Annotated in this window: 44 protein-coding genes and 1 other annotated feature (2 of these 45 cut by a window edge); of the genes, 19 read left to right on the forward strand and 25 right to left on the reverse strand. The window is 45.0% G+C overall.

Annotated elements, in window-relative coordinates:
* From prfB to xerD, 4 genes are all read right to left on the reverse strand, one after another.
* Positions 1–272, reverse strand: a protein-coding gene (gene prfB, locus OW495_RS06555) for a peptide chain release factor 2 (RefSeq protein WP_099167407.1) whose coding sequence is annotated in 2 segments (ribosomal slippage) — positions 1–196 and positions 198–272 — 1,098 coding nt in all; it reaches 827 nt to the left of the window's first position. Because the reading frame shifts where the segments join, the coding sequence is not laid out codon by codon here.
* A 236-nt stretch (positions 273–508) separates the two neighbouring features.
* Positions 509–2,245, reverse strand: a complete 1,737-nt coding sequence (recJ, locus tag OW495_RS06560; protein WP_017106788.1) for a single-stranded-DNA-specific exonuclease RecJ — start codon at positions 2,243–2,245, stop codon at positions 509–511.
* Between the two features lie 156 nt (positions 2,246–2,401).
* Entirely contained in the window at positions 2,402–3,181 is a 780-nt protein-coding gene (locus tag OW495_RS06565; protein WP_102340293.1) for a thioredoxin fold domain-containing protein, read from the reverse strand.
* 26 nt (positions 3,182–3,207) lie between these two features.
* Positions 3,208–4,122 (reverse strand): site-specific tyrosine recombinase XerD, encoded by a 915-nt coding sequence (xerD, locus tag OW495_RS06570; protein WP_065105633.1) that lies wholly within the window; start codon positions 4,120–4,122, stop codon positions 3,208–3,210.
* 150 nt (positions 4,123–4,272) lie between these two features.
* Here xerD and fldB point away from each other — a divergent pair, with 150 nt between their 5' ends.
* Entirely contained in the window at positions 4,273–4,794 is a 522-nt protein-coding gene (fldB, locus tag OW495_RS06575) for a flavodoxin FldB (protein WP_004735008.1), read from the forward strand.
* Between the two features lie 140 nt (positions 4,795–4,934).
* On the opposite strand, the gene brnQ is transcribed toward fldB, so the two are convergent.
* On the reverse strand, positions 4,935–6,248 hold the full coding sequence (brnQ, locus tag OW495_RS06580; protein WP_102440857.1) for a branched-chain amino acid transport system II carrier protein: 1,314 nt from the start codon (positions 6,246–6,248) through the stop codon (positions 4,935–4,937).
* Between the two features lie 314 nt (positions 6,249–6,562).
* Here brnQ and OW495_RS06585 point away from each other — a divergent pair, with 314 nt between their 5' ends.
* Together OW495_RS06585 and srmB are read left to right on the forward strand one after the other, a co-directional pair.
* Positions 6,563–7,291 carry a methyltransferase gene (locus OW495_RS06585; RefSeq protein ID WP_102513257.1) on the forward strand — a complete coding sequence of 243 codons (729 nt, stop codon included), beginning with the start codon at positions 6,563–6,565 and terminating at the stop codon, positions 7,289–7,291.
* A gap of 107 nt (positions 7,292–7,398) precedes the next feature.
* Positions 7,399–8,664 carry an ATP-dependent RNA helicase SrmB gene (gene srmB / locus OW495_RS06590; RefSeq protein WP_009848422.1) on the forward strand — a complete coding sequence of 422 codons (1,266 nt, stop codon included), beginning with the start codon at positions 7,399–7,401 and terminating at the stop codon, positions 8,662–8,664.
* A 164-nt stretch (positions 8,665–8,828) separates the two neighbouring features.
* Here srmB and yaaA read toward each other — a convergent pair whose 3' ends face one another.
* Together yaaA and OW495_RS06600 are read right to left on the reverse strand one after the other, a co-directional pair.
* Complete coding sequence (gene yaaA, locus OW495_RS06595) at positions 8,829–9,605, reverse strand: peroxide stress protein YaaA (RefSeq protein ID WP_102513256.1); 777 nt, start codon at positions 9,603–9,605, stop codon at positions 8,829–8,831.
* Positions 9,606–9,847: 242 nt separating this feature from the next.
* Positions 9,848–11,278, reverse strand: a complete 1,431-nt coding sequence (locus OW495_RS06600; protein WP_009848420.1) for a sodium:alanine symporter family protein — start codon at positions 11,276–11,278, stop codon at positions 9,848–9,850.
* Positions 11,279–11,988: 710 nt separating this feature from the next.
* Between OW495_RS06600 and OW495_RS06605 the strand changes: the two genes are divergently transcribed.
* Positions 11,989–12,177: a DUF3545 family protein gene (locus OW495_RS06605; protein ID WP_017110543.1), complete on the forward strand. Its 189-nt coding sequence runs from the start codon at positions 11,989–11,991 to the stop codon at positions 12,175–12,177.
* Between the two features lie 75 nt (positions 12,178–12,252).
* Here the strand turns inward: OW495_RS06605 and OW495_RS06610 are convergent, their stop codons facing one another.
* The 3 genes from OW495_RS06610 to nfo all read right to left on the reverse strand — a co-directional run bounded on the left by OW495_RS06610 (position 12,253) and on the right by nfo (position 14,877).
* The gene (locus OW495_RS06610) at positions 12,253–12,804 is read right to left on the reverse strand and encodes a hemerythrin domain-containing protein (RefSeq protein ID WP_017110542.1); all 552 of its coding nucleotides are present in this window, start codon (positions 12,802–12,804) and stop codon (positions 12,253–12,255) included.
* An 86-nt stretch (positions 12,805–12,890) separates the two neighbouring features.
* Positions 12,891–13,571, reverse strand: coding sequence for a uracil-DNA glycosylase (gene ung, locus OW495_RS06615; protein ID WP_102513255.1), 681 nt, complete (start codon positions 13,569–13,571; stop codon positions 12,891–12,893).
* Between the two features lie 397 nt (positions 13,572–13,968).
* Entirely contained in the window at positions 13,969–14,877 is a 909-nt protein-coding gene (gene nfo, locus OW495_RS06620; RefSeq protein ID WP_102311239.1) for a deoxyribonuclease IV, read from the reverse strand.
* A gap of 326 nt (positions 14,878–15,203) precedes the next feature.
* Between nfo and grcA the strand changes: the two genes are divergently transcribed.
* Positions 15,204–15,581, forward strand: coding sequence for an autonomous glycyl radical cofactor GrcA (grcA, locus tag OW495_RS06625; RefSeq protein ID WP_009848415.1), 378 nt, complete (start codon positions 15,204–15,206; stop codon positions 15,579–15,581).
* A 169-nt stretch (positions 15,582–15,750) separates the two neighbouring features.
* On the opposite strand, the gene OW495_RS06630 is transcribed toward grcA, so the two are convergent.
* The 4 genes from OW495_RS06630 to thrA form a co-directional block, all read right to left on the reverse strand.
* Entirely contained in the window at positions 15,751–16,410 is a 660-nt protein-coding gene (locus OW495_RS06630; RefSeq protein ID WP_065113186.1) for an NAD(P)H-dependent oxidoreductase, read from the reverse strand.
* Between the two features lie 203 nt (positions 16,411–16,613).
* Positions 16,614–17,900, reverse strand: coding sequence for a threonine synthase (thrC, locus tag OW495_RS06635; RefSeq protein ID WP_065105625.1), 1,287 nt, complete (start codon positions 17,898–17,900; stop codon positions 16,614–16,616).
* The gene (thrB, locus tag OW495_RS06640) at positions 17,897–18,853 is read right to left on the reverse strand and encodes a homoserine kinase (RefSeq protein ID WP_009848413.1); all 957 of its coding nucleotides are present in this window, start codon (positions 18,851–18,853) and stop codon (positions 17,897–17,899) included. The genes thrC and thrB overlap by 4 nt, the downstream gene beginning before the upstream one ends.
* Before the next feature lie 17 nt (positions 18,854–18,870).
* Positions 18,871–21,330, reverse strand: coding sequence for a bifunctional aspartate kinase/homoserine dehydrogenase I (gene thrA, locus OW495_RS06645; RefSeq protein ID WP_017106798.1), 2,460 nt, complete (start codon positions 21,328–21,330; stop codon positions 18,871–18,873).
* Between the two features lie 29 nt (positions 21,331–21,359).
* Positions 21,360–21,478, reverse strand: a sequence feature (Thr leader region).
* 317 nt (positions 21,479–21,795) lie between these two features.
* On the opposite strand from thrA, the gene OW495_RS06650 reads away from it, so the two are divergent.
* Complete coding sequence (locus OW495_RS06650) at positions 21,796–22,272, forward strand: hypothetical protein (protein WP_017084785.1); 477 nt, start codon at positions 21,796–21,798, stop codon at positions 22,270–22,272.
* Between the two features lie 29 nt (positions 22,273–22,301).
* On the opposite strand, the gene OW495_RS06655 is transcribed toward OW495_RS06650, so the two are convergent.
* Positions 22,302–22,787, reverse strand: coding sequence for a putative 4-hydroxy-4-methyl-2-oxoglutarate aldolase (locus tag OW495_RS06655; RefSeq protein ID WP_102513254.1), 486 nt, complete (start codon positions 22,785–22,787; stop codon positions 22,302–22,304).
* 47 nt (positions 22,788–22,834) lie between these two features.
* On the opposite strand from OW495_RS06655, the gene OW495_RS06660 reads away from it, so the two are divergent.
* Both OW495_RS06660 and arcA read left to right on the forward strand, forming a co-directional pair.
* Positions 22,835–22,993 (forward strand): ribonuclease activity regulator protein RraA, encoded by a 159-nt coding sequence (locus OW495_RS06660; RefSeq protein WP_076670715.1) that lies wholly within the window; start codon positions 22,835–22,837, stop codon positions 22,991–22,993.
* A gap of 372 nt (positions 22,994–23,365) precedes the next feature.
* Entirely contained in the window at positions 23,366–24,082 is a 717-nt protein-coding gene (gene arcA, locus OW495_RS06665; RefSeq protein WP_004741534.1) for a two-component system response regulator ArcA, read from the forward strand.
* A 147-nt stretch (positions 24,083–24,229) separates the two neighbouring features.
* Here the strand turns inward: arcA and OW495_RS06670 are convergent, their stop codons facing one another.
* From OW495_RS06670 to OW495_RS06685, 4 genes are all read right to left on the reverse strand, one after another.
* Positions 24,230–24,673: a hypothetical protein gene (locus OW495_RS06670; protein ID WP_017109261.1), complete on the reverse strand. Its 444-nt coding sequence runs from the start codon at positions 24,671–24,673 to the stop codon at positions 24,230–24,232.
* A gap of 7 nt (positions 24,674–24,680) precedes the next feature.
* The gene (arcB, locus tag OW495_RS06675) at positions 24,681–27,014 is read right to left on the reverse strand and encodes an aerobic respiration two-component sensor histidine kinase ArcB (RefSeq protein ID WP_102513253.1); all 2,334 of its coding nucleotides are present in this window, start codon (positions 27,012–27,014) and stop codon (positions 24,681–24,683) included.
* 167 nt (positions 27,015–27,181) lie between these two features.
* Positions 27,182–28,933, reverse strand: a complete 1,752-nt coding sequence (locus OW495_RS06680) for a diguanylate cyclase (protein WP_102281959.1) — start codon at positions 28,931–28,933, stop codon at positions 27,182–27,184.
* Between the two features lie 92 nt (positions 28,934–29,025).
* Positions 29,026–29,979: a TIGR01212 family radical SAM protein gene (locus OW495_RS06685; protein WP_102281958.1), complete on the reverse strand. Its 954-nt coding sequence runs from the start codon at positions 29,977–29,979 to the stop codon at positions 29,026–29,028.
* A gap of 530 nt (positions 29,980–30,509) precedes the next feature.
* Between OW495_RS06685 and gltB (OW495_RS06690) the strand changes: the two genes are divergently transcribed.
* The 11 genes from gltB (OW495_RS06690) to OW495_RS06740 all read left to right on the forward strand — a co-directional run bounded on the left by gltB (OW495_RS06690) (position 30,510) and on the right by OW495_RS06740 (position 48,524).
* Complete coding sequence (gene gltB / locus OW495_RS06690; RefSeq protein WP_017109264.1) at positions 30,510–35,057, forward strand: glutamate synthase large subunit; 4,548 nt, start codon at positions 30,510–30,512, stop codon at positions 35,055–35,057.
* Positions 35,057–36,526 carry a glutamate synthase subunit beta gene (locus OW495_RS06695; RefSeq protein ID WP_017106804.1) on the forward strand — a complete coding sequence of 490 codons (1,470 nt, stop codon included), beginning with the start codon at positions 35,057–35,059 and terminating at the stop codon, positions 36,524–36,526. Before gltB (OW495_RS06690) ends, OW495_RS06695 begins: the two co-directional genes overlap by 1 nt.
* A gap of 430 nt (positions 36,527–36,956) precedes the next feature.
* Positions 36,957–41,420, forward strand: coding sequence for a glutamate synthase large subunit (gene gltB / locus OW495_RS06700; RefSeq protein WP_102352298.1), 4,464 nt, complete (start codon positions 36,957–36,959; stop codon positions 41,418–41,420).
* 16 nt (positions 41,421–41,436) lie between these two features.
* Entirely contained in the window at positions 41,437–42,849 is a 1,413-nt protein-coding gene (locus OW495_RS06705; protein ID WP_289885702.1) for an FAD-dependent oxidoreductase, read from the forward strand.
* Between the two features lie 171 nt (positions 42,850–43,020).
* Entirely contained in the window at positions 43,021–43,449 is a 429-nt protein-coding gene (locus OW495_RS06710; protein WP_076670705.1) for a DUF1499 domain-containing protein, read from the forward strand.
* Between the two features lie 127 nt (positions 43,450–43,576).
* On the forward strand, positions 43,577–44,272 hold the full coding sequence (gene mtnN / locus OW495_RS06715) for a 5'-methylthioadenosine/S-adenosylhomocysteine nucleosidase (protein WP_102296579.1): 696 nt from the start codon (positions 43,577–43,579) through the stop codon (positions 44,270–44,272).
* Between the two features lie 10 nt (positions 44,273–44,282).
* Positions 44,283–45,236, forward strand: coding sequence for a cobalamin biosynthesis family protein (locus tag OW495_RS06720; RefSeq protein ID WP_102513249.1), 954 nt, complete (start codon positions 44,283–44,285; stop codon positions 45,234–45,236).
* 1 nt (position 45,237) lies between these two features.
* Positions 45,238–46,098 (forward strand): vitamin B12 ABC transporter substrate-binding protein BtuF, encoded by an 861-nt coding sequence (gene btuF, locus OW495_RS06725; RefSeq protein ID WP_102513248.1) that lies wholly within the window; start codon positions 45,238–45,240, stop codon positions 46,096–46,098.
* 74 nt (positions 46,099–46,172) lie between these two features.
* Entirely contained in the window at positions 46,173–46,790 is a 618-nt protein-coding gene (locus OW495_RS06730) for a TRIC cation channel family protein (RefSeq protein ID WP_017100513.1), read from the forward strand.
* A gap of 215 nt (positions 46,791–47,005) precedes the next feature.
* On the forward strand, positions 47,006–47,587 hold the full coding sequence (locus OW495_RS06735) for a flavodoxin family protein (protein ID WP_102513247.1): 582 nt from the start codon (positions 47,006–47,008) through the stop codon (positions 47,585–47,587).
* 91 nt (positions 47,588–47,678) lie between these two features.
* Positions 47,679–48,524, forward strand: coding sequence for a LysR family transcriptional regulator (locus tag OW495_RS06740; RefSeq protein ID WP_289885715.1), 846 nt, complete (start codon positions 47,679–47,681; stop codon positions 48,522–48,524).
* Here OW495_RS06740 and OW495_RS06745 read toward each other — a convergent pair.
* The 6 genes from OW495_RS06745 to secA all read right to left on the reverse strand — a co-directional run.
* Complete coding sequence (locus tag OW495_RS06745) at positions 48,475–49,254, reverse strand: TSUP family transporter (RefSeq protein WP_009848394.1); 780 nt, start codon at positions 49,252–49,254, stop codon at positions 48,475–48,477. The genes OW495_RS06740 and OW495_RS06745 overlap by 50 nt on opposite strands.
* A gap of 206 nt (positions 49,255–49,460) precedes the next feature.
* Positions 49,461–52,691: a carbamoyl-phosphate synthase large subunit gene (carB, locus tag OW495_RS06750; RefSeq protein ID WP_004734974.1), complete on the reverse strand. Its 3,231-nt coding sequence runs from the start codon at positions 52,689–52,691 to the stop codon at positions 49,461–49,463.
* A 16-nt stretch (positions 52,692–52,707) separates the two neighbouring features.
* Positions 52,708–53,847, reverse strand: coding sequence for a glutamine-hydrolyzing carbamoyl-phosphate synthase small subunit (carA, locus tag OW495_RS06755; RefSeq protein WP_017109272.1), 1,140 nt, complete (start codon positions 53,845–53,847; stop codon positions 52,708–52,710).
* A 503-nt stretch (positions 53,848–54,350) separates the two neighbouring features.
* On the reverse strand, positions 54,351–55,175 hold the full coding sequence (gene dapB / locus OW495_RS06760; RefSeq protein WP_289885716.1) for a 4-hydroxy-tetrahydrodipicolinate reductase: 825 nt from the start codon (positions 55,173–55,175) through the stop codon (positions 54,351–54,353).
* 92 nt (positions 55,176–55,267) lie between these two features.
* A complete protein-coding gene (mutT, locus tag OW495_RS06765; RefSeq protein ID WP_076670693.1) occupies positions 55,268–55,666 on the reverse strand; it encodes an 8-oxo-dGTP diphosphatase MutT in 399 nt (132 codons plus the stop codon).
* Between the two features lie 306 nt (positions 55,667–55,972).
* On the reverse strand, positions 55,973–57,671 hold the 3' portion of the coding sequence (gene secA / locus OW495_RS06770) for a preprotein translocase subunit SecA (RefSeq protein WP_289885717.1). Its footprint extends 1,031 nt past the window's final position; only the last 1,699 of its 2,730 coding nucleotides appear in the window; its start codon lies off the right edge, out of view; its stop codon occupies positions 55,973–55,975.

Raw genomic sequence — 57,671 nt, forward strand, 5'->3', positions numbered from 1 at the left:
CTTCTTCAACCGCAAGCTCTAATAGACCTTCAACATCCTCAACACCTTGGTCAAGTAAGTCGATTGTTTCTACTACCGCTTCCAATGCAGAACGTTCTTTACCTAGCGCTTGTGCACGCTCAGGTTCGTTCCATACATCCGGTTGTTCTAATTCTGCGTTTACTTCTTCTAGACGCTCTTTCTTAGCGTCATAGTCAAAGATACCCCCTCAGGATATTTGTGCGTTCAGACACATCCTGCAGACGGTTTTTAATAGGATTGATTTCAAACATTTTAGCTCATCATTTATGAGTAGAATTTAACCGAAGAATTGTACTCAAAAGTGTGACGGAGATACAGAATTTTTTAGAGTGGAAAGCCAAGATTCAATAACTTAGTGGGATATAAATTTGACAGGCTGAAAAAAGACGTAGGATTTATAAGGGAAAGAAAGAAAACAAGCCCTGTTTTTGAGCAGAGCTTGTTGAATTTGGGGCTAAATAGTGAACATTATTCAGTAAAGATAACGCTATTTAGCTTCAATATGATCAATCATCAACTGCAAAGATTGGTTGCCACGAAACTCGTTGATATCCAGCTTAAATGCGAGATTCACCGTTTTCACGGACGCATCTGGCCAACGACGTAAATCAACGTTGAAGGCAATACCATCGATCATTACGTTAGTTGGATGACCTTTGTATAACGGTTCTAGCATCAATTTAAGGTGTTTTTCACCGACCAACTTTTGATGCAGTACTTTGAACTCACCGTCGAAGATGGGTTCAGGGAACGCTTGTCCCCAAGGACCACCAGAACGCAACGTTTCAGCGGTGTGCATTGAGAACTCTTCTGGTAACAGCTCACCATCAGACAGGATGATGCCCTTCAGCGCCGTCTCACCGAGCTCTTTGCGCACAACGTCATCAAACATCTTACTAAATCGCTCGAAGTCTTTTTCCATAATGGTCAAACCGGCTGCCATTGCATGACCACCAAACTTCAAGATCAAGCCTGGGTTTTGAGTATCGATTCGGTCAAGTGCATCGCGCATGTGCAAACCCGGAATCGAGCGACATGAACCTTTGATACTGCCTTCCCCACCATCAGCGAATGCGATCACTGGGCGGTGGTATTTATCTTTGATACGCGAAGCCAAAATACCAATTACACCTTGGTGCCAATCACGTTGGAACAGGGCTAAGCCAGAAGGCAAGTCGTCTTTACCAAACTCAAGGCGCTCACAAAAAGCCATCGCCTCTTGTTTCATGCCCTCTTCAATCTCTTTACGTGTTTGGTTCAAGCCATCTAACTCGCTGGCCATTCGACGCGCGGCGTGAATGTTATTGCTCATCAACAACTCAACACCAAACGACATATCATCCAATCGGCCTGCGGCATTGATACGCGGGCCAAGTGCAAAACCAAAATCAGAAGCGACCAAACGCTTAGCGTCTCGCTTAGCAATTTCAATCAAGGCCTGAATACCCGGGCGCGCTTTGCCTGCACGGATACGCTGCAAACCTTGATGAACCAAAATACGGTTATTTTCATCGAGTGGTACCACATCGGCAACGGTACCTAACGCAACCAAATCGATCAGCTCCATCAACTTAGGTTCTGTCATGCCATGTTGTGCGAACCAACCCAATTTACGCATATGAACACACAGCGCCATCATCAGGTAAAACGCCACACCCACACCCGCTAGTGCTTTTGAAGGAAATGCACAGCTTTCTAGGTTGGGGTTCACCATCGCATCAGCGATTGGCAGTTCATTACCCGGCAAGTGATGATCGGTAACCAGCACATCAAGGCCTTGCTCTTTAGCGAAGCGAACACCGTCAATCGAAGAGACACCGTTGTCCACGGTCATGATCACTTCGGCACCAATCTCAATCGCTTGTTCAACAACCTCAGGGCTCAAGCCGTAGCCATCTTCAAAGCGGTTCGGTACTAGATAATCGACATTCGAACTGCCCAGCATGCGCAGTGCCAACACCGACAAAGCGGAACTCGTCGCACCATCAGCATCAAAATCACCGACAACGATAATGCGCTTTTGAAGCTTAATCGCATTGAAAAGCAGTTCTACCGCAGCATCGATACCGCCTAGTTTTTGATAGGAGTGTAAGCCTTTCGCAGCCGTCTCCAGTTGCTCAGCACTGTCGATTCCGCGACTCACATAAATACGCTTTAACAAGTCAGGTAAGTGAGCAGGTAAAACTGAAGTATCGACCTCAGGGCGGCGTTGGATCTCTATCATATAAAAATGGGCCCGATATCAATCAGGCCACTCCTTAAATCAAAAACGTGGGGAAATTAAAACAACGAGCGACGAGGTTAGATAACGTTCAACGAGTCTCATCGCTCTGAACAAATCATGCTGTTCTAAACCAAACTGATTTGCTCGGAATAAAGCTTACTGCTCTAAACGTTGAAGAAGTTGTGCTGGCGGTAAGTAACCACTCACCAATTCACCACTTGCTAGTACGATAGCAGGTGTACCGTTAATACCAAGCTCACGGCCTAATTGATACTGCTTCGCTATGATTTGCTTCTGCTCGGTAAGATCTGTACCCGCTGCTGGCATTTTACGTTCAGCTTTCGCACTGTGCATCGCTGCTTTTGGATCGTCAGAAGCCCAAATTGCTGCCATTTGGTCGGCAACTTGTCCGGTCGCACCTTGGCGTGGGTAAGCCATGTAACGAACCGTAATACCCAGATCGTTATAGCCTTGCATTTGGCTGTGTAGACGAACACAGTAGCCACACGTAATGTCAGTAAACACCGTCACAACGTACTTTTCGTTATCGGCTTTATATTCGATAACAGTATCTGACAATGCCGCGACCTTTTCAGCATTAAGCGGAGCTTGACGCTCGGCCAATACGTCGCTGAACTTACCGTTGTCATCCAAAGAGTAAAGAGTGCCCGCTAGAAAATGATCGCCCTCTGGAGAAGAAAAGATAATGCCGCTGTTGGTTTGAATTTCTAACAGGCCATCGATATCTGAAGGAACAATCTTTTCTACCTTAATACCGATTTTTTCAAAGCGCTTTGTTAACGCGGCTGTATCAACAGCTTGTGCTGAAGCAACTTCAACGGCTGTTGATGTTTGTTCTACTTTCGCTTCTGATGCATTACATGCAGTAATCATGAGAGGAAGCGCTAATAGAGGAAGACGGCGTAATACGCTCATTAAGTTCACCTTAAAAATAAATGGATTTAAGCACGTGGGTGATGCTGAGCGTGAATTTGCTTCAGCCTTTCAGTCGCCACGTGAGTATAAATTTGGGTTGTCGATAAGTCACTATGCCCAAGCAACATCTGTACGACCCTGAGATCTGCGCCATAGTTCAGTAAATGCGTTGCAAAAGCATGCCTTAAGACGTGTGGCGACAATAATTCCGTGTCGATACCCGCTATCACCGAATAATGCTTGATACGATACCAGAACGTTTGACGGGTCATTTGCTTCGCTCGTTTACTCGGAAAAACCACATCCGAACTATTATCACCCAACAATTGTGGGCGACCTTGCTCGATAAATGTCTCTATCCAATCGACCGCATTTTCGCCCATTGGCACTAAGCGCTCTTTGCCACCTTTACCGATCACACGCACCACACCTTGCCTTAGGCTGATGTTTTCCATGGTCAGGCTAACGAGCTCTGTCACACGAAGTCCAGTTGCATAGAGTAACTCAAGCATCGCTTTATCGCGAAGCTCAATGGGGTCGTTTGGATCTGGCGCTTCAAGCAGCGAATCCACTTGCTCTTCACTTAAGTCTTTCGGTAAGCGCTTCGGCAGTTTCGGGCTGATCAATAGCGCACTAGGATCGTCGGCTCTTACTTTCTCGCGATGTAAATATTGGAACAAACGACGAATGGCAGACAACATACGAGCACGAGAAGTCTGTTTGAAATCTGCGTCGGCTAACCAGCCTTGATAGTCTTGTAACCCTGACAGACTAATAAAATCGAGGCGATAATTATGCTTTTCCATCCACGTAAGTAGTTTGGATAAATCCGTACGATAAGAGACGAGTGTATTCTCTGATAACCCTCTCTCCATCCACATAGCATCTAAAAACTGCTCAACGAGACCGTGGTCTGCGCTCTGCCCTTGAGGCGACTGCATAGTGTTACTCACAATATTGGAAACTGTTTTGAGAGTATGTCAGAGCAAATATGAATGCCATAAAAATTACGACTTGAGCGGATAATCGCTGCAATCGAAGTCGATTTATGGTTAGAATTCGCCATCTGAAATTAAAATCGAACGTTTGCTATGAAAATTGGATTATTTTACGGCTCAACCACCTGCTATACCGAAATGGCAGCAGAGAAAATTCGCGGTATTATTGGTGAAGACCTAGTTGATATCCATAACGTGAAAGAAACCCCTCTTTCTTTTATGGCGGACTACGACCTTTTACTGCTTGGCATCTCAACGTGGGATTTCGGTGAAATTCAAGAAGATTGGAATGAGTTGTGGGAAGACATCGCAACCACGCCAATGAAAGGCAAGGTTGTGGCTCTATTTGGTCTAGGAGATCAAGAAGGCTACGGTGAGTGGTTCTTAGATGCGATGGGACTATTGCATGATGAACTGAAAACCGCAGGCGCTGAGTTTGTCGGCTTCTGGCCAAACGATGACAGCTACGAATTCGAAGCATCTAAAGCATTAACAGAAGACAAATCTCAGTTTGTTGGTTTAGCTCTGGATGAAGATTCACAGTACGAACTCAGCGACGAACGTATCGCAACTTGGGTTGAACAAGTACTGGTCGAGTACAGCGAAAAGCTTTAAGTTCTAAGTTCTAAGTTTAAACCGAACCGAACGCTCCGAAACAACAGAATACAAAAAGGCCTCATTACTGCGCAGTAATGAGGCCTTTTCTATTCAACTTTGTATTGAATACGGACTAACGATTTAATCTCAACGGAAGATTAAACAGTCTCTTTCGCCATCTCTTGTTCTGTTGATTTACCAACAAAGAACATACAGATGATTGCAGCAGCCGTTGGAAGCAACCAACCCATACCAATCTCGAACAATGGCAGCATCTTAAGTGCAGACACATCGACACCCGCTACTTTAGCGCCATCAATTAGAGCAAACATCAACGATACTAATACCACTACGCGGTAAGCCGCTTTTGGATTAGGGAAACGGCTACGCAAGAACGTCAGTGCTACTAGAGCGATAGCGACCGGGTAAAGCGCAAACAATACTGGTACAGACAGAGAAATCAGTTGAGAAAGACCTACGTTCGCTACGGTTGCACAAGCTACACCGTTAATGATTACCCAAGTCTTGTAAGACAGAGGCGTTAGCGAGCTGAAGTAATCAGAACATGCTGATACAAGGCCAATCGCCGTTGTTAGACATGCCAATAGTACAATCACAGAAAGCACTAGCTGACCAGAAGGACCAAACAACGATTGAACGTAAAGGCTTAAGATAGCACCACCATTGTCCGCACCCGCAGCAACTGTTGCACTTGTTGCGCCTAGGAAGAACAGAGAGATGTAAACAAACGCTAGACCAGCTGCTGCAATGCAACCTGCGCTGATCAGATACTTAGTCGTCGCTGCACGGTCTGTAATACCCTTGCTACGAATCGCGTCAACAATCAGCATACCAAACATCAAAGAAGCAAAAGTATCCATGGTGTTGTAGCCTTCAAGGAAACCTTTGGTCATTGGCTGAGTGATGTACTCACCGTGAGCCGCAAGAATATCGCCTTGAGGGTTAACGAACACAGCAATCGCAAGTACAACCAAACCAACGAATAGTGCAGGTGTTAGTACCTTACCAATCACGTCGATAAGCTTACCTTGCGACCATGAGAAGAACATCGCTACCACAAAAAATGCAATCGAAAAGAGAGTTAGGTGGGCTTGAGAGGCATCGATGAAGAACGGTTTCACCGCCATCTCATAAGCAACAAGACCGGTACGTGGTGCTGCAAATGCAGGACCGATGATGATAAAGATCAGCACAGCCATGATGGTAGCAGCTTGCTTTGGAAGATCTTTAGTTAGGTGACCCCAAGAGCCACCCGCCACTGCAACTGCGACGATTGTGATTAACGGCAGACCAACGGCGGTCAGCAGGAAACCAGACATCGCTGGAAGAAAGTGGTCACCAGCCAATTGGCCAGCAAGAGGTGGGAAGATGATGTTACCCGCACCCAAGAAAAACGCAAAAAGCATAAAGCCCAATGCCATTATATCTGTTAGTTTTAGACTCTGTTTCACAGATAATCCTTAATTATATTTATGAATTTATGTTGTGCTTACATGAATGTTACAGCTAGAAGCTGCCAATCAATCTATAAAATAGTCGCGCATAATGACGAAACACTTAGCTAGCTGCAAGTCACCACAAAAAAACACCATATAAATTTGCATTTGAGAACCAAAAGCAGTGGATTCCACTAGATATGGAAATATTGCCATAATTATAAACTAACCATAATTAACAACAATGGATTCTCAAATAGAACATTGAGCCATACAATTAATTAACATTAGAGCTAATCACTTAAAATATATCGATATCCAGAACATTCATGAAAGACAAAAAAACAGAAACCAAAAGCTTCAATTTCAAAAAATTCTCTATTTACGGAGGACAAAGTGGCATGCCTGTTAGTACCGATGGCGTGTTACTTGGCGCGTGGGCAAACCTTGCTCATAAAGAAAGCATACTCGACATTGGCACTGGAACTGGCCTATTAGCCTTAATGGTTGCACAACGTTTTGAAGACAGCTCTATCTCAGCGATCGATATTGATCAGCACGCCATTGATGCCGCAACAGTCAATATTAAGCAATCACCATGGCAAGATCGCATCTCCCTTCATCATGGCAGTGTGCTAACCACGGATTTCTCGCAACGATTTGATTCAATAATTTGTAACCCGCCCTACTTCAACTCTGGAGAGCAGGCGCAGCAAAACCAAAGAGCCACCGCCAGACATACCGACAGCTTGGATCATCTGCAACTTGCTGAGCGATGTTTCGAGATAACAACTGATGCCGCCACTGCCACTTTTATACTGCCGACGCCCGAAGGAGAAGGCTTCATCAAGCTTGCCCAACAATGTGGTTGGTACCTAGCAAAGCGCCTTGATGTGAAAACAACAGATAGAAAACAGGCACTTCGAGTCTTGTTTGAATTGTCTAAAGATCCTGCTTGCGAGCAAGATTTGCAGCGTGAATCGCTTACGATCCATCACGATGGCGGTTATAGCGAGGCATTTATTGCCCTTACTAAAGATTTTTATCTCAAGATGTAGCAAATACCATGTGATCCTAATCACTAATGCTTCTATAATGTCCGACTACTCTTTTTTATCGTCTGCTTTTTGAGGCAGAAACATTTATTGCTTGTGGAGAAACAACAGTGATCAGAACCTTTGCAGAACTCGATCTAAACCAAGAGCTGCTTAAAGCAATTGACGAAATGGGCTACGAACGTCCAACACAGATACAAGCTGAAGCAATCCCACAAGCGTTAGATGGAAGAGACGTTTTGGCTTCTGCGCCAACAGGTACTGGTAAAACAGCATCATTTGTATTGCCAGCACTGCAATACCTACTGGATTTCCCACGTAAGAAATCTGGCCCTGCACGTATGCTTATCCTGACGCCAACGCGTGAGCTAGCAATGCAGATCACCGAACAAGCACGTGAGCTTGCTAAATACACCAGCCTGAACATCTTCACGATCACGGGCGGTGTGATGTACCAAGAGCACGCAGATATCTTAAGCACAACTCAAGATATCGTAGTCGCAACACCTGGTCGTTTAATGGAATACATTGAAGGCGAGCGTTTTGACTGCCGTGCGATTGAATGGTTAGTTCTCGATGAAGCTGACCGTATGCTAGACATGGGCTTTGGTCCTGTTGTTGACCGTCTGTCTGCAGAGTGTCGCTGGCGTAAACAAACTTTACTATTCTCAGCAACGCTAGAAGGTAAAGGTATTGAAGGTTTCACTGAAGATCTTCTGAAAAACCCAGCTGAGATCGATGCGAAATCATCACTGCGTGAACGTAAGAAGATCACTCAATGGTATCACCGCGCCGATTCAGCTAAGCACAAGCTTGATATCCTAAAACATATCATCACAGAGCAAGCTGAACGCAGCATCATATTCTTGAAGACTCGTGACCGCCTAGGTGACCTACGAGCTCAACTAGAAAGCGCACAGATCCCGTGTGTATGGATCCAAGGTGAAATGCCTCAAGATCGTCGTAACAACGCGATTTCTCGTTTCCGCGATGGTTCTATCAACGTACTGCTGGCAACTGACGTCGCAGCTCGTGGTATCGACCTTCCAGATGTGAGCCACGTTATTAACTACGACATGCCGCGTACAGCAGATGTCTACCTACACCGTATCGGCCGTACGGCTCGTGCAGGTAAAAAAGGTAACGCGGTTTCTATCATTGAAGCGCACGATCAGCTAATGATTGAGCGTGTTGCTCGTTACACTGAAGATGCGATCAAAGAGCGCTTCATCGAAGGCATGCGTCCAACGCATAAGAAAGCCGCGGTAACGAAGAAGAAGAAACCGAAGAAAGAAGACAAGAAAGCGGTAGCGAAGCAAAAAATTGCTAAGAAAAAGAAAATCGCTAAGAAAAAGAAAGCCGTTAAGAACAAGTAATCTAACCGCCTTTCAATAATTCAATAAAAAGCCCCATGCAGTTATCTGCATGGGGCTTTTCTTTATCTGGTTTATTATTGTCTGGCTTGTTATCAGGCTAAATAACTAGGCCTCTAATTTCAAACTCAAACTCAAACCGAGAGTAACCAATTAGCCAAGGGCTACTAGTTTTGCTCTTCACGCTTGAAGACTAACTCTTTCGCGTTCGACTCTTCTTCAACGAAGTAGTAACCCGCCATATCAAACTTGGTCAGCGCTTCCACTGAATCGATTTTGTTCTCAATAATGTAGCGAGCCATCATGCCACGCGCTTTCTTCGCGTAAAAGCTGATCACCTTGTACTGGCCATTCTTGCAATCTTTAAAAACTGGCGTGATGATTTGACCATCAAGGCTCTTCGGCTTCACCGCTTTAAAGTATTCGTTCGATGCTAGATTGATCAACACATTATCGCCTTGAGCATTCAACGCCTCATTCAGCTTGTCTGTGATGATGTTGCCCCAGAACTGGTACAAGTTAGTGCCACGCTCATTGGCTAAGCGTGTACCCATCTCTAGACGGTAAGGCTGCATCAAATCCAATGGCTTCAACAACCCATATAGGCCAGAAAGCATGCGTAGATGATTCTGTGCGTAGTCAAAATCATCGTCCGACAATGTTTCAGCATCTAAGCCTGTGTAGACGTCACCTTTGAACGCCAAAATAGCTTGGCGAGCATTCTCTTGGGTAAAGGTCTCGCTCCATTGCTCAAAGCGCGCTACGTTCAGCCCAGCAATCTTATCGCTTACCTTCATCAATGCTGATACATCAGCAGGTGTCAGCTTACGACACACTTCAATAAGCTCTGCAGAGTGTTCAACAAACTCTGGCTGGCTGAAGCGCTCAGTCGCTAATGGTGATTCGTAATCTAATGTCTTGGCTGGAGAAACGACAACTAACATAACTTTACCCTAATCGGTTATCTAACTGAATGCAGCTAGAGTATAGAAAAAACATCAACTTGTCTTTATGACTCTTCCTATTACTTTGATAGATAAATCTAGCTGTAAGTCGCTTACAAAGAAAAATCGTAGACAGATAGAAATTGCAAACAGATAGAAATCGCAGGCAAAGAAAAAGGCTAAGGTCGAAACCTTAGCCTTTCTAATGATTTTAGGATGGGTGATGAATCACTCCAACAAGATTACTTCTTCTTGTTGTTAACCCAAATACCATCTTCCAATTGAGCTTTAAGCTCTGGGAAATCATCCGCATCGAACGTGGGTACTTTACCCGCGTCTAATTGACGGTTGTAGTCTTTCGCTAGCTTAATCACGATACCCGATAGCAAGATAATCGCTACCAAGTTCACAATCGCCATTAGGCCCATCGATACGTCAGCTAATGCCCATACCGTTGGCAGTGTCGCGAGAGAACCGAACATAACCATACCCAGTACAACAATACGGAACAGCACTAGGCCCTTCTTGTTGTTGTGCTCTAGGAAGATAAGGTTCGTTTCAGCGTACGAGTAGTTTGCAATGATTGAAGTGAAAGCGAAGAAGAAAATCGCTACCGCTACAAAGATGCCGCCCCATTCACCAACTTGTGCTGTTAGTGCACGTTGCGTTAGTTCGATACCCGTTACTTCACCGTGTGGTACATACTCACCAGACATCAGGATGATTGCTACTGTTGCAGAACAGATAACAATTGTGTCCATGAACACACCTAGCATTTGCACATAACCTTGCGATGCTGGGTGCGGTGGATAAGGCGTAGCAGAAGCTGCTGCGTTTGGCGCAGAACCCATACCCGCTTCGTTCGAGAACAAACCACGTTTGATACCGTTAATCATCGCTTGTGCGATCGCGTAACCTAGGCCACCCGCTGCTGCTTCTTGCAGACCGAATGCACTCTTGAAGATAAGAGCCAGAACTTCAGGCACTTTCTCAATGTTCATTAGCATTACGTAGATAGCGATAGCTAAGTAAGCCAGTGCCATGATTGGAACAATGATTTCTGCAGTGCGAGCAATCTTACGGATACCACCGAAGATAACGAATGCAGAGATAATAACGATACCAACACCAACGTAGCTACGCTCGAAGTCGAATGCCGTGTTCATTGCACTTGCAATCGCGTTCGCTTGAACTGCGTTGAAGACTAGACCGAATGCGATGATTAGGAAGATAGAGAATAGAACCCCCATCCAACGCATACCTAGGCCTTTCTCCATGTAGTATGCAGGACCGCCGCGGTAGTTACCGTCGTTATCACGCGTTTTGTATAGCTGTGCCAGTGTGCTTTCTGCAAACGATGTTGCCATACCTAGCATGGCAATTAGCCACATCCAGAAGATAGCACCAGGGCCACCAGCGGTAAGAGCAACTGCAACACCTGCCATGTTACCTGTACCTACACGAGCAGCTAGACTAGTACAAAGAGCTTGGAAAGAAGAGATACCAGCACTGTCTGCTTTACGGCTGTTTCTAAGAACAGAGAACATGTGGCCGAAATGGCGGAATTGAATGAAGCCTAGTCGTACAGTGAAGTAGATACCCACACCAACGAGTAAGTAAACTAAGATAGATCCCCAAAGGAGATCGTTCATCAAATTGATTAAGTCTGTCACGTGAACCTCGTAATTGAGTTTAAGCACCGATCTTGCTTCCGAGCCTTCCTCTAAATCGCCAATGCCAGTGTCAATGTTGTATCGGCATTCGTTTTATATTTATTTGTTGCGATCTAGATTGTAAATGTCGCTTCATGCATCCATTTTACGTATCAGTGTATTTTTTGACGGGCGGATAATGCAGCGAGACGGCCTAAAAATCAATATGCAAATAGATTAATATTTAAATGACATTTCACTAATAACACACGTTTTATTAACACAACTTTCAACAATCAAGCCCAATAAAAGTCACATTATCGGGACATAATATCAACAATGGCCAGTGCCTTGGTTTAACAAGAATGATATTCGATAAAAATAGCACCAGCCTAGGTTTTACAAGGTTTAGTGAAGATCTGTGATTTTTTCTATAGCGATTAAACCCCTCCCCTTCATCACACAATACGCAGCTGTATGCATTGTCGTTAAAGTACTATTCCTTTCGCACAATGAATTAACATTAAAACACGCGTAATTTAATCGTTTACGTCAGTCTGTTTGCTTGTTTTTTATACAGAAAATAAACAGTAATGTGTGAGCATGCATAGGAAACACAAACAAAACCTTCATGAATTTGAAACAAATGAGAAACAAATCAAGGTTATTGTAGAACCAAATATGGTATCTGATAGTCTGTAAAGACTAGCCCACGGATGGAGATATAGCTTATGGACCACTTTCAATTTGATGAAATATCAGAACTAGAATTACCACGCGTTGCTACCAAGACTCGCTCAAAACCACTTAAACGAAAATGGCGAGAAATTGAGGCGATCAACGATCGTAGACAGCTTGAGAAAGAGCTCAGAGAGATGAATCTCGGTCTCGATTTTAGCTTAGACGATATTAAGCTTTAATCAGAACAACAAATAAATTGAATGATAAAGGCACCTAAACGGTGCCTTTATTTTTTGTGAGAGCCAATCCATTCACTACACACATTCGCCTTCACTTTGGCGAACTCGATCTGCTAACTGCTTATACTGGTCTGCGATGGTTTGCCCGAATACAGGGTCATCTTCAGGCAGTTGCCATTGCGATTCGACCTCTTGCCAATCTTGTACCGTAAACGCATCCACAATCTTGGGGATAATGAACCTTTCTTCCAGTTCCATATGCTTTTTCTGAACAGCGACAAAACCTTCTAGTTGTTCAATAAAAAACTGCTGAGGAACAACCGCATCTTGCAAGATCATGTCGACCAAACCTAAAAAGTCAGCCGTTTTCTCAGAAAGCAGTTGATGCTCTAATTCCAAGTCTTCAATTACTTGGTCACTGCCGTACTGCTTGAGATAATAACGATAAATAATGTCTTCTTTAGGGTGGTGTACCTTATCTGAATGGTTCATCAAGTAATGAACCACCTCAGCGATCAAGCTATAGTTAATGTCACGCTCTTGCTTTAGGCACTCTAATTTACTCTTGAGAATCGCGAGCAAACGAGCCATATAACCGTGCTCTCTTCTTATCCTTTCAATCATCATAGTATTGCACTCCATTACACCTACTATTTATAAGTGTATATGAAGATAGCAATTTGTGGTTTGACCCTGCTCAGAAAATCATCAATCTACAGTGCCAGTGGTAATGTCCAATCGATGGGCTGTTGATTAATAGAAGAGAGTAGCTCGTTGGTCATCGAGAAATGCTGACAACCGAAGAAACCACGGCGTGCTGATAATGGTGATGGATGAGGTGCAACCAACACATGATGTTTGTCTGCATCAATGGCTTGGCCTTTCTTTTGAGCATGCGCGCCCCACAGTAAGAAGATGATCGGCTCAGAACGCTGATTCAGCTCAGCAATGATGGTATCGGTAAAGGTTTCCCAACCACACTTAGCATGTGAGTGTGCTTTTGCCTCTTCGACTGTCAGTACCGTATTCAACATTAACACCCCTTGAGATGCCCAAGTATCGAGGTAACCATGAGTAGGGATCTCAAAGCCCTCTATATCTTGTGCGAGTTCTTTGTACATATTACGCAGAGACGGTGGGATTTTAACGCCAGGCAGCACAGAGAAGGCTAAGCCGTGAGCTTGGTTGGCACCGTGATAAGGGTCTTGCCCAAGGATAACCACGCGTACGGACTCAAAAGGCGTCATATCAAAAGCACTGAACACCTGCTCTTGAGGAGGGTAGACGGTTTTCCCACTATTGCGTTGCTGTTCAACAAACGCGAGCACACTCTGAAAGTACGCTTTCTCACGTTCATCATTAATAATGGATTCCCAAGTCTTTGGTGCGCTCATCGTTTTACTTCCCAATCATCAAGGTTTCTAGCGGCTTTCGCCAGACAAAAAAATAGCTGTATCGGCTAACTGTCCTAAATTAGGCTCTAGTTATACCTCATACAGCTATCAATAAACATGATGTGTAGGGTTCACTTGTTGATGAATCATAATAATCAGTTCAAGTTGTGTTTATCTCGATTAACCACTTTTCTGCTGTGTACGATGGTGCCCGTGGTTATGCACGTGACGGTTTGGTGTTGGTAAACGGCGTGCGACAGCAACAGTTGAAGTTTGGGTGATTGAATACATAAAGGCACCTCCTCTAAGACATCGTGAACTACATATTCACTTTAATACTATGAAAGAAAGGTGCCAATTATTAGAAATAGACGGAAATAAATTTTCCCCTCTATTATTACGCTTCTTCGCTGACTACCGTTGCTGAGCGATGAAACATTCTAAGTTGTTGAATTTCCTCTTTCCAGATCGTCGAATCAATGGTTTCCAAGATAAGAGGGATACCATTAAAGCGAGAATCAGAGGCAATATACTCAAAACAATCCCAGCCAATTTCGCCTTTTCCTAAAGAATGATGTCGATCGACTCGACTCGCGAACTCAGCTTTTGAATCATTGATGTGCATTGCTCTTAGATAGTGCATACCCACGATGCGGTCGAACTCAGCAAAAGTATGCTCACACGCTTCTTTTGTTCGTAGGTCATAGCCAGCAGTGAACGTATGGCAGGTGTCTAAGCACACACCAACACGTGACTTATCTTCTACTTGGTCGATGATCTCTGCTAGGTGCTCAAACTTCCAGCCAAGGTTCGTGCCCTGCCCCGAGGTATTCTCAATCACCGCAATCACATCAGGCACCGCTTGGTGAGCCAAATTAATCGACTCAGCGATCTTAGCCAAACATTCGCTTTCTGAGATTTTCTTTAAATGACTCCCAGGATGAAAATTCAAAAGCGTTAGTCCAAGTTGATTACAACGCTCCATTTCATCAATAAAAGCCGCACGTGATTTCTCTAGCTTCTCTTCTTCTGGTGCTCCTAAGTTAATAAGGTAGGAATCATGAGGAAGGATGTGTTCAGCGCTAAAACCTAACATTTTGCAGTTGGCTTTAAAGGCGCTGATGGTTTTAGCTTCTAGCGGCTTTGCTGCCCACTGTCTTTGGTTTTTGGTGAACAGTGCAAAAGCATTGGCGCCAATCTCACGAGCACGCATTGGCGCCTGATCGACACCGCCCGCAGCAGACACATGAGCACCAATAAACTTAATATTGGTTTGAGGTTTTGAAGATGAATTATTGTTTGTCATTAAATCACTTTACACTTTCAGAATGCTTAATAAATAAAGGGTCGTATCGTTTGTAGTTCAATAAAAACACAACAAATGTAGTAAACTTACAACAAATAAGACTGTTAAATATTTTTTATACTTTAAAATATTTTGTAATTAGTTTGTTTTCAAAGGATTTATTGATTTACCTCAATATAATCACCTTTGTAAAAATATGGTTTTTGGTTGTTTTTTGACTTAAATCAATGTTAACCTTACTAATATTAGGTATATATTACCCAGCTCAATAAAAATCGAAAGTTAACACCATAATCAAACCACATTCAGTGGACTAGGAGATAGTTATGATCCAAGGTATTCAAATTACTAAAGCAGCAAACGATGACCTACTAAACTCAATCTGGCTACTAGATAGCGAGAAGAATGAAGCTCGTTGTGTTGTTGCTACTTCAGGTTTCGAAGCTGACCAAGTTATCTCAGCTGCAGACCTAGGCGAGTACGAAAGCCGTGAAGTTGCTATCGAAGCAGCACCACGTATCGAAGGTGGTCAACACCTAAACGTTAACGTTCTTAAGCGTGAAACGCTAGAAGATGCTGTTGCTCACCCAGAGAACTACCCACAGCTAACTATCCGTGTATCGGGTTACGCTGTACGTTTCAACTCTCTAACTACTGAACAGCAACGTGACGTTATCGCACGTACGTTCACTGAGTCTCTATAATCTCAGTAAAGTAGAGCGTTAAAGATTTAAAAAGCTTGGTCAGAAATGGCCAAGCTTTTTTAGTTTTGGTATTACCCACTTCTTATTACTAACGATCTCAACGCAAAATCAACCAAGTATCTCAACGCTAACTCAGAATTAACCAAATACTGCCACCAATCAAATCGGGTTATGGCGCATTTCGTTGAGAAGGATCTTTGGTGAAGGCTTTCGCTAAAGCAGTTGGATTAATATTTTCTCTTTGCAACGCCGCCCCTTGTGCCCACCACATCAGTTGATGGAAGGTTCGGTTCATGTACTCATCCCATTGCGCTTGTTCTGACTCTTGAACAACGCAGCCCTCTTCATCAAACACTTCTTGTGCTTTAGGCAGATGAATCATCGCAGAAACCGGTAAACAACCTAACTCTGATAAGAAGGTTCGCATCGAAACGGATGCTCTTGCCCCGCCCCATTGACCCGCAGAGTAAGTCACAATCGCACTCGGCTTATATGAAAATAGTGAGCTGCCAAAATGGTTGAGAATATTGGCTAACGCTGGGCTCATCGAATGATTGTATTCCGGGCTAACCATCACGTAGCCGTCAGCCTTGGCGATCTTGTCGGCTAATTCTGCAAGATGTGCTGGCACTTTAGAACGATGATAAGAAAACTCAGGCTTAAATACATCGCCAAAATCGTAATTCAAAGGATCGATGATTTCGACCGTATGCTCAGAATGCTTCTCCACCAGTAACTTTTCACACGCTTTACTGACTCTCATCCCTAATCGAGCAGGTCTTGGCGGTGTGCTCTCACGTACAGATCCAAGAAAAATCAAAAAATTCATACTACCCCTTTCTATTAAGCTTTGGTTCAGTTCAGTTCAGTTCAGTTACCGAGCTTGAGTCAACCCCATCAAGCTGAAGAAAATACTTCACTAGAGCTTACTTCTAAAAATCACTCAGGCAATAAAAAAGGTGAATGATTACTCATTCACCTTTCTCTCAACGACCTAAATTATACAGGTCTGCACTTCTAGGCTCTACCAGATTAAGCTGGTTGAACTCGGCGAAGTACCACTTTCAAAGCTTCAAAATCGTTGTCTAGATCTTCAGACAACAACTCCATCACCGCGTGCTTAGCCAGCGGGCCAGGAAGTTCAATGTCAGTACCTAAGATGTCATCAACCACTTCTTTGAATTTAGCCGGGTGTGCCGTACACAAGAATAGGCCAGTCTCATTCTCTTGCAGTTGCTCTTCCAATAGACGGTAAGCAATCGCACCATGAGGTTCACACAGGTAGCCTTGAGCCTTTAGATCACGTACTGATTCAGCACTCTGCTCATCAGATACTTTACCTTTACCCAAAGTATCCAGTCCCCAACCTTTCAATTGGCAAAGCTCTTCGATACGTGGCCAGTTGTTTGGTTGGCTCACATCCATCGCGTTCGATGTTGTCGCAACCGTTGGTTTTGGATCCCATTGACCTGTTTCTAGATAACGAGGAACTGTGTCGTTTTCGTTGGTTGCTGCAATGAAGCGTTTAACCGGTAAGCCTAGCGCTTTCGCTAATAGACCCGCAGTTAGGTTACCAAAGTTACCACTTGGTACAGAGATAACCAGATTTTCACGTTGCTCTTTGGTTAGCTGAGAAGCCGCCTCAAAGTAGTAACAGATCTGAGCCATCAAACGGCTGATGTTGATTGAGTTTGCTGAGTTTAAGCCAATCTCTTTACGCAATTCAGCGTCGTCAAACGCGTCTTTTACTAATGCCTGACACGCATCAAAATCGCCATCAATCGCTACAGTGTGAATGTTCTTACCTAGCGTACAGAATAGCTTTTCTTGCAGTGGGCTGATCTTGCCTTTCGGATATAGGATAACAACGTTGATGTTTTCCATACCGTAGAATGCGTGTGCAACCGCAGCGCCAGTATCACCCGATGTTGCCGTCAAGATAGTGATTTGACCGCCATCAGAAACCGCTGCTAAAGATTGAGCCATAAAACGGCCACCGAAATCTTTAAATGCCAACGTTGGACCGTGAAACAGTTCAAGTGCGTAAACACCGTCTTTCACTTGGTTGATCGGTGCTGGGAATTGGAATGCCGCATCCACTAATTGATCAATCTGTTCCTTTGGTAACTCATCACCAATTAGAGCAGAAAGAATCTTTGAACTACGAGGGACAAAGTCCTCTGCAAGTAGTGCATCGATGTCATCGAACTTAGGCAGCTCTGATGGGAAAAATAGACCTTGGTTACGGCCTAGACCTTGACGAACGGCTTGGCCAAAAGAGACTTGCTCATCGTTTTCTTTGATGTTGTACAGCTTCATAACTCACTTCCTGTAACGATCGAACCTTGTTTATCTAAGCGACAAACGTGGACGAATCCTTCTTCATTTTGTACGTAATTTTGTTCTAACCAGCGTGCAACACGCTCGGCGACATCTTGTTCTTTGCAAATGCTAAATAGCGTAGGGCCACTACCAGAAATTCCAGTAGCTAATGCTCCTGCTGACGTTGCATATTTGCGTGCATCAGCAAACCCTGGAAGCAGTTTCTCACGATATGGTTCAGCAATCACGTCTTTGATCATCTTAGCGGCTAGCTCTGGCTGACCAGAGTGACAAGCATGAATAAAGCCCGCTAAATGACGACCATGAGCAATCACATCTTGTCGGCGATACTGAGAAGGCAAAATCTCTCGCGCTTCAGCCGTTGAAACCTTGATGCCCGGGTAAGCCATTACCCAATACCAATCGTCAAAACATGGAACCTCTTGGCTAATAATGCCTAATTCTTCAAGCATAAGCTGCACACCACCAAGGTAACATGGCGCTACGTTATCGTAATGTATGCCACCTGAAATCTTACCTTCCATTTCACCCATCAGAGCAAGCAGTTCAGTTTCATTCAACGGTTGACCATGAAAACGGTTCAAGGCATCAAGCGCCGCGACAATTGAACATGCACTTGATCCTAAACCAGAGCCAATAGGCATGTTCTTCTCTAGCGTCATCTCTAGAGACTTAACTGAGATACCTTTCTTGTCTAACTCGCGAGAGAACACAACCCAGCAGTCGTAGACAATATTTTCTTTGGTTTCAGTTGGCAGCTTAGAAACAAAGCTGCCTGCTGTTTTTAGCGAGAATGGTTCATCACCGGCTTTAACCATTACTCGGTCACCAAGCAATGTGCCATCCACTGGAGACACAGCGGCCCCCAGCACATCAAAACCTACACTGACATTACCGATTGATGCAGGAGCATAAACGACAACATCCATATCACTTGAACTCATTCCTAAACTCCTAATTTCCAACCAAGAGTACGCATCACATCAGAGAATACGCCTGCTGCTGTAACTTCAGTACCTGCACCGTAGCCACGCAGAACGAGTGGGATTGGCTGGTAGTAACGGCTGTAGAATGCCAGAGCGTTCTCGCCATCTTTAATCTTAAACATTGGGTCGTCGCCATCAACAGCTGCGATACGAACCTTACATTTACCTTCAGCGATCTCACCCACATAACGAAGTACTTTGCCTTCTTCTGCTGCGATAGCTGACTGCTCTTTGAAGTATGCATCCGCTTCTGGCAAGCGAGCCATGAACTCGTCAACCGTACCTGAATCATCAAAACCCGGTGGCAATGCTTGATCAACTTCAACATCTTCAAGCTCAAGTGCCATACCCGCTTCACGAGCAAGAATAAGCAGCTTACGCGCGACATCCATACCAGACAGATCATCACGAGGATCCGGTTCAGTGAAGCCGTTATCTTTAGCAATGTTGGTAGCTTGGCTGAGTGTCATACCTTCATCAAGTTTGCCGAAGATGTAAGACAGTGAACCAGAAAGAATGCCGTTAAACTTCTCAAGCTCATCACCTGCAGAGATTAGGTTCTGTAGGTTTTCGATTACTGGTAGACCTGCGCCTACTGTTGTCTCGTACATCAATTTACGACGAGAGTTACGTGCAACCTCACGAAGCTGATGGTAGTAAGCCATGCTTGCTGTGTTGGCTTTTTTGTTTGGTGTTACAACGTGGAAACCAGCCGCTAGGAAATCAGCGTATTGCCCTGCAATACCTTCGCTAGACGTACAATCAACCAACACTGGGTTGATGATGTGGTTACGTTGAACAAGTGCCGCTAAACGCGCTAGGCTAAACTCTTCTGTCGCACTCGACATACGATCACGCCACTGTTCTAGCGGTAGACCGTCGCTGTCTAGCAACAAACCTTTGCTGTTTGCTAGGCCGCATACGCGAATCACGATGCCTTTTTCAGCCAGTTTGCCTTGTTGACGTTGGATCTGGTCAACAAGCTCACCACCGACACCGCCAACACCAACGACGAAGACGTCAAGGAAGTGCTTAGAGTTGAATAGGTTTTCGTGACACGCTTTGATTGCTTCTGAGATTTTATCTTCAGGGATAACCGCAGAGATAGCGCGCTCTGAAGAGCCTTGAGCAATAGCGACGATGTTAACGTTCACTTCAGCTAGAGAAGAGAAGAACTGAGAAGCGACACCACGTGAAGTACGCATACCGTCACCCACCAGTGTCACAATCGCAACATCATCCATGAACTCAACAGGCTCTAATAGGCCATCTTTAAGTTCAAGTTCAAACGCATCTGATAACACTTGTTTCGCTTTCACTTTGTCAGCCGATTCAATACAGAAGCTGATGCTGTACTCAGAAGAAGATTGAGTAATAAGGACAATAGAAACGCCTGCAGAAGACATCGCGCCGAATACACGACTCGCCATGCCTACCATGCCCTTCATACCCGGGCCTGATACGTTAACCATCGTTAGGTCACTTAGCGTAGTGATTCCTTTAATCGCTAGGTTATCTTCGCCAGTGTCTTGGCCAATCAAAGTGCCAGCACCCTGTGGGTTGAAGCTGTTTTTGATCAGACATGGAATATGGAATTGTGCGATAGGTGCGATTGTTTTCGGGTGTAGAACTGAAGCACCGAAGTAAGAAAGCTCCATCGCTTCTTGGTAGCTAAGTGATTTAAGAAGACGGGCATCATCCACTAAGCGTGGGTCACAGTTGTAAACGCCATCGACGTCAGTCCAGATCTCACAACAATCAGCACGCAGACACGCTGCCAATACAGCCGCTGAATAATCTGAACCATTACGACCTAGTGTGACTAGCTCACCTTTCTCGTTACCTGCTGTAAAGCCAGGCATGATGTTAACGTGGCCTTGTGGAAGTGGCGATTGACGGAAGTTCTGTGTAGAAATGTCCACATCAACCATCGCTTCAAGGTGGTCACCTTTAGCGTATAGGTATTGAACTGGGTCAATCAGGCTTGCTGGTTGGCCTTTCGCTTCAAGTACCGCTTTCATTAACTGAATCGAGATCCGCTCACCTTTACTGATGATGCGAGCATTAACATGGTTCGGGCACATGCCCAGTAAGTTAATACCATTCACGAACTGCTTAAGTTGAGCAAGAGAGGTATCGACCTGCTCTTGAAACGCAGCGCCATCAACTGACGGCAATACCGCTTGAATTTCTGCAAACAATGCAGCGAATGATGATTCGATCTCAGTGATCTGTACATCCGCTTCACCATTTTTTAGTGCTGCTTCAATAACAGCAACCAGCTTATTAGTCGTTTTTCCTGGAGCCGATAGTACAACGGCTAGCTCTTCTTGCTGGGCATTATTAGCGATGATATCTGCTGCTCGTAAAAAACGATCTGCATCAGCTAATGATGAACCTCCAAACTTTAAAACGCGCATCCCTTTCTCCATAAGTCATAAAAATGGTACAAAAAAAGGCCTGTATCTTGTTGGATACAGGCCTTTTTTTTAAAATCCGTTACTTAGCAGCCTGCCCCAACAATGTTAATGTCGGTAATAATAATGGTGGTGGTCATTACTAGGTGGCTTACGTGCTGCATATCAAATTCTCTGCTTGTGCTTTACTCTACGTGTATCAATTTTTACCACTAGACGTCAATGAAAAGTTGCGTTTTTTTTACATTCACACCATTTTTCAGAGTAAACCGTCATTTAAGGGATAAAACACCCTGCATCAACCTGCCATTCAGAGACTGGATTAACTCATCAAACAAACAAGGGTAAGCAGTTGCATATATAGTCATAACAAAATGCTATATCGATTGTGCAGCGAACGTACAAATTCTGTGCTTTAATTGAACGATAACGTTCGAAGAACAATAATAATGACATCAGGAGTGGGAAGTGAAGAGATTACTTATTCTTTTAGTCTTTGCTGTGCCTGCTGTTTGTTCTGCGGATGACTTACCTATATTAAGCGGTTTACCTCTGCTACCAAGCCAAATAGACAGCTCTTCTCATAAGTTCTTTATCTCAACCCAAAACGCTTCTAGCGAAAGCTTTGATACGTGGAAAGTAGACAGCGGCTATTCCTACAGTCTATTTGCTGATGTTGACCTTTATGTGGGAGCACGTATTAACAGCGACTCTCTCAAATACGAAAGTGGTTTCTTGAGTGGGGTGAGCTATCAATTCTCTGAACGCATCTCTTTCAACAGCTCTCTGCATACCTATAAAGACGAGACAGAAGATAACGACAAGTCAGTGGCCGCCGAAGTATCGAGCCGTGTCCAGCTAACAGACAATTTGGATATGCATGCCACCCTTGACTATGAAGAGTGGCAACGCGGTGTTGAAGTGGGATTGGGCTTTCGTTTCTAATCTATCTCACTTCTTGATTGATAAGCCCGTTAAGATTCAATCAACAATTCCGTTGAGATTAAGGCACCGTTCCAGTCAGCATAAATATAATCGCCCGGTTGAATCAGTTGATTATGTACCGTCAGCGTGACATTAACTTGCCCAACACCGTGCTTCTCGGTTTTAAATGGAGATGCTCCTAGAGCTTGAATACCAAGATCCATCTGCGCCATCATCGCCACATCTCGAACCGCACCATTCACAATGACACCTTCCCAACCATTTTCTATGGCTAGAATCGCCAATTGGTCGCCAAGTAACGCTTTTTGACACGAACCATTACCGTCTACAACGAGTACTTTGCCACAGCCATCGGTCTCTAAAACCTCACGAACCTTGGAATTATCGTGATAACAACGAACTGTTACAATTTTTCCCCAGAACGCACCACGTTGGCCGAAGTTCTGTAATGGCATATTCAGTAAGGTGACTTTGCTTTCAAACTCGTCACACAAATCAGGTGTTATATCGTGCATATATCCTCCGTGAGAAAGGCGTTGCCGGCTAATGCGGGTGTGCCTCTATGCTTTTATATGTTGTTAGAATTAATCCTTTGTTTTCATTGTTCTATGCGCAATTTAATATTGAATTAGAGTTGATTGCGCATATTTATCTACTAGACTCTAAGGACAGCTTTCAGCTTCCTTGGTTCATAATCTGGTCTTTAGCAGGCGAGATGTGATAACCACCTCGAATAATCATTCTAGTTTTGCTGCTAAATAATCACCATAACATTGGTTAAGTTGTAGCCATACTATTAAAGTTTGTTGCGATACGGCAATTGATGTAAATCAACAAAGTGAATGGAATTAACATTCTCGCGTTGTTAGCATGCTGTTAACATTATAGAATCCATTGCAATCACTAACAGAATGATTGAAAGGCGTACTGGATCTACGTTATTGGGCAATACTTCAAGGAAGGCAGATAGCTGGAAGTAAGTGTTTTTTTGAAAACTTTAAGTTATCATCAAAATTACATTACCTGTATGTTATGTTTTTGCCTAGAATTTATTCTATTAGCACAGTTTCGTCACAAATTTAGGTACCGCCAAATGCAAACCCCGCAGATTCTTATCGTTGAAGATGAGCAAGTAACTCGTAACACTCTAAAGAGTATTTTTGAAGCAGAGGGATATGCTGTTTTTGAGGCTAGCGACGGTGAAGAGATGCACCAAGTGCTATCTGACAACCAAGTTAACCTTGTAATTATGGACATCAACCTTCCAGGTAAGAATGGCCTACTACTTGCGCGTGAACTACGTGAGCAAGCAAATGTAGCGCTTATGTTCTTAACGGGTCGTGATAATGAAGTTGATAAGATCCTTGGCCTAGAAATCGGCGCTGATGACTACATCACTAAGCCTTTCAACCCTCGTGAACTGACTATTCGTGCACGTAACCTTCTTAACCGTTCAATGAGCACAAGCTCTGTTCAAGAAGAAAAACGTAGCGTTGAGAAGTACGAGTTCAACGGTTGGGTACTAGACATCAACAGTCGTTCTCTGGTTAGCCCAGATGGCGAAGGCTACAAGCTACCTCGTTCAGAGTTCCGTGCTCTACTTCACTTCTGTGAAAACCCAGGTAAGATCCAAACACGTGCTGACCTTCTTAAGAAGATGACTGGCCGTGAGCTTAAGCCACACGATCGTACTGTAGACGTAACAATTCGTCGTATTCGTAAGCACTTTGAATCAGTTTCTGGTACGCCAGAAATCATCGCAACGATTCACGGTGAAGGCTACCGCTTCTGTGGTGACCTAGAAGACTAATTCGATTATGCTTCTGCCCGTTTAGTCCTGCTAACCAGTTAGCACTTCTAACATCAGAAGCTGAATCAATCGTTATTAAAAAGGGAGAATGCCAACGCATTCTCCCTTTTTTATTGTTCATTCAACGTGAACCATTAGGCAAGTCAATTAGTAGACCGTATCAACTTTCACGTCTTTCTCTACCAGCCATTTCACGGTTTCGCCATCTTTAAGCTCTACCGCAACATCAACAGGCTGTTCGCTGTCGATCTCTAGCTGCCATACAAAAGCGACTTCCCACTGAGTTTCACTGTGCGTTCTTAAATCAAGATCGTCAGCCGTTACCAACAAGGTGTCTGCACCCTGTTTAACCGTCACACTCTCAACCGCAAGCGTTGCTGGCAGTTGTGAGTCTGACTCTAGGTAGATAGCGCCATGCAGAGTCTTATCTTGAGTCTCGCCAATCGTTGGCATCTTGTTGTGCCAAAGGTTGCTTTTCATTGTGACTGTTGCTGCAGATACTTCTACTTGATTATCTTGCTGCCATTCTACTTGTGGCGCAGAACAACCTGCTAATGCCACTACACATGCGGCGAATGCTAATTTTTTCATTATTCTTCTACCTTTGATTTAACCAACTCTTTAAGACTTCAATGTCATTCTGGTATTCGTTATTAATTTCATCGACCCAATCTGAAATATTCTCCCACCAAGCAGGCATATCTGGTGATTGAGCTTTCTGAGCAACTTGCTGAATACGCTTCAAGCCAATTGAACCTGCGGCACCTTTGATCTTGTGCGCTTCAGAAACGATGCTCGCTTGATCTTTTGCGACCATGTTGGAGTTCAATATTTCCATATACTCCGGCATCATATCTTCAAACATCACGATGCTATCCAAAACCGGTTTCGGCCCAACAATGTCAACATAAGACTCTAACATATCAGTATCAAGCAAAGTGGTATCAATCGAAGAAACAACCGGTTTAATAACCTCTGCTTTTTCTATCACTTCAGGAGTGTTCTCAATAAATTTAGATATCACGTCTTGGATGGCTTTCACCGACAGTGGCTTACTAATCGCTTCATCCATTCCTTTTTGTAGATATTCTTGTTTATTGTTTAAAACATTGGCCGTTAAGGCGACTAAAGGCGGCAACTTGCTGTATTTCTCTCGATAGTATTGAGCAATATCGAAACCTGTCATATCTGGCAGTTGGATATCCAACAACACTAAATCATAGTCTTCTGGATGGAAAACAATTTGTGCCTCTTGCCCTGTCATCACCACCGTAACTTCATGGCCTAAGCTTTCCAGCAGAGAGCGAGCAACCGTAATGTTAAGTTCAATATCTTCGACCATGAAGATCTTAAGGTTCGACTGCTTTCTTGGTGTCTTAATCAGAGCCTGAGTATCGTGATTCACCGGCACACGAATAGAAACCGTAAAGGTACTGCCAAAGCCCTCTTCACTGGTAACGTCAATGTCACCGTCCATCATGTTGATCAGCTGCTTCGATACCGCAAGGCCAATGCCTGTGCCTACCGCATGCAGATTGTCAGAACCAGACTTCACCTGATAGTACATCGCGAAAATTTTATCGACTTCGCTTTCAGGGATGCCGATTCCCGTATCTTCGACTTCCATGGTGATGTCGGCAAAGTCACCGTCGATATCTGCACTGACCGTCATCACCACGCCACCATCTTTGGTGAACTTCATGGCATTGCTGACCAAGTTCCACAGCACTTGTCTTAGGCGTGTGCCATCCACTTTAACTGAGGTTGGCAAGTCCGATAACCTTTCCAGATCGAAGCGTAAGCCTTTCTGTTCTGCCATCAGAGCGGAGATACTCTCCATCTCGGCAACGAAATCTTCGAAGTTAATCGGGGTTGGAAACAACTCTAGTTTACGGCGATCAAACTTATCCATATCGATAATATCGTTAAAGATATTACCCAGCGTCACCGCACTCACCTTAATGGTTTGCATGTGTTTACGCTGTTCAGTGGTCAACTGGCTATCCAACAACATACGGCTCAAGCCGATGATGCCATTGAGTGGCGTTCTTAGTTCATGACTGATGGTTGAGATAAAGGTGGTCTTGTCGCGACTGGCTTTCTCTAGTGATTCTTGGTGCTCTTTACGTTCCGTAATATCGCGACCAAAACCCACTAAGCCCAGATGGCGACCATCTTTACTGTAGAAAGGCACTTTACGTAGCTCGAAGTAGCTCTTACGACCATCTGGATATTCCAGCCATTGGTCGTAGGTCAGTGCTTGATTGTCGGCAAACACTTTCTTGTCGGTTTCAATAACCTGTTGAGCGATCTCTTTGCTATAGACATCCCAAGGAGTCAAACCCACTAAGTCTTTCTCAGTTTTCCCTGTCAGCTCTTCAACCGCACGGTTACAACCTGAGAAAACACCATCTTCATTACGATAATAAATCAGGTCGGGAGAAGCATCGATAAATGAGCGCAGCAGTGCGGTGCGTTCAGCCAGTTCGAGCTGAGTACGTTCACGTTGAAACACCTCGTTCTCAAGGTCGTGCATCGCTTCCGCACGTGCTTCTTCTGCTTTTTCACGCTCTTCAATTTCTTGATTCAGCTTTTCAATATTAAGCTGGAGCTTGTTGTTGAGTTCTTGGTCACGTTCACGCATGTCGCCAAGTTTAGAGACTAACTTAGCCAACCTTTGACGGGACTCTTCAAGTTGATCAACAACCACAGAAAGGAAATAAACCGCCCAAGGGGTAATCACCAAACCAAAGAAAACGGAACGGACAATGTCGATATCATCGACATTACCTTTGAGTGCCAGGGTGATACCCACTTGCACAACAACAGCGAGGGCAACAAGTGCTAAGGCGAGTAAGATAGAAAAGCGGACAATCCCCAGTTTTACGAGCAGATCTACGTAATACTGAGCAAGATTTTTCATGGGTTTCATTTAGCGCTCCATGCGATAAGACTAGCAACATTCTACCCTGTTTGAAGATGGGAGGTAAGCTAGCTGCATCACACGCAGCAAGAGATTCAAAGCAATATCGTGGTTAATTAATAATATGCCGACCAAGCAAAAACAGCACGGTCAATGAAATGAAGTAATTTATAGTCTTAACCAATTGAAGATGGATGTACGCTTGATTGATTCCGACCATCAGATTTCGCTTGATAGAGCGCGCTGTCAGCCAATGCAACCGCCGACTCCATTTCATCATTCGGTGTCGGTATATAAGAGATGATACCGATACTGACCGTCACGAGTTCAGAGACTGCCGAGTCTTGATGTTCAATACCGAGCTTTTGCACTTCGTCATGAATGCGTTTTGCCACCAGCAATGCGCCGTCAGTCGTCGTATTAGGCAAAATAAAGCCGAACTCTTCACCACCGTAGCGCGCCACACAATCCGATGAACGATTCAGCACTTGCTTAAATGCCTGAGAAACCTGAACGAGTGCATCATCACCTTGTTGGTGACCATAAAAGTCGTTATAGCCTTTAAAGAAGTCGATATCACACAGCATGATGGTCAGTGGTAACTTCTCTCGCACATGGTAGTGCCACAATGTCGACAACTGCTCATCAAAACGACGTCGGTTAGAGACTTGAGTAAGACTGTCCATGAAGCTCAAACGTTCAAGCTCAAGATTCGCTTCTTCAAGCTTCTGCTCCGCTAAATAACGCTCGGTGATATCACGTGCCATGATCAACACACCATTGGTACTCGAAGCCGGATCCCTAAACGGAGATTTAACCACGTCATACCAAGTGAACTCGCCATCACTGGAAACCACCTTATCGATATAACGCAGCGATTTACCTTGATGAAGCACTTGCTGATCCGTATCAGAAAGACGCAAGTACATACTGTTAGGCACCACATCTTGTAAACGCTTACCCACTAAATCCGACACTTCAGAGATACCAAGCGCCGCCACAAATGGCTTATTACACGCTTGATACACCATGTTTTCATTGAAGATACCAATGGAGTCAGGGCTCGCTTCTAAGATGTTTTGTAAGATGGTGTCACGCTGAGCAAGAGCCACTTCGGTATCTTTACGCCTTTCCATCTCACCACGCAGTTTCTGCTGCATGTCATACCAGTCGGTCACATCATGACTGATAGAGAGCGTTCCTATGGTTTCACCATCTTGAGACAGTAAAACACTTTGATATGTTTCGAGCAGGCAACTTTTGCCATCTTGATCCGTGGTCCAAGAGCGTTCACTCACACGCCCTTTCAACGCACCACCAGAAACACTCAAGGTGCCTTCTTCTGGGCGGCCATGCCAAAACTTTTTAAAAGATCGGTTACTCGCAACCAACTCACCCTTTGGATCTTTCACGTAGATCAACTCAGATAAAGAGTCTAAGGCAGTACGCGAGACATTAAGCTCACGCACTTCTTGGGAATATTCTTCATCGGTATTTTTATAAGGGGATGCATGGATCATCCACGCGCTTTTACTTCTAAAAACGATCCGACGACCAACCAAATTCACTTTGAAAAATTCGAACTCTGAAAGCGCCCAAAGCGAAAGCTGTTCAAACGCTCGGGAGTTGCGATGATTGGTCAGGTAATGGCGAAAGCTATTTTCACTCTCGATAGTAGGAAAACGAAAATTGATACCAATTTGACGAATGCCGAGCAACTGCATCGCTTGACGATTGGCATATAAAATTTCGCCACTTCGGATGTCGACAAAGTAGAGTGGCGATGGCGTAGCAAGCAGAAGTTTTTCTATATGTAACTGATAACGAGAATAAAGGTGCCAGCAGATGAGACCAATAAGCAGAATGATCACGATATAAATACCGTAGCCATACGCCCTGTCCCACAACCAAGTCATAACCAGTTCCATTTACTCTCAATCTTTACCATTAATTCTGTGAGGGAAATGTTACCACTAATTATGGGGATTATCTGCTGTTACCTACTTTCTGCTCAAATCTATCAATTATCGCTGTTTAATACAGGCAATGTGTATTCAAATGCTGCGCCTGTTTCAATGCCTTGAGCGCCCGTCTTGTCTAACGAGCGGCCAATTTCTGTCATCGCTAGCCATCGGTTTTCACACCACAAAGGAGAGAGCAGTGTTGGACGTCGTGCGGCAGAAGAAACTCGGTGATAGACCACATGAGCAGGCGTACGTTGGATAATTGCACTGGCGATATCAATGTACTCCTCCAGCGTTGGTGCCTCGAGCTTGCCAGCTTTCCACGCCTTAGCCATGGTGCTGCCCTCTACAATATGCAGTCCATGCAATTTGATACCATCGGTGCCAACGGCGAGTACTTTGTTTAAAGTTTCAAGATTATCGGCTTTAGTTTCCTTCGGCAGGCCAACAATAAGGTGGGTACACACCTTTATTCCTAAAGCACGTGCACGCTGGGTGATCGTTTCATACACCGCAAAATCATGACCACGATTAATCCGCTTCAATGTTTTGTCGTTTGCGGTTTGTAAGCCTAGCTCAAGCCATATTTCATAGCCTTGCTCCACATAACCCGCCAGCAGTTCTAACACAGAATCAGGAACACAATCAGGTCTTGTTCCGACACACAAACCAACAATGTCAGCACCCGGTGCTCTAAGCGCTTCTTCATACATATTCTTGAGCACTTGCACTTCAGCATAAGTACTGGTGTAAGCCTGAAAATAGGCAAGGTACTTCTTAGCTCGGGCAATTTCACCCGCACGATCTTTTAGCTGGTCAGCAATACTTTGAATTTGAGTTTGTTCGTCGGCAAATGAAGCGACATTACAGAAAGTACACCCACCACGGCCGATTGTGCCATCGCGGTTTGGGCAGCTAAAGCCGCCGTGCAGTGTCAGTTTGTGAACCTTTTCGCCATAACGGCGCTGAAGGTCTTGGCCGATAGTATTAACCAACTCGTGTAATTGCATATTTTGAAAGTGCTCAAGTAAATAAGAATGAATATCAGTCTATTTCTGAAAAAAAATTACATCCCTGCAAAATTCAACCAATTAGTTTACTCAAGGCCTTTTGCGAGCAACCTATCAAATATCAATAAACATGCAAAAAATCGGCTCTATTTGCCTAATGTTGCACATTTGTTAGACATTAAATTCAAAATAAAACGAAAAAAATGGTCTACATGGGGCAACTTTCATTGCAATTCGCCTAGACAAAATTGTAGGATACTTACACATATTGGCTATTTTTGTGTATTTACTTACAACGAAAACTTGTTAATAAGTCGGTGATATCCATATCCCACCTATATAAACCACTAGTTTGTGGCTAAAAATAAACGGATATCACTAAGGATTGTTTTTCTCGCAATACTTTTCCTGCGAGATACGGAAAGGATTCAAACCGCCAGCATAGGCAGGTTTAGACCCATAAATATAAAAGGACAAGGCTAACTTTATACAAATAAGTTGCGCCTAGATTTAACTGGAAGGATGTATCTATGGTAGATCAAGAGCAGAACTCACAGGGTCTGTATACTCCTGAACTGGAGCATGACGCTTGTGGTATCGGTTTTGTTGCGCATCTAAAGAATCGCAAATCTCATGATGTAGTAACTCAAGCACTCGATATGCTTGCACGTATGGAACACCGTGGCGGCCAAGGCTGCGATCCGTGTTCTGGTGATGGTGCAGGTATCCTGCTACAGAAGCCGCACGAATTCTTACTAGAAGAAGCCGTTAAGCTTGGAATTAAGCTGCCATCTTTTGAAAAATATGGTGTTGGTGTTGTACTTTTCCCTAAAGATGAACACAAACGTGCACAGTGCCGCGATATTTTAGAGCGCAATGCACAACGCCTTGAGTTAGAAGTTATCGGCTACCGTGAACTTCCAACTGACAATTCAATGATTGGTGCTGACCCACTAAGCACTGAACCTCAATTTGAGCACGTATTTATTTCTGGCGGCCCTGGTACTACACCAGAAGAGCTTGAGCGTAAACTGTATGTTCTACGTAACTACACAGTTCGTGTATGCCTAGAAAGCGTGTCAAACATTGGTGATGACTTCTACATCAACTCTATGTCTTACAAGACATTGGTGTACAAAGGTCAGCTAACAACAGAACAAGTTCCTCAGTACTTCCTAGATCTACAAAACCCAACCATGGTGACAGCTCTAGCACTTGTACACTCTCGCTTCTCTACCAATACATTCCCACGTTGGCGTCTAGCACAGCCTTTCCGTTACATTGCGCATAATGGCGAAATCAATACGGTTCGCGGCAACCTTAACTGGATGAAAGCGCGTGAAGCGATCCTTGAATCGGATCTGTTCACACAAGCTGAAATCGACATGCTACTGCCTATCTGTCAGGAAGGTAGCTCGGATTCATCAAACTTCGATATGGCACTTGAGCTACTTGTTCTTTCAGGTCGTACTCTGCCGCATGCATTGATGATGATGATCCCGGAAGCATGGCAAGAAAACAAAAACATGGATCCAACTCGTCGCGCGTTCTACCAGTACCACGCGAACGTAATGGAACCATGGGATGGCCCAGCATCAGTATGTTTCACCGATGGTGTTCAAGTTGGTGCAACGCTTGACCGTAACGGTCTGCGTCCTTCTCGCTACACAGTAACTAAAGACGACTTCCTAGTAATGGCGTCTGAATCTGGCGTAGTTGAAATCGCACCAGAAAACGTTGAATACCGTGGTCGTCTACAGCCTGGTCGTATCTTCGTTGCTGACCTTGAGCAAGGCCGCATTATTTCTGATGAAGAAGTGAAAGACGGTATCGCTAAATCGCAACCCTACGAAAAATGGGTTGAAGAGAATCTTCTGAGCTTGAAAAAGCTACCGGATGCGAGCAACGAATTTAACCAACCTTCTCCAGAGAAACTGCTACACAAACAACAATCGTTTGGTGTGAGCTCTGAAGAAGTAAACGAAATCATTCTCCCTCTTGCAAAAACAGGCTATGAGCCACTTTCTGCAATGGGGGCTGACTGGCCGCTAGCGATTCTTTCTCATCAATCGCAGCACCTTTCAAACTACTTTAAGCAGTTGTTTGCACAAGTAACTAACCCGCCGATCGACCCGATTCGTGAGCGTATGGTTATGTCTCTGAACACTTACCTAGGTAAAGATCAGAACTTACTTGCTGAAACACCTGAACACTGTCAAAAAGTAGAACTTGAGTCTCCTGTTCTTTCTAACTCAGAGTTAGAGAAACTGCGTGCAATCGATAACGAGCACCTTCAATCGAAGACGCTGGATATCGTATTCCAAGCAAATGGCGACCAAGGTAAGTTAGAGCGCGCACTTAAACGTATCTGCCAATATGCGGAAGATGCGGTTATTGATGGTTACTCTATCATTCTACTGACTGACCGTGCGGTTAACTCAAACCACGCTGCTATCCCAGCAATGCTGGCGGTTGGCGCTGTTCACCACCACTTAATCCGCAAAGGTTTACGTGCTAAATGTGACATCGTGGTTGAAACGGGTGACGCGCGTGAAACGCACCACTTCGCAACCTTAATCGGTTACGGTGCAAACGCAGTTAACCCATACCTAGTTATCGAAACGATTGTTGAACTGCAACGTACTAAGAAGCTAGATCCAAACGTTCATCCACGTGAGTTATTCGATAACTACCGTAAAGGTGTTAACGGCGGTCTACTGAAGATCTTCTCGAAGATGGGTATCTCTACCCTGCAGTCTTACCACGGCGCTCAAATTTTTGAAGCTCTTGGTATCAGCAAATCAGTGGTTGAAAAATACTTCACAGGTACGGTTTCTCGTATTCAAGGTCTAACGATCGATGATATCGCACGCGAAGTCCTAGTACGTCACCGTGTTGGTTACCCTGCTCGTGAAATCCCAGCTCAAATCCTTGATGTTGGTGGTGTTTACCAGTGGAAACAACGTGGTGAGAAACACTTATTCAACCCAGAAACGATTTCTCTACTTCAAGAATCGACGCGTAACAAAGATTACGGTCAATTCAAAAAGTACGCGAACGCCGTTGATGCTCAAGGCGACAACGCAGCAACATTACGTAGCCAACTTGATTTCATCAAGAACCCAGCAGGCTCTATTCCTCTAGCAGAAGTAGAACCTATTGAAAAAATCCTTAAGCGTTTCGCAACAGGTGCAATGAGCTTTGGTTCAATCTCACATGAGGCTCACTCAACACTGGCTGTTGCAATGAACCGCATTGGCGCGAAATCAAACTCAGGTGAAGGTGGTGAAGATCCAGCACGTTTCGAACGCAAAGAAAACGGTGACTGGGAACGTTCAGCAATCAAACAGGTGGCTTCTGGTCGCTTTGGTGTAACGTCTTACTACCTATCTAACGCTGATGAGCTGCAAATCAAGATGGCTCAAGGTGCGAAACCTGGCGAAGGTGGTCAACTACCTGGTGATAAGGTTGATGATTGGATCGGTGCAACACGTCACTCGACTCCGGGCGTAGGTCTTATATCTCCACCGCCACACCACGATATCTACTCAATCGAAGATTTGGCTCAGCTGATCTACGATCTGAAAAACGCGAACCGTAACGGCCGTGTCAACGTGAAGCTAGTATCAGAAGCTGGCGTAGGTACGATTGCATCAGGTGTAGCAAAAGCGAAAGCTGACGTAGTACTTATCGCAGGTTTTGATGGTGGTACGGGTGCATCTCCGATGTCTTCTATCCGTCACACAGGTCTGCCTTGGGAACTGGGTCTAGCGGAAACGCACCAAACACTACTGAAAAACGGCCTACGTAACCGTATCGTTGTTCAGTCTGATGGTCAGATGAAAACACCACGTGACCTTGCAGTCGCAACGTTACTTGGCGCTGAAGAATGGGGCGTAGCAACAGCTGCTCTAGTTGTTGAAGGCTGTATCATGATGCGTAAGTGTCACAAGAATACATGTCCTGTTGGTATCGCAACACAAAACAAAACTCTTCGTGAGCGTTTCGACGGCCGCGTAGAAGACGTAGTAACGTTCTTCCAATACATGGCTGAAGGTCTACGTGAAGTAATGGCTGAACTTGGCTTCCGCTCTATCGATGAGATGGTTGGTCAATCGCACAAACTTAAAGTTCGTGATGACATCGGTCACTGGAAGTACAAAAACCTAGATCTAACACCGGTACTGCACATTGAGCAGGCTCGTGCAGAAGATGGTATCTACAACCAGACAACACAGAATCATAATCTTGAAGACGTTCTAGACCGTAAGTTGATTCAGGCTGCAATCCCAGCGCTTGAGAAAGGTGAAGCGGTTACCGCTCAGTTCCCTATCATCAACACGGACCGTTCAGCAGGCACGATGCTGTCGAACGAAATCTCGAAGGTTTACAAAGACCAAGGTTTACCACAGCCAATGAACGTTAAGTTCCACGGTAGTGCAGGTCAATCGTTCGGTGCGTTCCTTGCGAAAGGCGTTAAGTTCGAAGTAGAAGGCGACGCGAACGATTACTGGGGTAAAGGTCTGTCTGGCGGTACTTTGGTACTGTACCCAGATGCGAAATCGACTATCGTCGCGGAAGATAATATCGTGGTCGGTAACGTATGTTTCTACGGTGCAACCTCAGGTGAATCTTTCATTCGCGGTATGGCTGGCGAACGTTTCTGTGTTCGTAACTCTGGTGCGAAGGTTGTTGTTGAAGGTGTTGGTGACCACGGTTGTGAATACATGACAGGTGGCGCGGCAATTATCCTTGGTTCAACAGGCCGTAACTTTGCGGCAGGTATGAGTGGCGGTGTCGCTTATGTTTGGGATAAAGCAGGCGACTTCGAAACCAAGCTCAACGCAGAACTTGTCGACCTAGATCCAATTGAACAAGAAGATAAAGATCTTCTACTGGATATGCTAACTAAGCATGTTGAATTCACAGGAAGTGAAGTTGCTCAGTCTTTCCTAGACAACTTTGAAGTAAGTGTTGCATCACTAATTAAAGTAATGCCACGTGACTACAAAGCGGTTCTTCAAAAGCGTAAAGCTGAAGCACAACAGGCACAAACGGAAGAAGTGGAGGCAGTATAATGGGTAAGCCTACTGGATTTTTAGAACACGGTCGTGAGCTTCCAAAGAAGCTCGACCCGTCAGTTCGAATTGAAGACAACAAAGAGTTCGTACTTAACGAAGAGTTTGGTGAAAAAATAAATACTCAAGCCTCTCGTTGTATGGACTGTGGCGTACCTTTCTGTCACAGCGGTTGTCCGATTGGTAACATCATCCCAGAATTCAATGATGCGGTTTACCGTGACAGCTGGGAAGAAGCTTGGAACATTCTAAGCTCTACCAATAACTTCCCTGAATTTACAGGTCGTGTGTGCCCTGCTCCTTGTGAAAGCGCTTGTGTTCTTGGTATCAACCAAGACCCAATCACTATCTGTAATATCGAGAAAACAATTGTAGAAACTGCGTACCGTGAAGGGTACGCAAAACCTAAAATACCTCGTTCACGTACGGGTAAAACAGTTGCCGTTATCGGTTCAGGCCCTGCAGGTCTAGCCGCTGCTGAGCAACTAAACAGTGCCGGTCACTCAGTGACGGTATTTGAACGTGACGAGAAAGTCGGTGGCCTACTGCGTTTCGGTATCCCAGATTTCAAACTGGGTATGGATGTGATTGATCGTAAGATCAACCTAATGGCTGAAGCTGGCGTTGAGTTTAAAGTGAACCAACACATCGGTGTTGATGTTAATGCTCAACAGCTACGCCAAGAGTTTGATGTGGTATTGCTAACAGGTGGTTCTACGGTTCCACGTGACTTGCCAATCCCAGGTCGTGAGCTGAAAGGCGTTCACTTTGCCATGGAATTCCTTGGTCAAAACAACCGCCGTGCCAACGACTTAGACCTAAAAACAGAAGAGCTTCACGCTAAAGATAAGCACATTGTGGTTATCGGTGGTGGTGATACGGGTTCTGACTGTGTGGGTACATCAAACCGTCATAAAGCAGCAAGCATTACTCAGGTTGAGATCATGCCGATCCCACCAGAGAAGCGCCCTGCTAATATGCCTTGGCCTCAATACCCAATGATCATGAAGACCACCACTTCTCACGAAGAAGGTTGTGAACGTCATTGGAACATCCTGACTAAAGAGTTCATCTCTGACGATAACGGTAATGTAACCGGACTTCGCATTGCTGACATCGTTTGGCAAGATGCGAAACCAGGTGAACGTCCAGGTTTTGATGAAGTAGCAAACTCTGAACGTGTTATCCCTTGTGATATGGCATTTCTAGCGATGGGCTTCTTACACCCAGAACCAACAGGTGTACTGGCTCAGCTAGACATTAAACTGGATGAACGCGGCAACGTGGCCTCTGAAGGTTATGCGACCAACCAAAAAGGCGTTTTCGCTGCTGGTGATATGCGTACTGGCCAGTCTCTGGTTGTACGTTGTATTAATGAAGGTCGTGAATGTGCAATTGCCATTGATGACTTCTTAATGGGTAACTCAAACTTAGAAGCGAAAGCTGATTCACTCATGCTTTCCGCATAATATTTCTCGGGCTAATGTCGTTGACGTTAGCCTAGGGAAAAAGCAACACCCTTCCTAACTTTTATATTTGGCTAGCACTCGATGCTAGCCTTTTTTCTATCTGGCCTTTAACTATTTCTTAATCACCCCTGCTGCACATGTTAAATCCCGTTAACATCTAGCTTTTATATCTCATTGATCTTCATCGACTATTTTAGATTATTACGTGGCTAATCGCGTTTACACATGATAATTAACCATGAACTTGACCTTAAACACAATTAGCTATACGTTGTAAAGCTGATGAAAATAAAACCAATCGGTTTTGTTAACACAACCAATAACGTTTTAGCTAGCTAAAAACAAACTATAAGTTCATAAAAAATAACAAGTACATGAATAGTTAGTCATTTACTGTCTGGATGACAGCGAAGCAAAAGGGAGAATTGCAATGGCTCTATATGATCCTAGTCTTGAAAAAGACAACTGTGGATTTGGTTTAATAGCGCAAATGGAAGGCCAACCGAGTCATAAGTTGGTACGAACTGCTATTTCAGCCCTCGATCGCATGACACACCGTGGTGGTATCGCCGCGGATGGTAAAACAGGAGATGGCTGTGGCTTATTGCTACAGAAGCCAGACTCTTACCTCAGAATTATTGCTGAAGAGAATAACTTCAAGCTCGGCAAGCAATACGCTGTCGGCATGATTTTCTTCAGTCAAGATCCAATCAAAGCGCAATCGGCGCAAGACATCGTCAATAAAGAGCTTGCGCAAGAAACGTTAACCGTTGCAGGTTGGCGTGTCGTGCCAACCAACACCGATGTTTTAGGCCCAATCGCCAAAGATTCTGTTCCCAATATTCAACAAGTGTTTATCTCGGCCCCTGCGGGCTGGCGTGAACGCGATATTGAACGACGCCTTTATATCGCTCGCCGTCGAATCGAAAAGCAGATCACCGAAGACAAAGATTTCTATATTTGTAGCCTGTCGACACAAGTCATGGTCTACAAAGGCTTGTGTATGCCCGCCGATCTTCCGCGATTTTACCTCGATCTTGCTGACTTACGTATGGAATCAGCCATATGTCTGTTCCACCAGCGCTTTTCAACCAACACACAACCGCGTTGGCCATTGGCTCAACCGTTCCGTTATTTGGCGCACAATGGTGAGATCAATACCATTGAAGGCAACCGTCAATGGGCTAAGGCTCGCGCCTATAAATTCTCTTCACCGCTGCTGCCCGATTTACAAACGGCCGCACCTTTTGTGAATGAGACAGGATCAGACTCCTCAAGCTTAGACAACATGCTCGATCTATTCCTTGCCGGTGGTATGGATGTGTTCCGAGCGATGCGTATGCTTGTGCCGCCCGCTTGGCAAAACCACCCAGACATGGATCCTGAGCTTCGTGCCTTTTACGATTTCAACTCAAAACACATGGAACCGTGGGATGGCCCTGCGGGTATCGTACTGTCTGACGGCCGTTATGCTGCATGTAACCTCGACAGAAACGGCTTACGCCCAGCTCGCTATGTGATCACAAAAGACAACCTAATCACCTTGGCATCCGAAGTCGGTATCTGGAATTATGCGCCAGACGAAGTGGCAGAGAAAGGACGTGTTGGCCCTGGTGAATTACTCGTTATTGATACGCGTCGCGGTAAGCTATGGCAGTCGAACGAGATCGATAATGATCTTAAAGGCCGTCACCCATATAAAGAGTGGATGGATAAGAACGTTCACAAATTAACACCGTTTTCCGCACTAGCAGATGACCAAGTCGGTAAGCGTAATTTTGATGATGACACCCTAAAGACCTATCAAAAACAGTTTGCAATGAGCAACGAAGAGTCAGACCAAGTACTGCGTGTACTCGGTGACATGGGACAAGAAGCGGTCGGTTCTATGGGCGACGATACGCCAATGGCTGTGCTGTCTTCTAAAGAGCGCCTAATCACCGACTATTTCCGTCAGAAGTTTGCTCAAGTCACCAACCCACCGATTGATCCTTTGCGTGAAAAACACGTTATGTCTCTGGCAACCAGTATCGGCCAAGAGATGAATGTGTTCTGTGAAACCGATGGGCATGCTTACCGTGTGACGTTTGATTCACCCGTTCTACTTTATTCTGATATGCAGCAACTTCTGCAATTAAATCAAAAGCATTATGGCCATACGATTCTTAGCATGCACTATGACCCAGCAGAAAAAGATCTCGAACAAGCCATCAACGACTTGTGTGATCGTGCGGTTCAAGATGTACGTGACGGCGCCGTTTTGGTTGTGCTTTCAGACAAAGGTTTAGAGAAAGGTAAGCTACCCGTTCCAGCAGCCATGGCGGTCGGTGCGGTGCAAACTCGACTCGCAGACACCAACTTACGTTGTGATGCTAACATCGTGGTTGAAACAGCAACCGCACGCGACCCACACCAATTTGCAGTGCTGCTAGGCTTCGGTGCAACCGCAGTTTACCCATATCTCGCTTATGAAGCTCTGGGCAAAATGTTGGACGATGGTTCATTAGATAAAGACTATCGCACTGCATTGCAAAATTACCAAAACGGCATCAACAAAGGTCTGTATAAGATCATGTCGAAGATGGGTATCTCGACAATTGCTTCGTATCGCTGCTCGCAGCTGTTTGAGGCAGTCGGTTTACATACCGATGTGGTTGATTTGTGTTTCCGTGGCGTAACGACTCGTATCCAAGGCGCTAGCTTTAGCGACTTCCAACAAGATATCTATAATCTATCTCGCAAAGCATGGACTAAGCGTAAACCACTGGAACATGGTGGCTTACTCAAATACGTACATGGCGGCGAATACCACGCCTACAACCCAGACGTAGTCAGTACCTTACAAACCGCCGTAAAGACAGGCGAAACATCAGATTATCAATCTTTTGCGAAGCAAGTTAATGCTCGTCCTGCTGCTATGCTACGCGACTTAATGAGCCTCAAAAAAGCCGATCAACCTCTGCCACTAGAACAAGTCGAGCCAAGTAGCGATCTCTTTAAGCGCTTCGACTCGGCAGCGATGTCGATTGGCGCCTTGAGCCCCGAAGCTCATGAAGCGCTGGCCATGGCGATGAACCGATTAGGGGGCTACTCTAACTCTGGTGAAGGCGGTGAAGATCCACGACGCTTTGGGACTGATCGCAACTCACGAATTAAACAGATAGCTTCCGGTCGTTTTGGTGTCACGCCACATTACTTGACCAATGCGGATGTTCTGCAAATCAAAGTCGCACAAGGTGCGAAACCAGGAGAAGGCGGTCAACTGCCGGGTCATAAAGTCACGGCAGAAATCGCTAAGCTGAGATACTCAGTTCAAGGCGTGACTCTGATCTCTCCTCCTCCGCATCACGATATTTATTCTATCGAGGATCTGGCGCAGCTGATTTTCGACCTTAAACAAGTTAACCCTAAAGCCTTGGTTTCAGTGAAGTTAGTATCTGAACCGGGTGTAGGTACCATTGCCACAGGTGTAGCGAAAGCTTATGCCGACTTGATTACGATCTCCGGTTACGACGGTGGTACCGCGGCAAGCCCACTAACCTCGGTGAAATATGCAGGTTGTCCTTGGGAGCTTGGCTTAGCCGAAACTCAGCAAGCACTGGTTGCCAACGGGCTTCGTCATAAGATCCGCCTGCAAGTCGATGGTGGTTTAAAAACCGGCCTCGACGTCATTAAAGGCGCGATTCTAGGCGCTGAAAGCTTTGGTTTTGGTACTGCACCAATGGTCGCAATGGGTTGTAAGTTCTTAAGAATTTGTCACCTAAATAACTGTGCGACGGGTGTGGCGACTCAAGATGAAACCCTACGCCGCGAATACTTCAAAGGCCTACCAGACATGGTGGTGAACTACTTTACCGGCCTAGCCGATGAAGTTCGCCAGTACCTTGCAGAACTTGGCGTAGAAAAACTCACTGACCTGATTGGTCGTACTGATTTGCTTGAAGCCGTTCAAGGCCTCACGGCGAAACAGAGCAAGCTCGATCTCTCTTCGATATTGGAAGCTCCGGTATCTCCAGAAGGTCACCCACTATTTTGGACAGAGCCAAACGCACCCTTTGATAAAGCTCAACTCAACCAACAGATCCTTGATGACGCAATCGATGCGATTGAGAAACGTCAATCCACCAGCCTTTACTACAACGTGATCAACACCGATCGCTCGATTGGCGCTCGTATCTCTGGCGAAATTGCCAAACGTTACGGTAACCAAGGTATGGCAGGCTCACCAATTAAGTTGTATCTCGATGGTACCGCAGGCCAATCCTTTGCGGTTTGGAACGCAGGCGGCGTAGAGCTGTATCTGACGGGTGATGCCAATGACTATGTTGGCAAAGGCATGGCTGGCGGCAAAGTGGTTATCAAGCCGCACCAAGGCACCGCATTTACTTGTAACGAAGCGACCATCATAGGCAACACTTGTCTGTATGGCGCAACCGGAGGCAAGCTGTTCGCTGCGGGTACTGCAGGCGAGCGATTTGGCGTACGTAACTCAGGTACCGTTGCTGTGATTGAAGGTGCGGGTGACAACGCCTGTGAATACATGACTGGCGGTATTGTAGCGATTCTTGGCGCAACCGGAGTGAACTTCGGCGCCGGTATGACAGGTGGTTTCGCTTATGTGATGGATAAGAACGAGGACTTCCAAGGTCGAGTTAATAACGAGTCGGTCGAGGCACTTTCTCTGTCTGACCTATTTATCCACCAAGAACACCTGCGTGGCTTAATTGCAGAACACTTAGAAGAAACAGGCTCAGTACACGCTGAAGCTATTCTGGCGAACTTTGATGAATGGATTCCGAAGTTCTACCTAGTGAAGCCAAAGACGGCGGATCTGAACACCTTGCTCGGCCACCAAAGCCGCAGCTCAGCTGAACTTCGTGTTCAAGCGCAATAATTGGAAGGAGCCAATAATGAGCCAGAATGTATACCAATTTATTGATGTGAATCGCGTAGACCCAGCGAAGAAACCAATCAAGATACGTAAGATTGAGTTTGTAGAGATCTACGAACCTTTCACTAAGCAACAAGCCAAGGCGCAAGCTGACCGCTGTCTAGACTGTGGTAATCCTTACTGTGAATGGAAATGTCCAGTCCATAACTACATCCCTCAGTGGCTTAAGCTTGCCAATGAAGGACGCATTATCGAAGCGGCTGAACTGTCCCACCAAACCAACAGCTTACCTGAGGTGTGTGGACGAGTTTGCCCTCAGGATCGACTGTGCGAAGGATCTTGTACCCTCAATGATGATTTCGGCGCAGTAACCATCGGCAACATTGAAAAATACATCAATGACAAAGCGTTTGAGATGGGCTGGAAGCCAGACATGTCTCACGTTGAATGGACCGACAAAAAGGTCGCTATCATCGGCGCAGGCCCAGCAGGTCTTGCAGCAGCTGATATCTTAGTTCGAAACGGGGTGAAGGCCGTGGTATTTGACCGCTACCCTGAGATCGGAGGCCTACTGACGTTTGGTATCCCATCGTTCAAGCTTGAAAAAGGCATCATGGAAAACCGTCGCCGTATCTTTAGTGGTATGGGTGTCGAATTTAAAATGAATACCGAAGTCGGTAAAGACGTTCAGCTGCAACAATTAGTCGATGATTATGATGCCGTTTTCTTAGGTGTCGGCACCTATAAAAATATGCGTGCTGGATTAGACAACGAAGAAGCACCGGGCGTTTATGATGCCCTACCATTTCTTGTTTCCAACACCTACAAGGTCATGGATCTGGATAACCCAACGCCATTCATCGACATGAAAGGCAAGAAGGTGGTCGTGCTTGGTGGTGGTGATACTGCGATGGACTGTGTCCGAACGTCGATTCGTCAACACGCTGCTAATGTTGTTTGTGCTTATCGCCGAGATGAAGCAAACATGCCGGGCTCTCGCCGTGAGGTGAAAAATGCAAAAGAAGAAGGCGTGAAGTTCATGTTCAACCTTCAACCATTAGCACTGGAAACCGATTCATCCGGTCATGTGACTGGCGTAAAAGTGGTGAAAACAGCCTTGGGTGAACCAGATGAGGCAGGCCGCCGTCGTCCTGAACCCGTTGAAGGCAGTGAGCATGTTCTTGAAGCAGATGCTGTGATCATGGCGTTTGGTTTCCAACCTCATGCAATGGAATGGCTAGAACCATTTGGTGTAGAGCTCGACCAATGGGGACGCATCAAAGCTCCCGGCAAACAAGAGTTTCAATACCAAACCACCAACAGCAAGATATTTGCCGGTGGCGATGCAGTTCGAGGATCTGACTTAGTGGTAACCGCTATCGATGAAGGCCGTAAAGCCGCAGAAGGGATCTTGGACTACCTAGAAGTGTGATTGGGTTTCCTTTATTACTCAGTTCGTTACTATAAAAAAGGATCCAATTATGGATCCTTTTTTCAATTCGATACGTTTGATCACAAGCATCACGAAAATACGTAAAACAATTACAAATAAGCCAATACCGATAACTACAATTAGAATTAAAAACAAGCCATAGGAAACACTATGAAAAAAGCCGCTCTCCTTTCTCTATCTCTTTTAACTCTAACCGCTTGCAGCCAAGGAATCACGGACATGAAAGACAGAACTTCATCACCTTGTGGAGACAAACCAAACTGCGTTTCAACTCAAGATGACCGTGAACAGCATGCATTGGCCTCGTTTGAGTTATCAGATTCAGCAAACTTAGATGCCATTGAGCAGGTTGCGCTGACCTTACCGGGCGCAAAAACAGCCAGTAAAACGGAAGACTACCTGCGTGTTGAATGTACCTCTCGCATCATGCGCTTTGTCGATGACTTAGAGCTTAAGATCACTGATGGCAAACTGATCGTGCGTTCAGAGTCTCGCACTGGCCATTCTGATTTTGGCGTAAACCGAAAACGTGCTGAGCAACTTCGTGCTAGCTTGAAAAGCGAAGGCTTAATCAAATAGATAAAAGAATACACAGATAAATCGTCTGTATTCGGATGAGAAGTGCTTCTGGGCAGTCGCTCGACACTTCTCTTCCATGCTACAATTTCGCTCTACTGTTTAAATAATTTTTATTAAGAGACTACACATGAAAATCGGCATCATTGGCGCAATGGAGCAAGAAGTTGCGATCCTAAAAGCAGCAATTTCAGACATTACCGAAGTTAATAAAGGCGGTTGTACCTTTTTCTCTGGTCAGCTAAATGGTGTTGACGTTGTTTTGCTTCAATCAGGCATTGGTAAAGTAGCAGCCGCTGTTGGTACTTCAATCCTGCTAAGTGAATACCAACCAGATGTAGTATTAAACACGGGTTCTGCTGGCGGTTTTGATTCAACACTGAACCTTGGCGATGTGGTTATCTCTACTGAAGTTCGTCACCACGATGCTGACGTTACAGCTTTCGGTTACGAAATTGGCCAAATGGCAGGTCAACCTGCAGCGTTCAAAGCGGATGACAAGCTGATGGCTGTTGCAGAACAAGCACTAGCACAAATGGAAGATAAGCACGCCGTTCGTGGCCTTATCTGTACTGGCGATGCGTTTGTATGCACAGCTGAACGTCAAGAGTTCATCCGTAAGCACTTCCCATCTGTGGTTGCTGTAGAGATGGAAGCATCTGCTATCGCTCAAGCTTGTCACCAATTCCAAATACCATTCGTGGTTGTTCGTGCAATCTCTGACGTTGCAGACAAAGAATCACCAATGAGCTTCGAAGAGTTCCTGCCACTTGCAGCGCAAAGCTCTTCTGAGATGGTTATCAAAATGGTTGCCCTACTAAAGTAAGCGACTAGACATGCAAACACTGTTTGATCAGGTATTTGCAAATGGCGTGCTCCTTGTAATGTGGGGAGCACTGCTTTTTCATTTAATTTTACCTATCCCCCATGCCGCACATCCCACGACCTTATGGCATAAGTTTGCTGAACTTTTAGCAACCAAGGTTAATAACAATCAAAATTATTCCCAAAGCTTAATCTCAGGCACTTTAGCTTGGGGGTTGATGGTCTTGCCGGCTCTGGTTATTCTATTGGCACTGCAGCCACTGGTTTGGCAATCACAACTGTTTGAATTAGCGCTGTTGTTACTCGCTATTGATTGGCGTAACAATGAAAAGCTGGCTAATCAGTTGATCAAAGCTCTTGGCCGAGAAGATAAAGCCACGGCTCGCCAGTTATTGGCACCTATTGTTAATCGTCAAACTGAATCACTGTCATCACTTGGGCTTGGCAAAGCCGCTGCTGAAACTATCATCATGGGTTACGCTCGTAATGTGGTTTGTGTATTGTTCTGGTACGCCATTGGTGGTGGAATCGCCGCTTTAATGTATCGCCTGATTGTCGAGTTAGCGCGAGCATGGTCACCAAGCCGTAAGCAGTTCTCTCCATTTGGATCAACGGCAATCAAGATCGTCGCTATCCTAGAGTTCATACCAATGCGCTTATTTGCTTTGATGATTGTATGTGGTGATAAAGCGTCTCACACGTTCAAGATGATGCTCGTTCAGAGTCGCTCTTGGCCATTACCCGGCCCAGCATGGTTGATTACCGCTGTCGGCAACAAGCTTGAGCTGTCACTGGGCGGTCCTGCGATTTACGACAATACCAAAGCCATTCGAGCAAAATTAGGCGGCAGAATCGCACCTTCAGCGCTGCACTTATCTCAGGTTCAAAAGCTGGTTTTTGGCCGCATCGCTATCTGGATATTCTTACAAAGCCTAATCTTACTCATTGTTCACCAAGGGATTTAAAGTGAAACCCTCTCAACTCATTACACGATGTACCGCCCTCACGTTCACTCTCAGCTTTTGTTTATGGACACCCACTTCTCTCGCAACAGAAGTCGCGACTGCCGAGCGCGTTATCAGCCTTGCTCCTCACGCAACCGAGCTTGCGTACAGTGCTGGTTTAGGTGATAACTTGATTGCGGTGAGTGAGCGAAGTGATTACCCACCACAAGCTGACAAGCTAGAGAAAGTGGCGAATTATCAAGGCATCAAGGTTGAGAAGATCATCGCCCTGCAACCCGATCTGATTCTCGCGTGGCCGGCTGGGAATCCGCCCAGAGAACTCGCGAAACTAGAGCAATTTGGGTTTAATATTTACTACTCGAAAACTAAAAGCCTAGACAGTATCGCAACCAATATTGAACAACTCAGCCAATACGCTAACGATCCAAGTATTGGTGAAAATAACGCTCAGCAATACAGAGAGCAGCTCAACGCGTTGAGACTAAAATACAAAGATGCGGAGCCCGTAGACTACTTTTATCAGCTAAGTGAAAAGCCGATCATCACCGTTGCTCAAGGGCATTGGCCAAGTGAGGTGTTTGAGTTTTGTGGCGGCCACAATATTTTCGAAGACAGTGCCTCCCCTTATCCGCAAGTTGGTATTGAGCAAGTTGTATTAAGAAAACCGCAAGTGATCTTCACTTCTCAGCATGCAATTGAGAATGGAACCATGTGGCAAACTTGGGAAAATGAGATCCCAGCAGTCACTCAAAATCAGATTTGGTCACTCAACTCTGATTGGATTAATCGCCCGACGACGAGAACTTTGAAAGCGATCCAACAAGTATGCGATTTCTTCGATAGAGCTAGGCAAAATCACTAACTATTTGCTGCGTTTTTTCGTACAATTCGCCACCAACCTGTCCCTACAATTTTAACCATAAGAGCACCAGTATCATGGACTCCATGCTGCTTTATATTATCGATTTATTTGGCACTGCCATTTTTGCTGTCTCAGGCGTATTTGTCGCTGGCCGTCTTAAGATGGATCCCTTTGGTGTCGCTGTTTTAGGCAGTGTAACCGCGATTGGCGGCGGTACAATTCGTGACATGGCATTGGGTGCAACTCCCGTGTTTTGGATCACCGATACCACCTACCTTTGGGTAATCATTACCACCTGTTTGCTGACCATGATTATAGTAAGGCGTCCAAAGCGTCTGGCTTGGTGGATCCTGCCAGTATGTGATGCGATAGGCTTAGCGGTGTTTGTTGGCATTGGTGTTGAGAAGGCACTGATTTATCAAGATTCTGCATTGGTTGCTATTATCATGGGTGTGATCACAGGTTGCGGTGGCGGCATTATCCGTGACGTACTTGCTCGTGAAGTCCCAATGATCCTAAGAAGTGAAGTCTACGCAACTGCTTGTATCATTGGCGGCGCTTTCCATACCATGGCAATTACCATGGGGCACGACTCAGAAACTGCCTTTTTAGCCGGTGTGTTTACGACACTATTAATTAGGCTTGGCGCTATTCGCTGGCACTTGTCATTGCCAACCTTCGCTATCAAATAGGCTAGCGTTACAAAATAGAAATGGGCTTCGCAAAGGAGCCTTTTTTAATTCGCTTTCAAATCACTTATCCCCTCCTTTCCTAACACTCTAGTTAGCTCATTCATTACCAAGTTAGTAATATTTTTTGTTTAATTATCCAATTCACAGGCTATATTAATAAACAAATAGCTTTATAAATAAATTTATTTACTAACATTGGCAAAAGGGAGTTCGAGATGAGTATTGGTAAAGTAGGCATTGTTTTCTTCTCTAAGAATGGAGCGACCAAGCAAGTCGCTGAGACAATCGCTGAAGGTATTAACACTCAACAACCTGACTCAGCACTGCTCATTGAAGTCCTCTCGTCTGAAATAGTCGAAGGAAGGTATGACAATGACGACAAGCTCAACGCATTAGACAGCTGTGATGCGATTATCTTTGGTGCTCCAACTTACATGGGGTCACCAGCCGCACAGTTTAAAAGCTTTATGGATGCGAGCAGTGATACCTACTGTAAAAAAGCATGGCGAAATAAGCTCGCTGCAGGTTTCACTACTGGTGGTAGCCTGAACGGTGAGCAACAACAAACCTTGTTAAGTTTTTTCACTCTGGCTTGTCAGCATGGCATGGTTTGGGCAGGGCTTGATATCTCAAAGCATATCGATGACTTAGGTTTGAATCGCACCGGTTCTAGTATTGGTTTGGTCGCCAGTGATGATCAGACGGCTGAGAGCACCAATAATCACATTCATAGTAATGATCTTAAAACCGCTTTCTATTTTGGGCAACGCATCGCGAGCCTAGTTAAAAGAACCTAGCTTAATTAATATCTATGAGCTCAGACTAGAGAATGAATGGCGTTTAAGGTAACTTGGTTCAATCATTCCCAACTTTCATGAATATCACTCAATGTTACTCGAAGGAATCGAAACTCTATTGGTGTTGAGCAAAGCAAAGACCATGAGCCGCACCGGCAGTTTGCTTTATATCAGCCAATCAGCGGTCAGCAAACGGATTGCGAATTTAGAAAAGAAGTTAGGTAAGAAACTCATAGAACCGAGTGGCCGACAGATAAAACTGACGCCGGATGCGATCGCGCTCATCGAGAGTATTGGCCCCGCATTCAATGAACTTAGAGGGCTTATTTATGAACAGCAAGAGTTGGAAGATACCACTCTCATTACTTTAGATAGCTCTAAGTCGCTGATCGCAGGTTATCTAGGTGAAATGATGGGGAGATTTATCCAGCAAGATAAATACATCACCATCACCACTAACCATACACCAAGAATTATCGAGCGAGTGCAGTCTGGTAAGGCGACCTTAGGGTTGTGTGCTGGTTTACTGCCGCCGCATCATGGGTTGATGACATTCCACCTGTTTGATGAGCCGTTTTACATAGTAAGTAAGTCGCCGTTAACGGAGCTTCCTCCAATGGTCATCACTAACGATATGACCAATCCAGCAAACTCGTATCAGTTATCTGTGCTTGAAAAGTTCGGCATCAAACCCTTGATGGAGATGGATGCCTACACCGCAGCAGCCCAGCTAGCGTTGGGAGGAACGGGCCCAGCTTTGATCCCGCTTTCTATCGTAAAGACACTCAATATTGAGCCTCAATACCTGTTTAGCTTTCCAGAGTTAGAGGGATTAATTCGACCTATTCATATCTGTGTAAGGCCGAACAGCTATCAATCTCCGCGAGTTAAAATACTGATAGAATCCATTGTTGATGCTGTTCCCAAAGCAGTTTAGACGCCATTAACATCGACATCACGATCACAAGAGGGCGAATCCATTTCTGCCCTTTTGTCACCACGACTTTAGCGCCAAGTTGAGCGCCCATAAAACCACCAACTGCCATCACTAATCCTAATTCCCAAATTGGCAAGCCAGCCAAAATAAAGAAGATCAATGCGGCTATATTCGATGTGAAGTTAAGTATCTTGGTGCGTGCCGTTGCATCCACTAATGAGAAGTGGCCGATAGCGACAAAACATACCGTGAAAATTGAACCTGTTCCTGGGCCAAAAAAGCCATCGTAGAAGCCAACACCTCCACCAATACACAAAGCAAACATCGCCTCAGAGATCTTCTGCTTTCCTTCAGACGCTCTAGTTTGGGGTGCTAACAGGAAATAAAGAGAGATAGCGATAAGCAGCAGCGGTATCACGCTAGTCAGTAAACTCGCATCAATGTGCTGGACTAACTCGGCGCCAATTGCAGAGCCAATAAAAGTACAAAAGATCGCGAGGCGCATCTCTTTAATACTAACGATACCGTTGCGAACGAAATACCAACTGGCAGAAAAACTACCAAATGAGCTTTGAAGTTTGTTGGTTGCCAGTGCTTGCGTTGGTGGCACTCCGGCCGCTAGCAATGCAGGTAGAGTCAACAACCCACCACCGCCAGCCATTGCATCAATAAAGCCTGCCGCCGTTGCAACAACAAACAAGATAGCCAATATTTCTAGAGTGATTTCCATATACCCAACGCCTTAAATTCTCGTGTAGCGACAACTTACCACCGCGAGCAAACAATCAACAACGAAACACAAGATTGTAACCTATTCCAAATTTTCATCATTTAGCCATGACCAGATTTTCACCAGATGACAGACATAAAAAAGCCCACTCCGAAGAGTGGGCTTTGAGCATTTATATCCGCTTAACAGCGATACACGTGAGTCAATTAAGCTTGAGAAGCTTTAACTTGTGCGTGTAGCTCTTGAACTGAAGTTACTGACGTTTTCGCGTCTGCAGTGTGCGCCATACAAGTCGCGAATGCAGCGTTTAACGTAGTTGTGTAGTTCACTTTCTCAGCCAGTGCGCCACGACGAAGAACTTTAGAATCTTCAATCGCTTGACGGCCAGCAGCAGTGTTCACGATGTACGTGTACTCGTTGTTCTTGATACGGTCAAGAATGTGAGGACGACCTTCGTGTACCTTGTTTACTAGACGTGGGTTGATACCCGCTTCGCCAAGGATAACTGCAGTACCGTGTGTTGCGTCTAGCTGGTAACCAAGCTTAGATAGCTTAGATGCTAGGTCAACAACGCGCTCTTTGTCGCCTTCGCGAACAGAAAGAAGTGCACGGCCGCCTTCTGGGTAGATGTTGCCACAACCCAATTCAGCTTTAGAGTATGCTTCAGCAAACGTTGCACCAACACCCATCACTTCACCAGTAGAGCGCATTTCTGGGCCTAATAGTGGGTCAACACCAGGGAATTTATTGAACGGAAGAACAACTTCTTTCACTGAGTAGTATGGTGGGATGATTTCTTTCGTAAAGCCTTGAGACTCTAGCGATTGACCCGCCATAACACGAGCTGCAATCTTAGCGACTGCTGCGCCTGTTGCTTTCGATACGAACGGTACTGTACGTGCTGCACGAGGGTTAACCTCGATTAGGTACACTTCGTTGTTCTTAACAGCAAACTGCGTATTCATTAGACCACGAACACCCAACTCGAACGCTAGCTTTTCAACTTGCTCACGCATTACGTCTTGGATTTCTTGGCTTAGCGTGTAAGCAGGAAGAGAACATGCTGAGTCACCTGAGTGAACACCCGCTTGCTCGATGTGCTCCATGATACCCGCAATAACAACGCGCTCACCGTCACAAATCGCATCAACGTCGACTTCAATTGCATCATCTAGGAAGCTATCAAGTAGTACTGGAGATTCGTTTGAAACACTTACTGCTTCGTTGAAGTAGCGACGTAAGTCTTGCTCGTCATATACGATTTCCATCGCACGACCACCAAGAACATAAGAAGGACGAACAACTAATGGGAAGCCGATTTCGCGAGATTTCTCTACCGCTTGCTCCATTGTTGTTACTGTCGCGTTTTCTGGTTGTAGAAGACCAAGACGGTCAACAGCAACTTGGAAACGCTCACGGTCTTCTGCACGGTCGATTGCGTCTGGGCTAGTACCAATGATTGGTACGCCAGCAGCTTCAAGCTCACGAGCCAGTTTCAGTGGTGTTTGACCACCGTACTGAACGATAACGCCTTTTGGCTTCTCAACACGAACGATTGCTAGTACGTCTTCCAGAGTTACTGGTTCAAAGTACAGACGGTCAGACGTATCGTAGTCTGTCGAAACTGTCTCAGGGTTACAGTTAACCATGATTGTTTCGTAGCCATCTTCACGTAGTGCTAGAGATGCATGTACACAACAGTAATCGAATTCAATACCTTGGCCGATACGGTTTGGACCGCCGCCTAAGATCATGATTTTCTCTTTGTCTGTTGGGTTCGATTCACATTCGTCATCGTAAGATGAGTACATGTAAGCCGTATCAGAAGAGAACTCAGCCGCACACGTATCTACGCGCTTGTAGACTGGGTGAATATCGTATTGGTCACGTAGACGACGAATTTCACTTTCAGCCACACCTAGAATCTTAGACAGGCGAGCATCAGCAAAACCTTTACGCTTAAGCTTCATTAACTCGTCTTTATTTAAACCAGCAAAACCTTTCGCTTTAAGTTCTTGCTCTAGTTTTACGATGTCTTCGATTTGAACTAGGAACCAACGGTCAATTTGCGTTAGGTTGAATACACCATCAACTGACATACCAGCACGGAAAGCATCTGCGATGTACCAAATACGGTCAGAACCAGCTTCTTTAAGCTCATGGCGAATCGTCGTTAGAGCGTCAGGTGCATCTAGGTCAACCATTTCGTCAAAACCAGTTGCGCCAACTTCTAGACCGCGAAGTGCTTTCTGTAGAGATTCTTGTTGGTTACGGCCGATAGCCATAACTTCACCAACCGACTTCATTTGAGTCGTTAGACGGTCGTTAGCACCTGCAAATTTCTCGAAGTTAAAACGAGGAATCTTAGTTACAACATAGTCGATTGTTGGTTCGAATGATGCTGGTGTTGCGCCACCAGTGATGTCATTCATTAGCTCGTCTAGCGTAAAGCCAACAGCCAGTTTCGCTGCAATCTTAGCGATTGGGAAACCTGTTGCTTTAGAAGCAAGTGCCGAAGAACGAGATACACGTGGGTTCATCTCGATGATAACCATACGGCCATCTTTCGGGTTGATACCAAACTGTACGTTTGAACCACCCGTTTCAACACCAATCTCACGCAGTACCGCTAGAGAAGCGTTGCGCATTAGTTGGTATTCTTTGTCTGTCAGCGTTTGAGCCGGAGCCACGGTGATTGAGTCACCAGTGTGAATACCCATTGGGTCAAAGTTTTCAATCGCACATACGATGATGCAGTTGTCGTTCTTGTCGCGAACCACTTCCATCTCGTACTCTTTCCAACCGATAAGTGACTCATCGATTAGAAGTTCGTTGGTTGGAGACAAGTCCAAACCACGACGACAGATTTCTTCAAATTCTTCTTTGTTATAAGCGATACCACCGCCTGTACCACCCATCGTAAACGATGGACGAATGATACAAGGGAAGCCAACCATTTCTTGAACTTTGTAAGCTTCTTCCATCGTTTTCGCTGTATCAGCCGTTGGACACTCAAGACCAATCGATTTCATTGCTTTATCAAAACGAGAGCGGTCTTCAGCTTTGTCGATAGCGTCAGCAGTTGCACCAATCATCTCTACGCCGAACTCTTCAAGTACGCCGTATTTTTCTAAATCTAACGCACAGTTAAGTGCAGTTTGGCCGCCCATTGTCGGTAGAACTGCATCTGGCTTCTCTTTAGCGATGATGTTACGAACCACTTCCCATTGGATAGGTTCGATGTAAGTCGCATCAGCCATGTCTGGGTCAGTCATGATTGTCGCTGGGTTCGAGTTTACAAGAATAACTCGGTAACCTTCTTCGCGAAGTGCTTTACAAGCTTGAGCACCAGAGTAATCAAACTCACATGCTTGACCGATAACAATCGGACCAGCACCTAGAATTAGAACACTTTTAATGTCAGTACGTTTTGGCATTATCTACTACTCCGGATTACGCTGTGTGCTGTTTAATTAATTCAATGAAGTGGTCGAATAGCGGCGCCGCATCTTCTGGACCTGGGCTTGCTTCTGGGTGACCTTGGAAGCTAAATGCTGGCTTATCTGTACGGTGGATACCTTGTAGAGAACCATCAAATAGAGACTTATGAGTCGCTCGTAATGTCTCTGGAAGCGTATCTTCGTCAGCAGCGAAGCCATGGTTTTGTGAAGTAATCATCACAACATCACGATCTAAATCTTTAACCGGGTGGTTTGCACCGTGGTGACCAAACTTCATCTTCACTGTCTTAGCGCCTGACGCAAGAGCAAGAATCTGGTGACCTAGACAGATACCAAAGATTGGTAAACCTTTTTCTAGGAACACTTTTGTTGCTTCAATTGCGTAAGTACATGGTTCTGGGTCACCAGGGCCATTTGAAAGGAAAACACCGTCTGGGTTTAGAGCGAGTACTTCTTCTGCTGAAGTTTCAGCAGGAACAACCGTTAGGCGGCAACCGCGGTCAACAAGCATTCGTAGGATGTTTCGTTTTGCACCGAAGTCATAAGCAACAACGTGGTATGGCAATTCAGAGTCTGCTTTCGCTTCAGGAAGTCCACCCGTAAGCGTCCACGAACCTTGTTTCCATTGATACGCTTCTTTTGTTGTAACTTCTTTCGCAAGGTCCATACCTTTCAGGCCAGGGAATTCTTTTGCTTTAGCTAGAGCCAAAGCTTCGTCTAAATTGTTACCCGCTACGATACAACCGTTCTGTGCGCCTTTTTCACGAAGAATACGCGTCAGCTTACGAGTATCGATATCAGCGATACCAACAACGTTTTGCGACTTAAGGTAATCAGAAAGGGATTGTTCATTACGGAAGTTAGAAGCGATTAGAGGGAGATCGCGAATCACAAGGCCTTGAGCGTGGATTGAAGAAGATTCTTCGTCTTCGGAATTGGTTCCGGTATTGCCAATGTGAGGGTAAGTAAGGGTAACGATTTGTTGAGAATAGGAAGGATCAGTGAGGATTTCTTGGTACCCCGTCATCGAGGTATTAAAAACGACTTCACCAACTGCAGAACCTACAGCGCCAATGGCTTCACCGTGAAATACTGTCCCATCTTCTAGGACGAGTAGTGCTGACTTCTTCAAGACAACCTCCAGAAATAAAAATGCATTAAAATTGATTTAATTTGCAAATCTACCTTCCTGCAACACCAAAAACTGCGTGTTTATGGAAATTAGACAAATTGGCGGTATTTTAGTGATCTGCGTGATACGTGTCAACATTTAACGCAAAAGAAATTAAACATTTGTAAGAACTAATTCAATTTCCCCCATCAAAGCTTCAAAAGTTCAACTTTCACACTCAATTAATAGGAATATTACGATTTTCTAATTTTCGTCCGTCATTTCCCCCCATCATTAGGTGGCAAAAATATCACCAACAAAACGCAATCGATAAATACAATGAGTAAACATATAGATTTAAAGCTTTAAATCAAAAATAACAACCAAGCAGCGATAAACAACAGCTAAATGCAGTTCTAATCAGGAAAATTAGAGAATAAGAAGAAAGTGACCAAGAGGAGTTTAAGTAGAAAAAAGGGGCAAATAAAGAAAGCGCCGGCAATTGCCAGCGCATAAATATCTATTTATAAATCGTTTAAACCAAGGACATCTGTCATGGTATAAAAGCCTGCTGGCTTATCATTTAGCCAAACAGCTGCCTTTATCGCACCATTAGCAAAGGTCATTCTATCCGTTGCTTTATGGGTAATTTCAACGCGCTCACCAATATCAGCAAACATTGCGGTATGCTCGCCAATGATGTCACCGGCACGGATTGTAGCAAAACCAATCTCATCCTTGGTACGCTCGCCCGTAATGCCTTCGCGTGACCATACAGCGACATCGTTTAGCTCATTGCCCATCGCACCAGCGATCGCTTCGCCCATGCCAATCGCAGTACCAGAAGGTGCATCGACTTTATGACGGTGGTGAGCCTCTAAGATTTCAACATCACAGTAATCGCCCATCACTTTTGCGGCCTTCTCTAACAGCTTAAAAACCAAGTTCACACCAACGCTATAGTTCGGTGCCATCACTATAGCCATCTCTTTTGAAGCTGCATCAATAACCTGCTTCTCTTCTTCAGAGAAACCAGTAGTACCAATGATCAGTTTCTTACCGTGACGTTTACAAAGTTCAATATTCGCTAATGTGCTTACAGGTGCGGTAAAGTCGACAATCACGTCAAACTCTTCAACCGCTTTCGAAAGGTCATCAACTAGAGCCACATCAAAACGACCTTCACCGCATAACTCGCCAACGTCAACACCGACCAAAGATGATTCTGGACGCTCTGAACCAGCACCAACGCTTGCTTCTGAATTATGGTGAGCGGCTTTCACCAAGTTACGACCCATACGGCCAGCTGCTCCTGCAATTGCAATTCTTACCACTGCGAATATCTCCATTGTTTTGGTTACCGTCACTGCTCATCTGTCGCAATAACGTTCATTCGATTAATCTCTTTAAACTAACAACAATCTCAAACTCAGGCTAGCAATTACGAAAACTCTTTTATTACTCGCTCTAAAATTGGCACGTTTGCTTCGGGGAAGGCGTATTGGCTCAATGATTCAAGATCGACCCATTCACCTTGTTGCCCTTCTTTACCATAAGGCTGTTGCTCGAAATCGGTCACAAGGATGAAATCGAACTTAAGCGACTTATCACTGTAATCAAACTCAAGGTGTTCAAACAGAGACTGTTCAGTCACATTGATACCAATTTCTTCATCAAGTTCACGAGTCATTGCTTGTTCAATGGTTTCACCCACTTCAACTTTACCTCCAGGAAACTCCCAGAAGCCGCCTTTATGCTTGTCGTCTGGGCGCTTGGTGATAAATACCTGCGACTTATCTTGATTGAAGATGATGCCAGCTACAATGTGGATTCTTTTCATATGATGGTGTTCCTTCTATGTCCCTAGCGTCATTCCCTACAATGAGGAACGAATTAGATAGGGAATCTGCTCTTTTGTTAGTTCGAAAGATCCCCGATTCGCTCGTCCCTCACTCTCGAGGATGACGCTATCGAAACCTTATTATTTTCACATACAAAAAGAGCCGCCTAAGCGACTCTTTTTATCAATAAGTTTGTGTGAAGCTAAGCTGTGACATGGTGAGTGCAAGGAGGAGGCACGGAGCTTACGTTAGTAAGTGAGTACCTCAACACTGCAATCATCCGTTACAGCAACGATTCACCAGACTTAGTCTATTTTACCGTGACACTGTTTGTACTTCTTACCACTTCCACATGGGCATGGTTCGTTACGACCCACTTTACGCTCATCACGTACTACCGTTTGTGGAGATGCCGCATCCGCTTCATCGTCATCAGCTAGCTGGTTTTCAGCCGTTGCATGTTGTGCTTGTGCACGACGCGCCGCTTGTTCAGCTTGAGCTTGACGTTGAGCTTCCATCTTTTCAACTTCTTCTTGTTGCTGAACGCGAACTTTAGAAAGGATGGTAACAACGTCCGTTTTCAGCACATCTAGTAGGCCTTCAAACAGTTCAAACGACTCGCGCTTGTACTCTTGTTTCGGGTTCTTCTGAGCATAACCACGTAAGTGGATGCCTTGACGAAGGTGATCCATCGCAGCCAAGTGCTCTTTCCAAAGACCGTCTAGCGTTTGTAGCATCACAGACTTCTCGAAGTTACGCAGCACTTGAGCACCAACCACTTCTTCTTTCTGTTTGTACGAATCTACTGCCATACCAAGAATGCGCTCACGCAATGCTTCTTCATAAAGCTTGTCGTCTTCGTCTAACCAACCTTGAATATCAAAGTCTAGATCGAAATCATTCTTGAGACGATCTTGCAGACCTGCGATATCCCACATGTCTTCAAGAGACTGAGGAGCGATGTATTCATCAATGACTGACGCCAGTACATCTTCACGGTTGTGTTCGATCATCTCACTGATGTCATCTGAGCTCATCAGCTCATCACGTAGCTCATAAACAACCTTACGTTGGTCATTGGCTACATCATCGTACTCAAGAAGTTGCTTACGGATGTCGAAGTTACGACCTTCCACTTTACGTTGTGCTTTTTCAATTGAGCGAGACAGCATCTTAGATTCAATCGCTTCGCCTTCGTCCATACCACTTTGGATAAGACCAGCCATACGATCAGACGTAAAGATACGTAATAGAGAGTCTTCCATTGATAGGTAGAAACGAGAAGAACCCGCATCACCTTGACGACCAGAACGACCACGTAGCTGGTTATCGATACGGCGAGATTCATGACGCTCAGTACCAATGATGTGCAAACCACCTGACTCAAGTACTTTATCGTGGATGATTCTCCAATCAGCTTTGATATTCTCGATCTGCTCTTTCGTTGGATTCTCAATCTTTTCAAGCTGTGCCTGCCAGCTACCACCTAACACGATATCGGTACCACGACCGGCCATATTAGTTGCGATAGTTACCGCACCAGGCATACCAGCTTGTGCAACGATCTCAGCTTCCATTTCATGAAACTTAGCATTTAGAACGTTGTGCTTAATTTTTGATTTTTTCAATGCGTTAGACAGCAGTTCAGATTTCTCGATAGAAACTGTACCAACCAGTGATGGCTGACCAGCCGCTACACGGTCTTTGATGTCTTCAATGATCGCATTGAACTTGTCTTCTTCAGTACGATAAACCACATCTGGCATATCGTTACGAACCATAGGCTTGTTGGTTGGGATAACCACCGTTTCTAGGCCGTAGATAGACTGGAATTCGAACGCTTCTGTATCAGCAGTACCTGTCATACCTGACAGTTTTTCATACAGACGGAAGAAATTCTGGAATGTGATCGATGCTAATGTTTGGTTTTCATTTTGAATCTTCACACCTTCTTTAGCTTCAACAGCTTGGTGTAAACCTTCAGACCAACGACGACCTGGCATA

Origin of the sequence: Vibrio sp. 14N.309.X.WAT.E.F5 (assembly GCF_030397615.1) — a bacterium.
Classification (GTDB): Bacteria; Pseudomonadota; Gammaproteobacteria; order Enterobacterales; family Vibrionaceae; genus Vibrio; species Vibrio lentus.

Excerpts from the sequence above, each read along its gene's own strand:
- arcA (WP_004741534.1), top strand. The coding sequence starts at position 23,366 with ATGCAAACCCCGCAGATTCTTATCGTTGAAGATGAGCAAGTAACTCGT.
- OW495_RS06740 (WP_289885715.1), top strand. The coding sequence starts at position 47,679 with ATGTTACTCGAAGGAATCGAAACTCTATTGGTGTTGAGCAAAGCAAAG.
- OW495_RS06720 (WP_102513249.1), top strand. The coding sequence starts at position 44,283 with ATGCAAACACTGTTTGATCAGGTATTTGCAAATGGCGTGCTCCTTGTA.
- OW495_RS06705 (WP_289885702.1), top strand. The coding sequence starts at position 41,437 with ATGAGCCAGAATGTATACCAATTTATTGATGTGAATCGCGTAGACCCA.
- xerD (WP_065105633.1), bottom strand. The coding sequence starts at position 4,122 with ATGCAGTCGCCTCAAGGGCAGAGCGCAGACCACGGTCTCGTTGAGCAG.
- carB (WP_004734974.1), bottom strand. The coding sequence starts at position 52,691 with ATGCCAAAACGTACTGACATTAAAAGTGTTCTAATTCTAGGTGCTGGT.
- arcB (WP_102513253.1), bottom strand. The coding sequence starts at position 27,014 with ATGAAACCCATGAAAAATCTTGCTCAGTATTACGTAGATCTGCTCGTA.
- mutT (WP_076670693.1), bottom strand. The coding sequence starts at position 55,666 with ATGAAAAGAATCCACATTGTAGCTGGCATCATCTTCAATCAAGATAAG.
- thrB (WP_009848413.1), bottom strand. The coding sequence starts at position 18,853 with ATGGATGTTGTCGTTTATGCTCCTGCATCAATCGGTAATGTCAGTGTA.
- OW495_RS06745 (WP_009848394.1), bottom strand. The coding sequence starts at position 49,254 with ATGGAAATCACTCTAGAAATATTGGCTATCTTGTTTGTTGTTGCAACG.
- gltB (WP_017109264.1), top strand. The coding sequence starts at position 30,510 with ATGGTAGATCAAGAGCAGAACTCACAGGGTCTGTATACTCCTGAACTG.
- OW495_RS06660 (WP_076670715.1), top strand. The coding sequence starts at position 22,835 with ATGCTTTTATATGTTGTTAGAATTAATCCTTTGTTTTCATTGTTCTAT.
- yaaA (WP_102513256.1), bottom strand. The coding sequence starts at position 9,605 with ATGTTAGTTGTCGTTTCTCCAGCCAAGACATTAGATTACGAATCACCA.
- mtnN (WP_102296579.1), top strand. The coding sequence starts at position 43,577 with ATGAAAATCGGCATCATTGGCGCAATGGAGCAAGAAGTTGCGATCCTA.
- OW495_RS06670 (WP_017109261.1), bottom strand. The coding sequence starts at position 24,673 with ATGAAAAAATTAGCATTCGCCGCATGTGTAGTGGCATTAGCAGGTTGT.
- OW495_RS06680 (WP_102281959.1), bottom strand. The coding sequence starts at position 28,933 with ATGGAACTGGTTATGACTTGGTTGTGGGACAGGGCGTATGGCTACGGT.
- thrC (WP_065105625.1), bottom strand. The coding sequence starts at position 17,900 with ATGAAGCTGTACAACATCAAAGAAAACGATGAGCAAGTCTCTTTTGGC.
- thrA (WP_017106798.1), bottom strand. The coding sequence starts at position 21,330 with ATGCGCGTTTTAAAGTTTGGAGGTTCATCATTAGCTGATGCAGATCGT.
- recJ (WP_017106788.1), bottom strand. The coding sequence starts at position 2,245 with ATGATAGAGATCCAACGCCGCCCTGAGGTCGATACTTCAGTTTTACCT.
- OW495_RS06655 (WP_102513254.1), bottom strand. The coding sequence starts at position 22,787 with ATGCACGATATAACACCTGATTTGTGTGACGAGTTTGAAAGCAAAGTC.
- OW495_RS06710 (WP_076670705.1), top strand. The coding sequence starts at position 43,021 with ATGAAAAAAGCCGCTCTCCTTTCTCTATCTCTTTTAACTCTAACCGCT.
- fldB (WP_004735008.1), top strand. The coding sequence starts at position 4,273 with ATGAAAATTGGATTATTTTACGGCTCAACCACCTGCTATACCGAAATG.
- gltB (WP_102352298.1), top strand. The coding sequence starts at position 36,957 with ATGGCTCTATATGATCCTAGTCTTGAAAAAGACAACTGTGGATTTGGT.
- OW495_RS06605 (WP_017110543.1), top strand. The coding sequence starts at position 11,989 with ATGGACCACTTTCAATTTGATGAAATATCAGAACTAGAATTACCACGC.
- OW495_RS06695 (WP_017106804.1), top strand. The coding sequence starts at position 35,057 with ATGGGTAAGCCTACTGGATTTTTAGAACACGGTCGTGAGCTTCCAAAG.
- ung (WP_102513255.1), bottom strand. The coding sequence starts at position 13,571 with ATGAGCGCACCAAAGACTTGGGAATCCATTATTAATGATGAACGTGAG.
- grcA (WP_009848415.1), top strand. The coding sequence starts at position 15,204 with ATGATCCAAGGTATTCAAATTACTAAAGCAGCAAACGATGACCTACTA.
- nfo (WP_102311239.1), bottom strand. The coding sequence starts at position 14,877 with ATGACAAACAATAATTCATCTTCAAAACCTCAAACCAATATTAAGTTT.
- OW495_RS06610 (WP_017110542.1), bottom strand. The coding sequence starts at position 12,804 with ATGATGATTGAAAGGATAAGAAGAGAGCACGGTTATATGGCTCGTTTG.
- OW495_RS06730 (WP_017100513.1), top strand. The coding sequence starts at position 46,173 with ATGGACTCCATGCTGCTTTATATTATCGATTTATTTGGCACTGCCATT.
- OW495_RS06685 (WP_102281958.1), bottom strand. The coding sequence starts at position 29,979 with ATGCAATTACACGAGTTGGTTAATACTATCGGCCAAGACCTTCAGCGC.
- OW495_RS06585 (WP_102513257.1), top strand. The coding sequence starts at position 6,563 with ATGAAAGACAAAAAAACAGAAACCAAAAGCTTCAATTTCAAAAAATTC.
- dapB (WP_289885716.1), bottom strand. The coding sequence starts at position 55,175 with ATGGAGATATTCGCAGTGGTAAGAATTGCAATTGCAGGAGCAGCTGGC.
- OW495_RS06735 (WP_102513247.1), top strand. The coding sequence starts at position 47,006 with ATGAGTATTGGTAAAGTAGGCATTGTTTTCTTCTCTAAGAATGGAGCG.
- OW495_RS06565 (WP_102340293.1), bottom strand. The coding sequence starts at position 3,181 with ATGAGCGTATTACGCCGTCTTCCTCTATTAGCGCTTCCTCTCATGATT.
- OW495_RS06630 (WP_065113186.1), bottom strand. The coding sequence starts at position 16,410 with ATGAATTTTTTGATTTTTCTTGGATCTGTACGTGAGAGCACACCGCCA.